Source organism: Glutamicibacter sp. 2E12 (assembly GCF_050030965.1).
Taxonomy (GTDB): Bacteria; Actinomycetota; Actinomycetes; order Actinomycetales; family Micrococcaceae; genus Glutamicibacter.
In genome coordinates this window covers 3749247-3806917 of record NZ_CP188297.1, presented here as the reverse complement: position 1 = coordinate 3806917, position 57671 = coordinate 3749247, and the positions used below count along the sequence as shown (strand labels likewise).

Below are 57671 nucleotides of genomic sequence, written 5' to 3'. Positions count from 1 at the left end.
CCGATGGCAACTGGGGACGTCAACACCCCGGACTCCTGGTGGCTGCCGGGAATTGGCTTGATGAATCCACCAAAGAATATTTGAATAAGAACTGATTGAAGGTAGATCTAGGCAATGAGCCGAATAATCGCTGGAGCCGCTGGCGGGCGTCCACTGAAGTCCGTACCTGGTGATGCAACACGCCCTACAACGGACCGGGTCAAAGAGGCTCTTTTCTCCCGTTTGGAAAGCTGGGACATCCTCTCCGGTGCACGAGTACTGGATCTCTTTGCAGGATCAGGGTCGCTAGGAGTCGAGACAGCCAGTCGCGGTGCGCGGCAGGTTGTTCTTGTAGAAAAGGCGCCCAAAGCGGTCTCTGTTTGCCAGCAGAATGCGGCACTGGTGAATAAGGTATTGAAGACCGATACAGTGTCGGTTCAGCGCGGGAGCGTTGATAGCGTCCTTGATGGTTATTACAACGCGGTTTCTGGAGTGCCCAGCAAGACTTTTGACGTTGTCTTGCTGGATCCTCCTTACCCGCTGACTGAAGAAGAACTAGCTGTCACACTCGAGAAGATATCCCGAATCCTAGCTGAAGATGCCACCGTGATCGTCGAGCGTTCCGGTCGTTCACCAGAACCAACATGGCCTAGTGCCATGGAGAAGTTCGCCGACAAGAAATACGGCGAAACGCACCTATGGTTTGCAGAACCCATCTAGATCCATCGAATGGCGAACCTCTGAAGGATATGGTCCCGCTGCCTGGCATTGGAGTATTTGATCGTCCCGGACTCGTTGGCGGGACGCTGTCAGTATCAAGTTTCCGGGGAAGCGCTTGGTAAACATTTCCGGACTTGAACTCAGCATCACGAATTCAAAGCTGGAACCTGCTGCCTCAATTTGAGAACAGGTGAAATCCAAGGGAGGGTCATCGCCAATGTTCACGAACAGCAATCCGTCATTGGCCAACGAATTCTTGAGTTCTGCATAGTAGCCGTCGGTGGTGAGGTGTTCAGGTGCGTCCGGCCCAGAGAAGATATCCAGTACGATGACGTCAAACTTTTCACCGACCAGTTGTTCAGCAAGCACGCTCCTTGCATCGGCAACAATTGGAGACAGGTCGCAGCCTTGAGGCAAAGGCAGATGCGTGAGAACGAAATCAAGAAGTTCCCGCTCAATGTCTACAGCTACGTGAGTACTCGAGGGATAAACCACACTCGCCCAGCGAGCCAGGGTCAAGGCGCCTGCGCCGAGATGCAGCATCTTCATTGGACGCTCTTCTGGGTGCAGGACCTTCAGATGATTGGCAATGCGCGCGAGATATTCGTAGAAGACTTCTTCCGGATGCGAAAGATTGACATGCGACTGGGGTGCGTCGCCGATGGCGAGTATTTTTGACCCGGGGACCAAGTCATCGTCGTAAATCGTGGCGTGTTCCTGGACGAAACCAAGCCACCGTTTAGCCGGCTTTCGTGTCAATTGGAGAACACCTCTGGCAGGCGCTGCAATCGCTGAACCGCATCGGAAATCACGTCATGCTTTTTGCAGAAGGCGAAGCGCAGCAGACCCTGGTAATCATTTCGGTTTTCGGGATGGACAAAGGCCGACATCGGTATCGCTGCAACTCCGAGGCGCTCGGGCATCATTCGTGCTACTTCAGCAGCATCATTCAATTCAAAGCCACGTACATCAGCAACCAAGAAGTAGGTCCCCTTTGGGCGAATCACTGGGATGCCAGCTGTTTCCAGGCCTGATGCGAGAATTTCTCCCGACTGTCCGAGATCGGCAGCGAAGCGCTCGAAAAAGGCGTCTGGAAGTTGCAGGGCTTGCGCTACTGCCGGTTGGAAAGCTGGGCCCGAGGAGTAGGTCAGGAACTGTTTCACTGTTCGGACAGCAGTAATCAGCTGGCGAGGACCGGTTGCCCAGCCTACTTTCCAGCCGGTAAAGGAGAAAGACTTGCCCGCTGAAGAAATGGTGATGGTCCGTTCTGATCCACCGGGCAGGCTCGCGATAGGAACATGTCGCACACCGAAAGTCAGATGTTCATAGACTTCATCGGAGATGATGATGCAGTTGTGCTGATGTGCCAGGGCAATGATTTCTTGGAGCACCGATGCATCTAATACGGTGCCAGTAGGATTATGGGGATTGTTCACAAGGATTACCCGCGTCTGGTCAGTGACCGCACGTCGAAGGTCATCCAAATCTGGTTCGAAATTCGGAGCCTTGAGCTGAACGACCTTATGCACAGCGTTGGTCAACCCAATCATGGCTGCATAGGAATCGTAATAAGGCTCAAAGGTCACAACTTCATCGCCAGGTTCCAGGAAAGCCAGCAGGGAAGCAGCGATGGCTTCAGTTGCGCCAGTGGAAACGACGACCTCAGTCTGTGGGTCAAGCTTCAGCGAATAGAACCGCTCCTGATGCGCAGCGATAGCTTCGCGGAGGTTCAGCGTCCCTGAACCTGGTGCATATTGGTTAGCGCCATCTTGTATTGCGTCCATGGCAATTTGCTTGATTTCTGGTGGACCCTCGGAATCAGGGAACCCCTGGCCTAGATTGATGGCCTTGTGATGATTCGCTAATGCGGTGATTTCTTCAAAGACCGTCACTCCAGGCTGGCCTGTGGAATCTAGGAGGTTGGCACCATATGCGGTTCGCTGCCATGGAGTGAATTCAATGCTCATGAGTCCATTATCGTCCTGTACATAGGAACAAGGGCATTAAGTCATGGAATCTTTACGAGACATTCACATCAGATCGCTAATTTGACATGAGTTCTTGATAGATTCAGTTCATGCGAAGAGCGGTATGCCCGGGTTCTTTTGACCCAATTCATAATGGACACGTCGAAATCATTGCGCGCGCGGCGAGCCTTTTTGATGAGGTGATCGTGGCAGTGTCCACGAATTACTCCAAGAAGTATCGCTTCAGCGAAGACGAACGAGTCGCCATGGTAGAAGAAACTGTCGGTGGACTGCGTGGGGTTTCCGCTGTGCCGATGGGCCAGGGCCTGCTAGCTGATTTCTGCAAGGAGCAGGGAGCGGAAGCAATCGTCAAGGGATTGCGTAGCACTGTTGACTACGCCTATGAGATTCCCATGGCCACGATGAATCGGCATCTCACAGGTGTGGAAACGGTCTTCCTTCAGGCTGATACGCGATACACGCATCTTTCCTCATCTCTGCTCAAGGAAGTACAGGCTCTTGGAGGGGACGTAGATGAATACTTCCCGCGCGCTGTAATCAAGAGGCTTACTCATCCGTAGGTAGTTGCGCAATACTGTCGCCATTAACTAATCCGAAGATAGGGGATTCAACACTATGTCTGCACCTCGCGCCATTACTAAAGCGGTCATTCCGGCAGCCGGTTTAGGGACACGATTCCTTCCAGCAACAAAAGCAATGCCCAAGGAAATGCTCCCAGTTGTAGACAAGCCAGCGATTCAATATGTGGTCGCCGAAGCTGCTCGTGCTGGGCTTAATGATGTCCTGATGATTACCGGACGAAACAAGCGCGCTCTTGAAGACCATTTTGATCGTGTTCCGTCACTGGAAGCGTCTCTTGAAGCGAAGGGTGATACGAAGAAGCTCGCGCTGGTGCAAGATGCCACAGCGTTGGGGGATATCCATTACGTACGGCAACGCGATCCTCGCGGGCTGGGTCATGCAGTCCTATGTGCCAAGCAACATGTAGGCGATGAACCATTTGCGGTTCTTCTCGGTGATGACTTGATCCATGAAGATGATGACTTGCTTTCTTCCATGATTGACATTCAAAAGTCGACTGGCGGTTCAGTTATTGCTCTGATGGAAGTTGATCCAAAACAAATCAGTGCTTATGGATGTGCAGATGTATCCCGGGTAGCGGATGCCGACTACGTCAAAGTTAATGGACTAGTTGAGAAACCGAGCGTTGAAGAAGCACCGAGTAATCTAGCTGTCATTGGACGTTATCTACTGCATCCCCGTGTATTCGAGATTCTGAAGCACACGGCTCCCGGTCGGGGCAATGAAATTCAATTAACGGATGCTCTACAAGAGTTGGCGACTGCCGACGGCGAGGGAGCTGGTGTTCACGCTGTAGTTTTCCGAGGCCGGCGTTACGACACCGGCGACAAACTAAGTTATCTGCAAGCGAACATTACCCTTGCTGTAGAGAACGAAGAACTCGGGGCCAACTTGAAGACTTGGCTGAAAGATTTCGTCAGAACTCTAGAAGACTAGTTCTTGGCTTAGGCTACTCAGGATAATCACATTTATCTTGGGTAGTCTTTTTCATTGCGCGAAGTCACCCCGACTGCCGTTGACCTTGGGGGATCGTTGCCCGGTGGAGTAGGAATGAGAATAGTGCAAGACCAAGATTCAGTCTTTTTGTCGCGGAGCGCGCGGAATCGATCTGAACGTCGGAAAAAGAAGAGAACACAAGGCATCGTCGTGTCTGTAGTTGTAGTGCTCCTGGTGGCAGTGCTCAGTGCCGGCTATGTTCTATTCGATTTGCAGCGACAGTTCAACACGAAATCCAATACCGTGGCTTTAGGATTTTCAGACGCCGAGGAACAAGCTCGTCCCATCAAGGATCCTGAAGATAAGTCCATGAACGTCTTACTACTGGGCGTCGATCATGCAGATGAAGGTACCGCCGATGCTCAAGCTCTTGATGAGGCAGTATCGCAACGTAGCGATTCAATGATGCTTGTTCATATCCCGGAAGACCGCTCACAGGTCTACATTATGTCGATGGTTAGAGACATGTATGTGGAGATTCCGGGGCATGGAATGAACAAGCTCAACTCCGCGATATCGCTTGGCGGGGTTCCCCTGTTGATGCAAACGATTGAAGGACTCTTCAGCACCAAGCTTGATCATGTAGCCATGGTTGATTTCGAAGGGTTCCGTGAATTATCGACTGCTCTGGGAGGGGTGACTGTAAATAATGAGATCCCATTCACGGCAAACGACACGGACTACTTCTACCCAGCCGGCGACATCACGCTGGAAGGCGACCGCGCACTTCGGTTTGTGCGTGAGCGAAAGTCGTTTACCAATGGTGATTACCAACGTGTCGCGAATCAACGCAAGTTCATCGCTGCAGCAGCAAATCAGGTGCTCTCATCAGAAACATTAACTAACCCTGTCAAGCTGTACGACATCGTCGACAAGGTATCTCCTTATCTTACCTTTGACGACAACTTTGATGCCGCAACGTTGGTCGGACTGGGTTTGCAACTCAAAAACGTGGACACGGACAATATGGAGATGTTCACCATGCCAACCGCTGGAACATCGACTAGCGCAGATGGGCAATCGATAGAATTGGCAAGCGAACTCGCTATTGCTCAAATTAGTGAAGCTTTGAAAGGCGATGCAATGGCTGACTACCTTCGCGAGAACCCGCCTGAAACACCGTAAGCAGCAGATGTGGGATGTACTACACCAGACTGAAGAGCGAAAGCCAGAAGAACAGCTCCCCATCTACTAGACTTTGTACATCTATGCTTAGCCGATAATGCATCAAGAAGCATTCGAACAAGAGGACATAATTCGCATGACAGTTGCAGATGAGGCCGAAAAATACGGCTTGCACCGTGTTGGTGCAAGACCGACATTGGTCAGCTATCTGAAACAGACGTGGCAGCGACGTGAGTTCATCTATGAGCTTGCCAAGGCTCGTGTACAGTCACAAAACCAGCGCAATCGTCTCGGGATGTTGTGGATCGTCATTAAACCAACGTTCAACGCGCTTGTTTACGGATTCGTTTTCGGCATTCTGCAAGGCGGAAAACGTGGAGTGGACTATCCCGTGTACATTGTTATCGGTGTCTTTCTATTCGAATTCTTCTCGACGTCGATGAATGGAGGAGCGAAATCAATCACTGGCAATGCCTCATTGGTGCAGTCCTTGGCGTTTCCTCGGCTAGCACTACCAACTGCGCAAGTTCTCCAGAGTTTGCTTAGTCTCATGCCGATGCTAGCAGTCATGTTTATTTATGCACTGATTCTCGGAACAGAACCGAAATGGTCTTGGTTCGCCATTGTTCCAATTCTCATGTTGTTTACTGTTTTCAATCTTGGCGTCGCTTTGCTTTGTGCTCGAATTACCGTACACGTAAGAGATTTCTCAAATATTCTTCCCATGATCGGCCGAGTTCTTTTTTACACATCTGGAGTCCTTTTCAGTGCGGACCGTTTACTCAGCCACTGGCCTTGGCTAATCGCAGTATTTGATGTCCATCCCATTTATCAAACGCTACAGCTCGCCCGCGGATTCATCATGGACCATGCAGTATATGATCCGTGGGCCTGGTGGGTTGTTGCTGGATGGGCTTTTGTCATGTTGCTTGCTGGTCTCGTGTTCTTCTGGAAGGCAGAGGAAAGGTATGGACGTGCGAATTAGTTTTGATGACCTAATTAATCCAGAGTTGCATCCGGAATATGAACCTGCACCAATATTCACTGATGACACTTCATTTATCGATGTCGTTTCTCCGGATCAGAACAATGTTAGCCAAGTGCAGGTCGATCCAAGTCGTACCCCCGTCGTAATAGTTGATAATTTGCATGTAAAATATGAGGTTTTCGCTAGCGGAAAAGCAATCGGAAACGCGGGTGCTCGACGGTTACTACAACCGAAATTACGGGGTGTTCGTACAGTTCATGCTCTCAAAGGTATTAGTTTCGTCGCCTACGAGAACGAATCCATTGGAGTCATAGGATCTAACGGATCTGGTAAATCAACTCTTCTTAGAGCGATTACGGGGTTGACGCCTCCATCTGAAGGTGCTGTTTTTGCTCGCTCCCGACCAAGTCTATTGGGCGTTGGCGCGGCCCTAATTCCTGACCTTTCCGGAGATAAAAACATTACGTTGGGTGGTCTCGCACTTGGTTACAGTCGAGCCCAAGTTGAAGAAATGCGTGACGACATAACGAAGTTCGCGGAACTGGAAGAATTTATCGACCTTCCGATGCGAACCTACTCATCCGGTATGGGGGCACGATTGAAGTTTGCAATAGCTGCTTCGAAACGACATGACATCTTGATAGTTGACGAAGCATTGGCTGTTGGGGATGCGAAGTTCAAGAAGCGGAGTGAAGCGAAAATCCGTGAAATTCGTGACAGCGCGGGCACAATTTTCAATGTATCTCACTCTATGAACTCAATCAAAGAAACCTGCGATCGCGTTATATGGATCGAGAAGGGCGTTCAAATGATGGATGGCGACACCATTTCGGTAATTAAGGAATACCAGAAGCATTTGAAAGCGAGAAAGAAATAAGTGAACGTATGAGGAAAATTCCTGGCGTCTCTTATGTCATGCCTGTGCTCAATGAAGAAGAGTATCTGGAAGAGGCCGTAACTTCAATCTTGTCGCAGGATTATGCCGGTAAAAAAGAGTTGGTTCTGGCCCTAGGCCCAAGCACAGATACCACGAATGACGTCGCACAACTTCTGGCTAAGGAAGATCCCCGGATTATCCTCGTCGACAACCCGTTGGGCAGGACCCCGATCGCACTGAATCTGGCGGTACGCGCATCCACGATGCCAGTCGTTATTCGTGTCGATGCCCACAGCGAGATTCCAAAGAATTATACGCAACGTGGCATCGAGACCCTCTACCGTGTCAATGCATATGACGTGGGCGGGTTGATGGACGCCAAGGGGCGTACACCCGTCCAGCGCGGAATCGCAGCTGCGTACCATTCGAAATTCGGTTTTGGCGGACCTGCTTACCATTCGGGTGCACCAGAAGGTCCTTCTGAATCGGCCTATCTGGGAATCTTCCGACGCGAAGTATTCGACGAAGTCGGTTATTATAACGAAGAACTTTGGCGTGCCCAGGACTGGGAGCTATGCCTCCGCATACGCCAGGCGGGACATACGGTTTGGTTCGACCCAGAGCTAAAGGTTGGATACTACCCTCGCGAGAACTTCGGAGCGTTAATCAGCCAGTCCATGGCCTCTGGGACGTGGCGGGCTGAAATTGCGCGGCGCTTCCCCGAAGGTAAGTCGTTGCGCCATGATATTCCACCACTATTGCTCTTGGGGGTTGCAACGGGACTGGCTGCAACTGTAATTGAGCCACTAGTCCGCGAAGCAGCCCCAACTCGTGTGAGCGTAGTTTTGAACTTGGCCAAGGCCGTCCCTGCGGTCTATGCAGTGATCGCGTTGGCTGCGGGGCTGACTAGCAACGCGAAAGGATTGAAAGACAAGTTGCTGGCCGCATGTGCTTTCCCCGCAATCCATTTGCCTTGGGCTTTTGGATACATCAAGGGTCGTTTTTGCGGGGCAGCCGGCACTGTCGACAAAGGGCGCGTTAGGTAATCATGGTTGAACGTCCAAAGAACCCAACGCTTGAACAGCTGCGCGCGGTCTGCCAACCGCCGGAAGTCCGTGCGCGTAAGAATGCCGAGCACTGGACAGCTGAGCTGTACCTGCGCCATATCTCCATTTACCTCACCGCAATACTGGTGCGCACGCGTATCAGTGCGAACGGCGTTACCGGCTTGATGATTCTTGCGGGTTGGTGCATGTCTCTGGCGCTGTTGATCCCTGGCATCTGGGGACCGTTGCTGGCAGTGATCTTGTCGCAGCTCCAGCTGTATTTTGACTGTTCTGACGGAGAAGTCGCGCGTTGGAGGGGAACTCAATCTCCCCGCGGTATTTTCATTGACATGGTTGGGCACCACACAACAGAGGCGCTGATTCCAATTGTTTTGGGCTGCCGGGTGTTCAAAGAACTGTCTGCGGATAATTCCTCCGTTGAGCAGGCCTGGCCTACACTGTTCATGGCCGCTTGCCTCTCGGTTCTTCTGGTCTTGAATCGTTCGCAGTCACTCATGGTTCATGCAGCCAGAGGCATGGCAGGTCTCGGGAAATTGCCGGATACTGCCGCCGCCAGATCTGTTCCAACAACTTCACTCGTTGGAAAGCTGCGTTCCCTGGCTCGCTTCTTGCCATTCCATAAGCTGCTGCACGCAGTGGAACTATCGCTGATCATTCTTGGATGCTCAATTATCTCCGTAATCGTTGGTATTCCAGGAGTCGCTGAAAAGTGGATGATCTGGATCCTGTTGCCTGCATGCGTCCTGGTGAACTTTGGGCATTTCCTTTCTAATATGGCCTCGTCCCGGCTCAAAGCATAGTTTGACCTAATTCCGTATATCCCACCGCCTTAGAGGACAAATGCCTGCAGAGATCAAGCCGACCATCGGCGTAGTTGTGTTGACCATGGGTAACCGCCCGGTTGAGCTCCGACGCGCCCTGGAATCTTTGCTGGCCCAACGTTCAGTGCTGATTGACGCTGTAGTCGTAGGCAACGGATGGGATCCAACGGATATCCCTGAAGGGATCAAGACTCATTTTCTTCCAGAGAATTTGGGCATTCCGGCCGGCCGCAATGCTGGAGTGAACCAGATCAATGGCGAATACTTGTGCTTCCTCGATGACGATTCATGGTTCATCGATGATGACTTCTTGATTACGGCTGTCGAACGGTTCAAGCATTACCCTCGCATGGGGCTGTTGCAGCCGCGCATCACTGATCCTGAAAACGAAGAACAGAATCCACGACGTTGGATCCCGCGCTTGAAAAAACGAACGGCAGTGGAACCAAGCAAAGTTTTCCACGTGGGGGAAACTTGCCTAGTTACTACCCGTAGAATTTTTGATTCCACGGGTGGCTGGGCGGGGGGATTCTGGTACGCGCATGAAGGCATCGAACTTGCCTGGCGCGTATGGGACACAGGCACTTACGTCTGGTATGCCGGCGACATGCAGATTGGCCATCCGATCGTGGATCCACGACGCCACGACGAGTTCTATCGTTTGAATGCCCGAAACCGGGTGTGGCTGGCTCGCCGTAACTTGCCCGTGCCGCTGCGTTGGATCTATCCAACAACCTGGATGCTCATTGAGTGCTTGCGGCTGCGACACAACAAAAGCGCTGTGTCCCAGTACATAGCCGGATGGCGGGCAGGTTGGACCGGCAGCCCCTGGTACCGTGAACCACGGCCTAAACTTAGATGGAAAACAATAGTTCGCATGACCCTCGCGGGTCGTCTGCCTATTATCTAACGACGAACACAAGTGAGCGCCACTAGCTAAGCAAGCGAAGCTATTACCTTACTTCGAAAGGGACCCATGACTAAAACTGTTTTGACGTACGGAACTTTTGACCTGTTCCATATCGGCCACCTGAATATCCTGAAGCGTCTCAAGGAGAAGGGCGACCGCCTGGTTGTTGGCGTATCCACTGATGAGTTCAACGCCATCAAGGGCAAGAAGCCTGTAGTTCCTTTCGAACAGCGTCTTGAGATCGTCCAAGCCATCAAATACGTAGACCTCGCCATTCCCGAAGAGAACTGGGAACAGAAACGTACTGACATCAAGAAGTACGATGCAAAGGTCTTCGGCATCGGCGAAGACTGGAAGGGCAAGTTTGACGACCTCGGTGATGAAGTCGAAGTTGTCTACCTTCCACGTACCTCAGGTATCTCGACAACCGAAATGAAACGTGTCCTGAGCGAGTTCGATGAGCGACATGTCACGTCGTTAAAGAACACATTGGACACTTTGAGCCAGATCGTGAAGGAACTGAGCTAGTAAACTCGTTTAGTTGTAAGTTGTTGTTTTCGAGATTTGAAAGTACTCATGGCTAGCGAGCACATCACAGACTCCATCAAGTCCAGCGTAAAGGGCGCCCTGCAAAAAGTGGGGCGACGTCCGGAAGCAAAACGGATATCCCGTCTGATGGGGCTAACCGGTCGTCCGTCGGCCAATGTGAATGTTGGTGTATCCAATATTCCGGTACCAGGATCTGTAGCGGTTTACTTCGGAGATGGCGCTGACAAGATCTATCAGGTGACTCAGTGGCTTCCGGTGCTTGAAGAACTGCATGTGAAAGAAGAAGTACTGCTGGTCTTCCGTACTTTGAGTGCTTTCAAAGCGGCGGAGAAATTTACAGACCTGCCAAGGATCTATGTACGCCGATTGACTGATCTCATGGATCTGTATGATGACAATGACCTGAAGCTGGTCATATACACCAACAATTCGCGCACGAATTTCCAGTCCCTGGATCACCCAAGGCTTGTTCACGTGCATGTAAACCATGGTGAGAGCGACAAACTCTCGATGGTTTCGAATAAGGCCAAGGCCTACGACAAGGTTTTTGTCGCAGGCCCTGCAGCCATCAAGCGCCACGAGGCAATGTTGATTGACTTCGAGTTCAACAAATTGGAAGTCACCGGTCGTCCGCAGCTGGATATCAACTTCGAACTCGAATTGGAACCAAGCGAGAAGTTCGATGTCATGTATGCGCCGACGTGGGAAGGGGAAAACGAAGACAACAACTACACCTCGTTGGACAAGTATGGTGTTGCCATTGTCGAGTCATTGTTGGAGAACCCTTCTTGGCGCGTCGTCTATAAGCCGCACCCACGAATTCAGGAAAGCAATACTCCTGGCGTTGCTCAGGCACACGCACGCATTCTGGAAATGATCGAAGCTGCCAATGAAGCCGGCGCAGAGCACGTGATATCCGAACAGGGCAATATCTTGGCCATGTTCGAGTCGACCGATGCGCTGATTACCGATGTTTCCAGCGTAGGCCTGGACTACCTGTACCTCCACCCGGGCAATCCGTTAGTCATTTCCGACCGACGTACCAACCGCGAAATTCTTCACCGCGATGCACCAGTTGCGCAGGCCTGCCACGTAGTAGACCAAGATAGCGTGAAGAACGTAGGAGACCTGCTCGCCGATGCACTGACTCGTGACGGACACAAGGATCAGCGCATTGAAATGCGCCAGTTCTACTTTGGCGACCTGAACCGAGGGGATTCAACTAAGCGATTCCAGGACGTCATTCAGAAGCTGATTGTTGAACGTCAAGGAAAGCTGGAGAACTTCCGGGGTTGGCACAGCTAGAGGTCCGCTGACTCCTTGGTCCCAATTCGTACCATACGAATTGGGACCAATTGCTTTAAGCGCCAGATAATGACAACGCTCCAGTCGAAGCAGACTCTATGGCCATTTGCAGGTGTCCGTGGCGGTTTCAAACTGATTTGATCGCCCATGGGCGGTAATCTTAGACTGTGGATCACATGAAATGACGGCCACTGCCGTGTGGTGCTAGCGGCCTATTCATGTTGTACACGCGCGATTTCCAGGCTGTTCCGCTGAACGACTTAAGCGGGGGATAGCAGCTAAAACATTGAAGGACACTATTCGTGGCAGTTGAAATTCGAGCTATGCAAGACTTGGCGCAGTCAGCGATGCAGACTTTGCGTACCCAGCGGTTAAAGCGCAAAAAGTATCGCTACTACAGCGGCTACCAAGAGCTGAACCTTGCAATTCGTGATGAAGTTCTGCATCTGGACGCTAGCGTTGCCCATCCCGTGCAATCCGTTTCGGTATTACACGGTAGCCACATCGTTCTTTCTGTTGCGCCACTTACGTCTGATCTAGTCAAAATCGGTCACGATGAATCCCATCGAATCTATGCTGAGATCTCTCTGGATCCCCTTCTTGATCGGTGGCAAGACTATCGCGAACTCGCTTCCAGCAACGAAGAGCCGGAATCCAGCGTTCCTGATTCGGATGACGCAGATGACAACCAAGTGACTCTGGAAAATGACCTGTACGCCGGTACGGTTCGTCTTGCACTGACCTTCAGCTCCGAATTCGATCAATTGCCTCCGGGAATCGCATGGTTGCAGCTAACTGAAGACGGTGAACTGCTCAGGCGCAAAGAGGTCCGGGAACGGATCGACGCCGGGGAACTAATCCTCAACGGCCCTGTTATCGCCCACCGTATTCTCGGGCGGTTCTCGTCGACTACTTTTAGCCATGACACGGTCTATAATTCAGGCGAACGCAGCGTAGGACTTTATATCAATAAGAAGGCCGAAGTGGCTTTGGCCCTGAACCGTCCTCTACGCTTCAAATATCGAATTCGTACTGACATCACCCGGATCCACGACGGCATGCTGTCGTTGGGCGGAGTTCTGGAAACGCAGAGCGACCGGTTGTCCTCAGTCACTTTGCAACTGGTTGGACGTAAATCGGAATTTGCAGTTGAAGTTCCAGCGGATCTGGTTTTCGACGAAAAGCATGCAGCAAAGCGCTTTGGACGTGCTATCTACAGCTGGTCAGCAACCCTGGATTTCAAATCTGCTGACTGGGAGGCGATCGATCGTGGCGATAACTACGATCTCTATCTGCTGGCGACTTCGAATTCCAGCGGTGAGCTTGCACGCATTCGAGTGACTCGTACCCCGTTTGCCGTGCGCAGCACGACGCGTGCAGATGCGGTGACAATCGGTGAAAAGACTCTAGCGATTTCTCCGTATTTCACCTTCAAAGCAAAATCAACATCGGTGATTCTGGAAGTGTTCGACAAAGAAGCCTTTGCCGTACTTGCTAACGCTAAACAGCGCAGTTTCCCAATCAGCCAGCCATCGGATTCGAAGCCGATTTGGATCGTCGGCGAACTATCCTACAAGGCTCAGGACAACGGGCTGCATCTGTTCAAATACCTGCGCAAAGAACGCCCAGATATTGATGCATACTATGTCATCGATGAGAAAGCTCCCGATTTGCGGAATTTCGATTCCATGGATCACGTCGTTTTCCATGGCAGCAAAGAACATTTTGAATTGGCTATTCGTGCGCAACGAGTCATCGGCACGCACCATGCCGATTACTTGTACCCAACAAGGCACCATAGCTTCTCCTCGCGTTGCCGCGCTACTCGGGTGTTCTTGCAGCATGGCGTAATGGGAACCAAATGGATGGTTCCCAACTACGGCAAGAATTCACCTGGCTTTGCGACGGACCTTTTCATGGTTTCCTCTGAGCGCGAGAAGCAGTACATCGTTAAGGACTTCCTCTACTCGCCTGGCGAAGTCAAGGTCACCGGGCTATCGCGGTTCGATTCCTTGCTGGCGACGGATTTGAGTGTTAACGAGAACATGCTCCTGATCATCCCAACGTGGCGTGATTGGTTGCAGAATGAGGAAGTTTTCCTAGAATCGGACTACCTCGAGCAATGGAAAAACCTGCTTAATTCGGCGGAACTTGCAGAATTAGTCCAGAGGTATGGCCTGGAAGTTGTTTTCTGCCTCCATCCCAACATGATGCAATTCAGGGATCATTTTGCTGGCGCGCCCGCTCGACTAATTGTCCAAGGTGAAATTGACGTCCAGGAACTAATCAAGACCGCGGCAATCATGGTCACGGATTACTCTTCAGTGAACTTTGACTTCAGCTTCCTGCACAAGCCTGTTCACTACTACCAGTTCGATCGCTCTCGCTTCTTGGGACCGAGCGGATCGCATTTGAACTTGGACGACGAATTGCCAGGCCGCATTGCCTTTGACGCAGAAACATTGCTGGATGATCTTTCACGTACCCTGCAACGAGGGAAAGCCATGGAAGACAAGTACCGCCAACGTGCTGACGTGTTCATGACCCATCGGGACCAAAACAATTCGCAACGCATAACGGAAGAAATCGAGCGAGCCGAGCTGCGCGGCAGACCCAACGTTGGCTGGCGTGCCGAATTGCCGGTTAAGTTGAAGAACAAGTTCCGTAGGAACAAGCGGTACTTTGACGTCATGCGCAAGCTATACAAGTTGTACAAGCTTGCTCCCATGGAAGAAGACCTCATCGTCTTCGAATCAGGTCTCGGGAATCAGTACGGCGACTCTCCTCGGTATATTTACGAGGAATTGCTGCGACAAGGTGACACACGTCGCAAGGTATGGGTTTACTCGGGAAAGCACCGCTTCTCCGATCCTTTGACGACTACCGTTAAGCGATTGTCACCGGAATATTTCTGGCACCTCGCACGGGCAAAATACTGGGTGAATAACCAGAGCTTCCCGCACTATGTGAAGCGTCGCGCGAAGGGAGTGTTCCTGCAGACCTGGCACGGAACACCACTCAAGCAGATGGCACTCGATGTTCGCGAAGTTCAAGGCCGCGATGAGGGGTATCTTGAGCGTGTTACACGAGCAACGCGCCAATGGACGCACCTCATTTCGCCTTCTCGCTACACGAGCGAGATCATGCGATCCGCCTATGCATTCTCAGGCGAAGCCGTGGAGCTTGGCTATCCCCGAAACGACATCTTGACCGGTACCGACGTTGCTGAGCAAGAAAAGCGTGTTCGTGATGAGCTTGCAATACCCCCAGGAATCAAGACCGTACTTTACGCGCCGACATTCCGTGACGATGCGGCTTCAAGCCGCGGTAAATTCAGATTCGACCTGCCAATGGATCTGGAGGAGTTCGACCGTCGTTTTGGCGAAGATACCATCTTGATGTTGCGCATGCATGTGCTGGTATCAAATGCCGTGTCGATTCCGGAGAGCCTGCGGCACCGCATTATCGATGTCTCGAGTCATCCAGATATTCAGGAACTGTACCTTGCTTCTGATGTATTGATTACTGATTATTCGTCGGTGTTCTTCGACTACTCGCTGTTGCGACGACCAATTATCTTCTATGCATACGATCTGGAGAACTACCGGGACAATCTGCGTGGTTTCTATTTGGACTACGAGAGTGCGTTGCCTGGCCCAATTGTTGAAGAAGAGAGCGACCTTTGGGATGCACTATCGTCAGCCTTGGCGGGGGCTGATCTGCCAGGGGTGAATCGAGACGAATTCATTGAAAAGTTTGCCCCAAACGATGACGGACATGCTGCGCGACGCGTTGTTGAGCGCTTCTTCAAATAAGGAAGACTCCGCAGCTTATTGAAATTGTGTTGCCGGGCCTCTTGCAGGCCCGGCACCACTATGCTGCTGAAGCTGGCTAGTGATCAGTGACGCTGTCTTCTTGCACTAGCGCCAGCGTTTCTGCAATGAAACGTTGCATGCTGGCACCGGGGGAAACGTCGCCAAAGTAGTAATTGACCAGTCCTCGTAGCTGCGGGTTGCTGCCGGCCAAGGCCTCTCGCGCCAGCCGGCTGATTTCCGTTGCCGACGCAGCTGTAAGGGCAGGCACCTGTTGCAGCGCTGGAGTTTCATCAACGGTAGCCTCGGTGGACACTGGTTGCGTCACGAACATTGGTTTCCCTGTCGCCAAAAAGTCATAAGCAACTGCGGAAATGTCAGTCACGCAAAGGTCGGCAGCTGACCACTGCCAGCCCCAGTGGGCCGAGTCATCGAAAATGAATTGGGCTTTTGAAGTTTCGCTGTGCGCCCTCAGCTGTTTTCGGATTCTTTCTACGCCTTGCCCATAGGGTTTCGCACCCATTCCAGAACGTGGATGGGGACGAAAAATAACGTTGAATCCGCCGTCCTTGATCAGGGCGTCAATTAATTGTTCACCATGGGATAGTACTGAGCCATAATTCATGGAAGGCCGGTCGCCTTCCCACGTTGGGGCATAGAGAAGTGTTGGTAGTTCCTTATTCAGGTTCACCGGCGACGCATAATCCACATCTATTTGCGGACGCCCAATTAACCGGCATCGCAACGAAGCGTCGAAATTGCGCAAGTGATTTACCAGGCGATCTTTAGCTGCTTCACCGGCTGAAAATACATAATCGTAGGCCTTGAGCTGGTTGGACCACATGTAGGCTTTTTCGCTTTCGCCATGGCAGATGAAGACATGATTAGGCGCATTGAACCGCATGATTTGAAAGTTCCGGATATTTTGATTCACGTAGAACACCACACGTAGATCCTGGGATTGCATGAATCGCTCAACATCTACAACGGCGGGGGCGAAGTGAATCGGTAGCGGGCATTCCTTGCGCAGCGACAGTGCAGTATCAGGACTTCGTACGATGATTACCACCGGCACGAATTCTGCCAAGGCTAAAAGCGGTTCGTACCATTGCCTGATCTGGTAGGCGTTGGCCATCTCATCGGGAAAGTGCAGCGCTACCTTGTACCGGTCAGCGTCCACGGGCAGGTGACGTAGTTCTGTGGCGTGGTTCTGAATGAACTTCAGGTGTCGCCGTGTCTCAAAGCGCGATTGCACTTTCTTGACGACGCTATTGACGGTTCGTAACACTTTCACAGAGAATCCCTCACCACTTAATTCGAAGCATGACCAAGCATAATTCGCTGGGCAGGCTTTCTTCGGGACGTTTGCTATAAGCCGTTTTGCGTCGCGCTCGCCCGTGGCGTTATTCCGATTCTTCTTCGAAGTCCGCGGCCCGGATTGCAAGGTCGGGAATGTTGGATTAGCAACGCGTGCAAGTAGGGATTGGCAGGTCGTCTACGATATGCTGTGGTGAGTGCAACACCGGCATCGAGCTCTGAAAACTGGTTTCAGTTTGGGAACTTGGCCTACGGCAAGCTAAGATGAAATGTCGGACTATGTTTCTATAGGAGTCATCATTAGCGAAAAGCGTTCTGATCGATCGTCACACGGCGAACTCGATCGCAACTCGCCTCTGGTTTTTTCAACCAGGGAGCTCGGCCGTTCGCCTGGCTCAATGAAAACTCTCAATGAGCAGGTTTCGGCACCCGCAGATGTGGGAAATGCACTCATCGGTATTCGTGGAGGATCTGAGCTTGACTTAGATCTTCGCTTTGAAGCCGTGCATGAAGGAATTCTGGTATCGGGTACCGCTACAGCGCAAATCGCTGGGGAATGTGGACGATGCTTGGAGCCCATCGAGTACGACTTCGAGGCTGATATTCAAGAGCTCTTCTATTATGAAGAGAGCGAAGAATTCGAAGACGATGATGATGTGGATCAGTATTGGGTGGTCGGTGACTTGATTGACATCGATCCGGTAGTACGGAGCGCAGTGGTTACCGCCCTGCCGTTCCAGCCGGTTTGCCGGGAAGATTGCTTGGGGCTCTGCAGTGAATGCGGAATCAGTCTCAACGATGACCCTCAGCATGATCATGAGATTCTGGATCCACGTTGGGCAGCGCTAGCGCAGCTGTCCGACATTGTCGCAGAGGATGCGACAAATGATAAAACGTCAGACAAGAGAGAAGAGAAGTAGTCGTGGCTGTTCCAAAGCGGAAGATGTCCCGTGCGAATACTCGTGCCCGCCGTTCTCAGTGGAAGGCTACCGCACCGAACCTGGTGAAGACCGTTGAAAACGGTCGCGTAACCTACAGCCTGCCTCACCAGGCTAAGGTTGTCACCGACTCGGCTGGTACCGAATTGTTCCTTGAGTACAAGGGTCGCAAGGTCGCAGACGTCTAAGACATGTCTTCAAAAGAAGAACTTATGAAGCGTCTCGGAATCAATATTGATTCCGAGACGTTTCGTCTTGCATTTACCCACCGCTCATATTCCTATGAGAACGGTGGCATTCCAACGAATGAACGCCTTGAATTCTTAGGCGATTCGATTCTTGGCTTCTGCGTTGCAGAATACCTATACGCAACTTTCCCGAATCTGCCAGAAGGCGATCTCGCGAAGCGGCGAGCGGCTATCGTCAGTACCCGCGCATTGGCGATCATTGCCCGTGATCTGGAAGTGGGGGAGCACCTGCTCCTAGGACGTGGGGAAGCCCAGTCCAACGGAGCCAATAAATCCTCCATTCTGGCAGACACCATGGAAGCAATTCTTGGGGCCACCTATTTGGTTCAAGGCATGGAAGCTGCGCGCTCGTTTGTGCTTCGTTTCGTCACTCCACTGCTGGAAGATCATCGGCTGCTGGGCGCGACGACTGACTGGAAAACTGTAATCCAGGAAGAAGTAGCTTCCCAAAAGCTAGGCGAGATGCACTACCAGGTCACTGGTTCCGGTCCCGACCACGCACGCACCTACCTTGCCGAACTCCGCATCGGAAACAAGGGATACGGCCAGGGACATGGGCCATCCAAGAAGGAAGCTGAGCAGGAAGCGGCGCACAAGACTTGGCTGTTGCTGCATCCAGGTGAGCAGCTACCTAAGGGATAGCGTTTAGTTCATGCCAGAACTGCCAGAAGTTGAAGTAGTCCGAGAAGGACTGGATAAGTGGGTTCGCACTCGAACGGTACTAACCGCTCAAGTGCTGGACCCGCGTTCCGTCCGCCGTCATACCGACGGTGTTGAAGATTTTGAACAGACATTGAGTGGTTGCTCTATCGCTTCTGTGGTTCGCCGCGGCAAGTTCCTCTGGATGGACCTCGAAGGCCTTTCAACTCCTGCAGCATTGGTTGCCCACCTCGGCATGAGCGGTCAACTTCTTGTAGAAGAACCTGATGCTCCCGATGAGAAACATTTAAAAGTCAGGCTCTCACTCAGCGAAAAATCCGATTTCCCCAACGAACTGCGTTTTATAGACCAGCGAATCTTTGGGGGAATGTTCCTCTCCCCACTGGTTGCAACATCTGATGGTTTGCCTGCCGGAGCCGGGTCGCTAAAAGCATCGATCCCACAGGCGGCTGCTCACATTGCCAGAGACGTGATGGATCCTCACCGCAAGCCCGATGACCTGTACGTCGCGCTTCGCAAAAGGACGACAGAACTCAAGAGAGCGATTCTGGACCAGGGGATCATTTCCGGAGTCGGCAACATCTATGCGGATGAAGCACTCTGGCAAGCAGGCCTTTCAGGTTTGCGCAATACTGGCACTATCAGGCGTCCAGAAGTGCAACGCCTCAACGATGCTTTGGTTGATGTGATGACACGCGCCCTCGCCGCTGGTGGTACGAGCTTCGATTCTCTGTACGTGAATGTTAACGGCGCTAGCGGTTATTTCGCCAGGTCCTTGAACGCCTACGGGCGCGAAGGCAAAGCCTGTTTGCGTTGTAGAGAAAACGGCCGTGAATCTCTGATTCGTCGTGATCCCTTTATGGGCCGTTCTTCCTACAGCTGCCCAGTGTGCCAGCCGCGACCACGCCGTGCACCGAGATAAGCTACTTTTCTGAAATTTGGTCGAAGACCTGCACAAGGATTTCCTGATAGTACTCCGGCTGATAATGATACGGTGAACTACCCCATTTATGATTTTCATCGGATAGGCTGATATCCAGAGACGGTTTTATTGATCTAAAACCCAATTCTCGAAGGTACGAAAAATATGGTTCGTATAACTTATTCGCGTAATGAGCGGACCAGTTTCTGAATTTAGGAACGTTACTGCCTTGACAAGAATGATCAGTCCAAATGGTCTCAATGTATATGCTATTGCTGAATAGACCACATTCTACGAGAATATCTTTGAGGGTAAGTACTCCTTGTTTCCAAAGCTCAAAGTGTTGGCTGGTGCCAAAATGAATCTTAGCCTTGGCGTACGGAAAATCATCTAAAAGACTTGATTTGGATAGTTCCGCGGAGTTCGTGATGTATCGTCCGCCCTGGAGTCGATAAACTCCTAGTCGTTCACTTAAGATGTCAAATAGGAATACTTCGACTTCATTCGATTTTTCACGCAAAGTAGAGAAGAGCGAGGACTTAATGTCTCCGACTACCATCCGGGAATTAAAGTTTGTCGATGAATTTGCTGTGTTAATTCGTGTCTCGGGTAGCGAGTTGGCGCTAATAAGCGACTGGCGAGCGATGTAACCCGTTAAATAATGTTCATCCTTGACCAGTTCATAGGCATCCCTAGAAACGCAGCCACCGTATATGAAGAAATTTACCATTGTTCCTGCGAAATAAATATTAGTAGTTATGAGAGAAAAGATTATCGGATACTGAAGATCTTAACCTAGTAAGAATATTCTTAATTACCCGAAACTGAGCCAAGACATGATCCCACCCAAACTGTAAAGATCACGAAGTTGTTTCTTGTTTAGTGAACTTGCAGTTGATAATTTACGAATGTATTCGATATCGACAGTTCCCTGTAAATCAGTACCATTCGTTTGTTCGAGAGCGCTAGATAACAGTTCTTGTCCAGTCTCCTTGTAAACTACCTGCCAAAAATTAACTCCCAATCCGTTGGCTTCCTCCACCTTAGCTTTGCGTTGCGCGGCAGTAAGTTTGGGTTCGGTGGCATTTAGGCGTCGAAGAACGGATAGGAATGTGCTATCAGCTTCACATTCAGGTGTGAGCCCTTTTACGAAATTAATTTTCTCGTTATTCCTTGGCCATGAACGTAATTCTCGTCGATTTCTTAGTTGTAATAGATCTTGGCTGAACCTGTCGTAATCGAAGGGCCATGATAATAGATCAGGTTTCAGCGAGTCTAGTAAATCATGGCCAATGAGATTTGCCGATCTGACATGTTGCGTAGATCTTCTGGCTAATTCGAAACCAGCAACAGAATACAACGGGTCAAACCTAGAGCCAACACGACTCCATAATAAAGACGTCTGACCGATATGGTAGCGATTCCGATTATGCGTATAAAACGCATCTCCTATGAAACTGGCATCCTGATAAAGATGGGACAAGTGATCGAATTTTTTTGTTAGTAATGATGAAACGTTCGCGATTGCTTCTGGCGAAAAATAGGCGCTCTTGGTGTTTGCTGTGGGCAGATAGCTTGATATAAGGAGGCTGCTATCAAGTCGACCAAGTGAGTCGGTAATTTTTCTGTTTCCAAAGAATGTTCGAAGCACTTCTCCGTAGCCGCCGCCCATTGCGCTAACTGGTACAGAGATTTCTCGACCGAACGGGCCCGTATTAGTTATTCCACCACTCGCAAAGAGTGCGCCCATTAGTCGTTCTGACATGTTCGTCGTTGGTGCAGTCGTGAGCCCTGCCCCGTCTACTCGTTGTAGGCCGTATTGTCTCGTCAGGCCATCGGCGATTATTCGATCGGTGGAACCTTCAGGGCCGGAACAGAATATATTGACTCGATCTCGCAGTTCTAGGTTCAATACTGCGGAGAGAACTAGGCGTGAGTCAAAACCGCCTGTCAAGTGTGCAGTGATTTGCTGAGAATTCGTCTCTGCTATTGCTTGGACAGCGCCTTGGACGTCAGATCGAAGAATTGTAAACAAATCGTAGAGCGATGCAGAGTCAAGGCTCTCGCGAACCTTGTAATTCTTTGTAAAGATTTGATTTCCGTACAATACGAAATACTGAAAAGGCTCAAGTGAATGCACACCCTTGTAACTTGCAGGTGTGAGCCCTCCGTTGCCAAGCATGAGACGCTCTATCTGAAACAATGGATCCTTTTCCAAGATGATTCCATGTGTCTCGGCTGCATGTACAAGTTCTACGATGCTGGTAGAAACGAATGCTTTGCCCTGCTTATTGAGAGAGAACGCAAGTGCACCGCCCAGTGGGTCAGGCAGACAAGCGCTCCATGAATCTACTGAATCTTCAATGAATAGTGCACCAGGGTTTCGTGCACCTTTCGACCACCAATCAGCAAGTTCTTCAATACTCCACCGTTCCGCTGCTTGTGGTAGTGACGAATCGAGATCCGCAGTTCGCTTAATGCATGTTCCGTTTAGAATTACGCTTCCATCGAGCCAGAATCGTCGTGAACCACGAATAACGGGATCTTCATTCCGTTTCACAACTGTGTTTATTGGCGCCGAACTGATTGAGGTATGCGGTAACCCCGTAATCACCGGAGCATAAGTCTTAGTAGAAGCCATACGTCTAACCTTACTATGTGATGTTTATTCAAGTCTCGGTGGGCTGTCCCCGTGACTCCGAGCAACCTGAACCCAAGATGATATTCACGAATGAACGGTGACTAGAACTGGAAGTATGGGTGCCTCAACTGGCAAAATTTGATAGCCCTGCGTTCCAATTCGGAGCATGGTTAACGAGTGACTTAAGAGGTTCCATGTATTCGTTCGCAGGAGGGACTATGTGCCCCTTTCCCCAATTCTGGATCTTAAAATGAATATTTGATTGCCCACGCGTAGCAGCCTCAAAGCACGAGAAATGATTCTCGTAATACAGTCTGTCACCAGTATTTTGTATGTATGCCACGGTATTTTCTCTTCCTTTGGCGTACCACTTTGACATGCTTGTTGGAATTTTTGCGGCAATCATTTGTGGGTTCCATCCCGGATACGCTTTTCGGGAGTAGTCGTCAAAGCGATCAGGTTTTCCAAGAAGTTCAATGCGAGGATTCATCACTAATGCAACTGACTTTGGAAAGTAGGTACTGTAATGAAGAGCCGCATATCCGCCAGCGGAGGAACCAAAAAAAATAAGATGTTTTTCTTGCCCGGGACGCTGTGTCAGGGCGATGATTGACGGGATGAACTTACCAGACGGAACTCGTTTGGTGCTTTGGTGCCAAAAAGTGAGTAGTTTTTCTGCTCCGCCACAAGCGGAGTCGGCGAAGGCGAGTAAGTTGACACCGAGCTTCTCAGCGAAACGCGATCCAGTAAAAATAGGATACTCAACGGTTTTGGGTCCAGTTGCCGCATGGAATGTGACCAGGGTCACCGGAGAATTTCGGTCTTCGAAGTAGAAATCGAAATATCGTCCGTTGGATTTGATAATGGTAAGCCCTTCAGGAAGACCTGCACGAAGTGCGCTATCAAAGTCGTCAAATATGCGTCTACCGCGGGAAGAGTGCTTCTTAATGTTCCTGGTACGATTCAGCATATCTAGGACCTTATCTGGGGCTGGATAGTTATTTTGACGGTCGATGGCTTCGTGTTATCACAACGAAATCTCATTTGACCCATTGCGGGTAAACGAGGAGCGCGCATTTTGTTTCGTGACTCCGGCTTTAGGGTAGGAGTGTCCTGCTCTTCTTCATATCGAAAACATGGGCAATTTTCGAGGGATGAACCTAGGTCGGACAGTGCGAGCTGCTTAGCGGGAAGCATTGTCAGTCTCACTGGCTTCCATTTTTTTGATGAAGTCAATTTGAGTTTGCTTCTTAGAATTTTAAATCTTTGGCATTCATCGAGAGGTCCATTAATTGTTCCAAGAGGCTACCGATTAGGGTGGACGGTGGTGGTGCGTGCCCTTCGGCGAATTCCCTGACGAAGACGATGTGATTATCGTCCAGCGAATTGACCCCTTCTTGTAGTTCTTTTTGCGTCGCCATTGACCAGAGGGGCTTGAGGTGTTTGCTCCGGTGCCAATCAGCACTGTTCTGAAGGTAAATAACACGTCGGGGCGCGGTAAGAGTCTGGCTTCGCAAAACGTGGGTGTGTACTTTGGAATCGGTTCTGCTCTTACAAAATTGTTTCCAATCGGGTGAGCCTAAAGTCGCAAAGGCGAAATTAAACCGACTTCTCAAGTATGCTTTTACGAAGCGTTCTGCGTATTCATATATATCCGTTTGTGGATTCCAAACCAGCGCGGTCGAGTCTCCTTTGAACCTTGAAGCGATATTTAGCGCAGCAAATCCACCTCCTGATCCACCTATGAAAATCAACTCGCGTTTAAGGCTCTCCTGAAGGACAGTTAAAGTCGCGAGTAGATTAGCTGTGAAGTTGTCGGTTGGACCACCTGTGTACCAGGCTAGGCTCAAGGAAGCGTCATCATCAAGGCTTGGGTCCGCGACGGCGATTAGTGGAAGTTTTTTATTGTTCGTCAGTCCCAGTCCGGAAAAGAATGGCCCTTTCTTATCTCCTCGAGAAGAGATGGCACCTGTGAAGAACACTGGTTGTGCTTTAAAATCTGACGCATTAATATATTCATTTACATAAATGTCAATTGGGGATTCATCTTTACCAAATTGAATGGTGTGGATCCCCGGTAGCATAATCCAGCGATTTTTAAAATCTGACAAGTTGTCCCATACGTAGTGCAGAACTTGCCACTGCCTGTAGTTTTTATCAGTCATTGAAATCCTCGTTAGTTCTGGATGATAGGTGTTGAAAGGATTGAGCTGTAATGGTGATTATGCTTAGAATAGCTGTGATTCACACTGTTTCTATATCTGTTGATCAGTCTAGCTGTTTTGATCGAAGATCAAACTAAAGAATCGTAGGCAGACTGACTCGGAATAACTAGTTATTCCGAGTAATTTTCGTGGCGACTAGAACTTGGTCATTGAACGGGGCCCAAGCGTCAACAGCCCACTGGCCAAAGCTTTTATCGGTGAGCGTCACACAGGCCAGACGATGTTTAGGGTCCACCCAGAGGAACGTACCAGACTGCCCAAAGTGTCCATAGGTGGACGCGGGATGGTTTGCACCTGTCCAGTGCGGCGCTTTGGACGATCGGATCTCAAACCCGAGTCCCCAGTCATTCGGGTTCTGCCGGCCATAGCCGGGCAGAATTCCAGCGAGGTTCTCGAAATGCACACGCGTTGCCTCGCTCAATGTTTCTTGCGCCACGATAGTTGGGTTCAAAAGTTCGGCAGCGAATTTTGCCAGGTCGGCAGCGGTGGATCGGCCATCCTTTGCGCAGCTGCCGGCAATTTCTGTATCAGCCATCCCCAGGGGAGCGAAGACCGCTTCCTGGGCATACTGGGCCATGCTGATTCCGGTCTGTTGTTCCAGATGCTCTGCGAGCTTTTCAAAGCCGTAATTCGAGTATCCGCGTTTAGTCCCTACGGCAAAGCGGATGGTTCCGGAATCGAAGTCATACCCGGCTGTGTGCGCCAATAGGTGGTGCACGGTTGAACCCTCTGGCCCAGCAGGGTCTTCGAGGGTGATGGCTTCTTCTTCCAGAGCAACCAAGAACGTGTAGGCACTAAGCAACTTGGTCACCGAAGCCAAGGGGTAAACACGGGCAGTATCACCGTGCTGGTCAACGATTGCACCATTGCCGTTCACCACCACGGATACCGCGTTGTCACTTGGCCACTGGTCAATCTGCGTCAGAATGCTCATAGAATGATCTATCCCTCGATTTTCTTCCTCGGATTTTGCGAGCACAACCAGATAATCCCCAGTGCGCTTCGCTAGAATTGCGACAAGGGTTGGGTTTGATTGCCCAACCCAACTTTAGCGATTTGGCCCAAACATAGGAACTTCACGCCGTGCATCTCAAGACTCTCACCGTTCGCGGATTCAAGTCTTTCGCATCGGCGACCACTTTTGAGTTTGAACCGGGTGTCACGGCTGTTGTAGGACCTAACGGTTCCGGCAAGTCCAATGTGGTTGACGCGCTGTCCTGGGTCATGGGTGAACAGGGTGCCAAGACGCTTCGCGGCGGCAAGATGGAAGACGTGATCTTTGCTGGCACTTCTGGCCGCCCACCACTGGGACGTGCCCATGTGTCCCTGACAATCGATAACTCTGATGGCCAGCTGCCTATCGACTATGCAGAAGTCACTATCTCCCGCACGCTGTTCCGTACGGGTGGATCCGAATACGCCATTAATGGAAGTTCGTGCCGTCTTCTGGACATTCAAGAGCTGCTTTCGGACTCCGGTCTGGGTCGAGAAATGCATGTGATTGTCGGACAGGGGCAGCTGGACCGCATCCTGCACGCTACCGCTGAAGATCGGCGTGGCTTCATCGAGGAAGCGGCCGGCGTGCTCAAGCACCGCCGGCGCAAGGAGAAAACACTGCGCAAGCTGCAAGCGATGCAGGGAAATCTGGATCGTCTTGAAGATTTGAGCGCCGAGGTTCGCCGCCAATTGGCCCCACTGGGCCGGCAAGCGAAAATCGCTCGCCGTGCGCAGACGGTGCAGCTTGATGTCAGGGATGCAAAGTCCCGTCTTCTGGCAGATGATTTGGTCACACTGAACAACAAGCTTGCCCAGGATATTGATGACGAATCCAAGATCCAAGCTCAGCAAGAAGACGCTGCGGCACGTCTGGAACGCATCAAGAAGCACATCGCTGAACTGACTGCCCAGATGGAAACCATTACCCCGCGCCTGTTTCAAATCCAGGAAACGTGGGTTTCGTTGAGCACGCAGGCAGAGCGTTACCGATCGCTTGCCGCGTTGGCTCGTGAACGCGGGAAATTGCTGGAAAGCAATGAAACCCATTTCGATTCCAGCCGTGATCCTGAGCGTTTGGAAGCTCAAGCTGAGCGAATGAGCGAAGAACTTGAGGAACTTGAAGAAGCTCTTGAAGACCGCCACGAGATTCTTGCTGAAGCTGTAGAGGGTAAAGAGCAGGCCGAGGAAGCATCACGCGCCGAACAGCAGCGGATGGCTGCCATGCTCCGTGCCGCGGCGGACCGTCGAGAAGGCATGTCACGGCTCGCCTCGCAGGTGGCTTCCGCACGCAGCCGTGTCGACGTGACCCGGGCCGAAATATCCCGACTCCAGGAAAGCGTCCAGTCCTTCGACTCGGACCTTGAACTGGATTTGCGCTCTCACGCAGAAGTTGCCAGTGATCTTGAAAAACAATTGGCTGGCGAAGCCCAACTGAATATCGATTTTGAGAGTTCAGATCGGGAACACGCAGCATTGTCAGAAGAACACAATGCCGATAGCCAGTGTGAACGCGAGCTATCTGTGCGTGTTTCCGGATTGCGTGCTCGCCTTGAAGCCCTGAAGTTGAACTCCAAACCAGATGATCAGTCGTCACAGCTTCTTGGATCAACATCCGGACTGCTCCTCGGTCGTTTGGGGGAGCTGATTACGGTTAATCCGGGATATGAACAGGCCATCGCCGCGATTTTGCGTGACAGTGCAGAAGCTTTGGTAGCTAAGAACCTCGGTGATGCGTTGGATCTCATCGAAGACCTCCAACAGCAGCAGGCCAGCCAAGTATTCCTGCACGCCGAAGTTCTTCCAAGTGGTGCAAAGGCTCCTGCGATGCCTAATGCCGTCAGCGCTCGTGAAGTTGTAGCTGCCGATGGCCCGCTGAACAGTTTGCTTGATCAGCTTCTTGTTGGCCATTACATCATTGAGGAAATGAGCCAAGCTCCTGCGGCTTTGGTGCAGAACCCATCTGCGCTGCTCACCACCTTGGATGGCATCACTGTTTCGGCAGTTCGCAGTTCCGTGGGGGACTCAGCAGGCGCTTCCCTGATCGCGCAGCAGGCCTTAGTGGAGCAGACGGAAACTGAACTTTCCCAGTGCCAGGAAGAACTTTCCACAGTCGAGCACAGATTGGCTCAGCGGGGACCGGAGCTTTCCATCGCTCAGCAACAGCGAGATGAAGCCCTGTCGGCGCTGGCTGAATCTGATGCCGCCATTGATGAATTATCCACGTATCTGGCACGTCTCGGACAGAAACTTCGCAGCGCGCGATCGGACAAAACCAAGCTGGAAGAAAAGCTCGAAGCAACGCTGGAGAAGCTGGAAATCGAGCAGGAATCTCTTGAAGAGATTACCGAGCGCATGGAGCTAGCTTCAACGGATCAAGATGAAGAAACCGTTGATGACGCGGCACGAGCAGCTCTTGCAGATGCTGCAGCCGCGGCACGACAGCAGGAGCTAGAAGCCCGGCTTGCCTTGCGCAGTAGTGAAGAGCGCGTTTCTGCGTTGCGTTCACGCGTTGAGGGACTGCGCCGCACTGCGGCAGCTGAGCGCAATCACCGTGAAGTTGCAGCTCGTCGCGCTGAGCAGCGCAAGGCGCAAGCGGCCAATGCGATCCGTATTGAGCAAGCTGCTGAGCGCGTCCTGCGTTTCATTGAAGTATCCGTATCGATGGCTGGCCAAGAACGCGAAGAGCTGGCCGGAAAGAAATCCGAACTGGAATCCATGCTTGTCAGCCAACGCAAGGAAGCGGAGCAGCTCTCCGCCGAGCTGGCCCGTCTTGCTGATGCTGTGCATCGTGACGAGATGGCCCGTGCGGAACTGCGGATGCGCATTGAAAATCTTGAGACCAAGGCCCTGGAAGAACTGGGATACACCCCTGATCACCTCATCGCCAATTACGGTCCAGACCAGCTGATTCCGGAGGCCCTCGACGAAGATGACAAGTGGGGCGCGCTGCGGCAAAACGTTGATGAAGAAGGCAATCCTGTCGGCACCCGGGCATATGATCGCGTCGAGCAGGAAAAGCGGCTGAAGAAGGCAGAACGCGACCTGGCGGCCTTGGGCAAGGTCAATCCGTTGGCACTTGAAGAGTTCGCTGCCTTGGAGGAACGCCATAAGTTCCTTTCCGGCCAGCTCGAGGATTTGAAGAAGTCCCGAGGGGATTTGCAGCAGATCATTGCCGACGTTGATTCCCACGTCGAGCGGGTGTTCACCGAGGCCTACAACGACACCGCCGTGCAGTTCAGGCGGATCTTCGATCGCCTCTTCCCAGGCGGCGAGGGCCAGCTGGTGCTCACCGATCCCGAGAATATGCTCACCACAGGCATCGAGGTGGAAGCGCGTCCGGCCGGCAAGAAGATCAAGCGGCTCTCGCTGCTCTCCGGTGGCGAGCGTTCGCTGACTGCTGTCGCGTTGCTGGTCGCCATTTTCAAGGCTCGCCCATCGCCGTTCTACGTGATGGACGAGGTGGAGGCGGCCTTGGACGATATGAATTTGGGGCGCCTGATCACGATCTTCGAAGAGTTGCGCGAGTCCTCGCAGCTGATTGTGATTACCCACCAGAAGAAGACCATGGAAGTAGCTGATGCCCTGTACGGCGTCACTATGCGCGGCGACGGGGTTTCTACGGTGATTAGCCAGAAAATGGAACGAGCTGTGACGACGTAGCTATTGCGGTAAAGTAGGGAATTGCAGGAGCGAGCTTGCTTGCTCTGTAATTCACTGTCTCTACTGAGGATGACATGGCATTTTTCCGTAAACGTATCAATGATAACCCTGCTGTTACGAAGAGTCCTGTGCATCGGGAATCAAGGCAGGAGGATGTCCTCCCGAGCGGGTCGGTGCTCCAGGGACCTTCTCCATGGGTGAGTGTGGTTATTCCCGTTTACAACGCCATGCCATTCCTTACGGAACTGCTTAATTCTCTGGAAGCCCAGGACCTGAAGCCAGAAGAATTCGAAGTCATTGCCGTGGATGATGGCTCGACGGATTTTGGCGGAGAGATTTTGGATGTCTATGCGAAGCGAAATTCGAACTTCATCGCCCTGCATCAAGAGAACAGTGGTTGGCCGGGCAAGCCGCGCAATGTAGGCATTGAGAATGCGCGTGGAGAATATGTTTTCTTCATCGACAGTGATGACCGGCTCGGGCCTCAAGCGCTAAGGCGCATGACTTCATTTGCGCTGGAGCACGACGTGGATGTCCTCGTGCCGAAAATGGTCGGTTTGGACGGCCGGAGAGTTCAAGCGAAGCTGTTTGAAAAAACAATTCTCGATGTCGACTACGACTTTATTCTGCGGACCCTTTCGCCGCAAAAGATGATCAGGCGACGGCTTCTCAATTCGCATGGCATCCGCTTTGTCGAAGAAAAAGTCAGGCTTGAAGATGGCATCGCCATGGTCGAAGCATATTCCGCTGCTCAGCGGATAAGCATCCTGGGCGACTACAACTACTACGAGATCCGGCTAAGGTCGGACGGCCAGAATATTAGTACGCAGCAAATCGATCCTGCCGGTTATGTAGGTTCCTTGACCAAGATCGCGCAGACTATCGCGACGTACACGGGGCCGGATCTGGAAGTGGCAAGGAAGCGCATTGCCGGATTGTTCGTTCGCAAGGGTTTGCGTTTCTATGACGGACAACGTTTCCTGCGTTATACCGCAGAACAGCGCGCAGCATGGGTGTCGAGCCACAAGAGTTTCTTGGAAACCTTCCAACTGGATAATTCTGCAGCGCTCTTCAAGCCGCAAGAGGCAAAGCTGGTCGATGCCATCCTCGCCGGCGACTTGGAATACCTGGAGCAGCTTGCCCAGAATAAAATGGATTCCGAGAAAGCGCCTGCAGTTGTTTCGGTCGAGAATACTGCTGAACGCATTTCTTTGGTTGTCGATTTTCCAGCCTCGGGACCGTCGCCAATCGGCATTCATATAAGGGATCGGGACACCGAAACCGTGGCAAGGGGAGAGCTTGCAGTTGACGAAAGCGGATCGCGGCTCACTGCATCTTTCCCGCGTGCCACCGTGCTTGAATCGATTTCTCGCTTGGGCAACATCTTCATCGAGTATCAGGGCGTTCCTGCAAAGCGGATCAAGATGGGGAAAAGCGCTGCGAGCCAGGAATTCTCGGGCTTGCTGGTCTACGCAACGGCCAATGGATATATGAGCATAGATGCTCGCCAAGCTAAGTAGCACGGAGCTATAGGGAGCCGGGCTGTCCGCCTTCCCCGGGACAGGCACCCTCCTGCAGAACACAGAGAGGCTCGTAGTTGCCCCAAACAGCAACTACGAGCCTCTGTGCAGCTAGGCGAACCCTAACTCGCAACGCCTACGAACACGTATTGAGGGTTCCGTCATTTCGGTAGGCAACAGTCTCGTCGAGAACCAGCGGACCGCCAATCAGCACATTAGTCCAACCTTCCATGCCGGTCAGCGCTGAGCCTATGGACTTAGGCAGGCAGGACTTTTTAGCCAGCAGCATTGGCGCGCCGTTGTAGCCTGCAGCAACGGCACCGCTCAGTCCGTCGGGGAAGCTCTTGCCGTTGGCAATGAACTGGCGCTGCGCACCATTTGGCCAGAAGGCCTTGGCGATGACAGCACTGGTGTCATAACGCGTTTCTCCGCCGTAGCGAGCGATCCTGGCATTCGGAAGCGCTTTGCGGATCTCGTTTTCCGCATTTCTGGAAATTGCCAGTGGCCCGCCAGCCAAGTACACGGTGGAGGGATTCAGGCGCTTGAGCTGCTTCAAGATGGTGCTTGGCACGTACTTCTTGCTGCTCAGCAGCAATGGAGCCTTGCGGTCTGCCGCGACAGCTGCCATGGACAGGGCATCAGGGAACGAGCGTCCAGATGCCACAAACACGTTCTTTGCAGAAGACCAATTCGTAGCAATCTCTGCGCTGGTTCCATAGCGCGTGTTTCCTGCTTCTCGGGATACCGGTGCATACTTCTTCAGCTGCGTGAACGTCTTGCTGCTGACTGCGGTTGGGCCACCTGCAATGATGATGCGGGACGGATTGAGCCGCTTGATTTCCGCAGCCACTGCGCTCGGCAGATAGGCCTGCTTGGTCAGCAACAGCGGTGCATTGTGGCGGTTGGCCAGCGAGGTAACTGATAGTGCGTCAGCGAAGTGCTCACCGGAAGCCACGACAACAGTTTTGGCCCCGTAGGGGAAGGTGCGCTTGGAGATCGCAACAGGCGTTCCATAGCGGTTGGCGCCAGACATGCGTGATGGGCCCAAGCGGGTCGGCCAGACATCCATATTGCCAAAGTAGCTGGTAGTCAGCTTGTACTGCGTGCTGCGGCGGTTCTTCGCAAAGTCGCGCAGCGACGTCAGATCGCCGTTCCACACGTTGGCATCCACATTCTTCGTTGACCCCAACAAATTGGAGTTGGAAGAATACTGCCAGACATTGAACGTGGTCCAGCCTTCAGGAAGTTCGCGGGGATTCTTCGCAACGTCAGCGGTGGGGAAGATCGAGACGTGCAGTGGCCAGGACTTGAACGCTACAGAATCGCCCGTGCACTCATCCCACCACGACTGGGCCGTGTAGATCATCGGCAGGCGACCGGTCTTGGCCTTGACAGTATTGCCGAAGTCCTTGATCCAGGTAACCAATTGGGAGGGCGTCATGCCGTAGCACATATCGCCCTTGCCCTGCGGATAAGCGGTCTTGTTGTACGGGTTCCACTCGATATCCAGCAGTGGGGGCATGGTGTACCCGTCATTGGTCCAACCACCACCGTTGGCCATGAATTCCCTGGCCTGAACAGCACCGGAAGAATGGGCAGGCATGGCGAAATGGTACGCACCGCGAATCAGGCCGGCATTGCGCGACTTGGTGTAGTTCTGGCTGAACTTAGGGTCCTTGTACAAGGAAGAAGGCCACGACTGGGTGGCCTTGATGTAGGCGAAACGTGCCCCGTTTGCCTTGGCAGTGGACCAGTTCACGTCGCCTTGATGGCGGGAAACATCGATCCCAAGGGTGCCCGGTGGACGCCAGGTCCGCAACTCATCAAGGGAAGCCGGCGCACCCACCTGGAACGGAACTGAAGTCGCAGAATCATTTGAAGACAGCTTCGCGAGATCCGCTAGCTCATCCATGGTAGGGATCGTCGCGTCACCGGTTTCGGCAATTCGCTTGGCACCCTGGCCCAGCTGGGCATCGAGGTGCTCGAGCTCCATTTCGGCCAGCGCCTTGTCGGCTAGCTGTACGCGTTCTTTCTTGGAAAGATCATCGTCTTTGGACAGTGCCTTGGAAATTTCTTCAGCTGCTGGAGTGGCAATAGCAGCCGGCGCACTTGGTGCTGGCGCCTCGGACTCAACTTCGCTGGTGCTGGTCCCGGTGGCCTCGGCCTCGGGAGACGGCGTAGACGATGGTTCCGGCGCATCAGCCACGGTAGCAGTGGGCGAGGGAGACTGAACAGTTTGAGCGGAGGGCTCTTCTGTTGGCGAGGCGAACCCCGGACCAGCAGAAAGCGGGATGGAAAGTGCGGCTATAACCGCAATTGATAGAGCTTTGGATCGTCGCGTCCGGATAGCCGGCATGGATTCCCCTGAATAATCGAGTGCAAGTGAAATGGCGAAAGCCATTGCTAGTATATCTACCCGATGTTTCCCGGCAAGATTCCGGGAATTAATATCGGCGCGAAAGCCAGGGGAAATCTAAAACTGCGGAATTGCTTAATCGGCCAATTCCACGGGTTTTATGGTCTTTGGAACCAACAGCCAGGCAATCACTCCGACCAGGCCCACGACAGCCGAAATGTTGAAGGCCAATTGGAAGCTGATCATGTCGGCCATGGCCCCGGCCAGCAGCGGGCCGATGATGGAGCCTAGATCGGTGCACATCTGGAATCCGGCCAGTGCCTTGCCGCCGTTGCGGCCGGAACCAATCACGTCAGCCACGGACGCTTGCTGTGCTGGGCCCAGCAGCCCGCCGCCAATGCCGGCCAGGACCGAGAAGACGATGAAGCCAACCAGGGACGTCGAGTACCCCATCGCGCCAATGGACACGAGCAGGACACTCATGCCAAGGACCACGGGGATCTTGCGTCCAATGCTGTCTGTCAGGCGACCGGAGAACACCAGCGCGCAACCATTGCCGATGGCAAACACCGTCATGGAGATTCCGGCGGCCGTGGCACCCATGGTTTGGCCGAACACGGCCAAGGCGAAAAGCGGGATCATGCTATTGCGCACGCCGAACGCCAGCCAGCCGTAGCTGAACCCGGAGAACAATGCCGCCCGGTAGGCGGGGGAGACCAGCGCCTCGCGGGTGGTCACCACTTCAATATCGGAATGCCTTGATCGCGGGTTTGCCGCATCTGCATCCAGATCGCGGCGACGGCCCAAGGCCATGTAGACCACGCCTGCGGCAATCACCAGGGCGGTGCCGTAAATCAAGAACGGAATACGCATGCCCAGCGGGGCAAGCAAGGTTCCAAGAACCGGGCCGAAGACGTTGCCCAAGAGGAACGAGCCGGCATACAAGCCCGAGATGCGTCCACGGGATTTCTCCGGAGCCAGGCGCGCAATTAATGCCATGGCTGAAATGGTGAACATGGTCGACCCGAACCCGCCCAGTCCACGAGCAATCAATAGCTGCGTATAGTCCTGGACCACAGCGCAAAGCAAAGTCGATACCGCAACTAGCAGAACGCCGGTGACGTAGATCTTGGGCTCGCCGAGCTTGCCTACCAGGACGCCTGCTACCGGTGCGAAAATCAATCGGGTAAAGGCGAAAATGCTGACGATAATAGTGGCGGCCGCATTGCCGACATCAAAGCTCACTGCATACTGGGGCAAGATGGGGGCGATGAGCCCGAAACCCAATGCGATGATGAATGCCGCTACCAGCAATACGCTGATCTCTTGGGGGATGGGCGCCTTGGCAGCACGGGTGGTTTTCAATGCCATATCAATTGAACAGATGGTTCTGCCGCTCAGCGAGCAGTAACCCTCAGCCTTTCTGGAACGACGAACGGGGCTAAGCAACCCACCTGCCAGTCTAGCCTTGAATGCAAAATGTGCTGATGCTGGTGCTGCCTGCCATATGATCCCTAAATCGTTGGAGATATGAGACGATTTAGAGCGTGTCTGATTCGCTTATATTAACCATCATCATTGTCGCGGTTGTTGCCGTGGTGGCCATTGGCGTCATTGCCTTCGTCACCAAGGGCCGCAAGCCCAAGACTCCGTATACGTCAGAGCGCGATGCAGACGACTTGCCAGCTGGCCAGAGTGCTGAGGGCGATACTGATGCCGCAGCGGACACTGCCGGTGCAAGCGATGCGCCTGTCGCGGTCCAAGAGCCTGCCGCACCTGCTGCGCCACAGCTCGATGTTCCAGAACCAGTGCAGGGCCGTCTGGCCCGGCTGCGTGCGCGACTGACCAAATCCAACAGCATGTTCTCCAAGGGCCTGTTGGCCCTGCTCAGCCAAGACTCGATTGACGAGGATGTCTGGGAAGAGATTGAAGAAAATCTGCTGATGGCAGACCTGGGTACCGAGCCTGCGCTTGAGCTCGTTGACGCACTGCGTGAACGAGTGAAGATTGAAGGCAGCAAGGACCCGGCTCGCGTCAAGGCAATGCTCCGCGAGGAACTGCTCAAGCTGGTGGATCCGAGCCTGGACCGCAGCTACCTGCCTGAACCGCATCCGGACCGCCCAAGCATCATCATGGTGGTCGGGGTCAACGGTGTTGGCAAGACCACCACCATCGGCAAGCTGGCGCGAGTTCTCGTTGCTGAAGACAAGGACGTCCTGCTGGGCGCCGCCGATACCTTCCGTGCCGCCGCCGCCGAGCAGCTGGCTACCTGGGGCGACCGCGTGGGCGTGCCTACCGTTCGTTCCGAGATCGACGGCGCCGACCCGGCATCCGTTGCCTTTGAAGCCGTTTCCGCGGGCATCGAGCAGGAAGTCGACATTGTCATGATCGACACCGCCGGCCGCCTGCAGAACAAGGTCGGCCTGATGGACGAGCTGGGCAAGATCAAGCGAGTGGTCGAGAAGAAGGCCACCATTGACGAAGTCCTGCTGGTCCTCGATGCGACCACCGGGCAGAACGGCCTGCAGCAGGCCAAGGTCTTCTCCGAGGTTGTCAACGTTTCGGGGATCGTACTGACCAAGCTCGACGGCACTGCCAAGGGCGGTATCGTCGTGGCTATCCAGCGTCAGCTCGGTGTTCCGGTGAAGCTGGTTGGATTGGGCGAAGGTCCGGATGATCTCGCGCCATTCAACCCGGAAGACTTCGTGGACGCACTGCTCGAAGGCTAATCGATAATTCCATATTTTCTTGATCTCCCCGTCGTTTCCTGCGGCGGGGAGATCTTGTTTAAGCGGGCGCTGCGCATCTGTAATTCCTGCACAGAGCGGTTTTGTTCCTGTTGGGCCAGGGGGCGCACACAGGAGTTGGAATCAAGGAAATTTTGCAGTGAGGTCAGTCACGCCACTCGATCCTGGGTCCGAAACTTTCCTTGGGGCCTCCACGGAAAAGATCTAGTCAGTGAGTGAATGGAACTTTTCCGGCGCCTTCTGGCCGCAGGTCACCCAAGGAAGCAGTGACCAGCGCTACAGAAAACGTCCAGACTACTTGGGTAAAGATGTTTTCTGGGGAAGTGTGTCCCTTCAATCTGTACGCACTGCATGAGGGATGCTCCGGTTGATTCTGGGTGCCCCCGTGCGGCCAGACCAGCCGGTAAAGGATCCATCCAGAAGTGTCGTCGAACCAAGACCTGCCCATACCAGTCAAGCAGGACCCTAAGCCCAGGGCTTTCCGCATGGACATCCAGGGCCTGCGCGCCATCGCCGTAGGTGTTGTTGTGCTGTACCACTTCTGGGGGCACTATCTGCCCGGCGGCTTCGTCGGAGTCGACGTGTTCTTCGTGATCTCGGGATTCCTGATCACTTCGCATCTGCTCGCCAAGCCGCCGAAGAACATTGGCGATGTCGTCAATTTCTGGATGAGGCGAGTCAAGCGGCTGATCCCTGCCTCCTTCTTGGTGATCCTGGCCAGCGTCTTGGGCATCTGGTTCTTCGCACCGTCCACGGTGTGGCAGGACTGGGGACTGCAAGCGATGGCCGCGACGTTCTACTTCCAGAACTGGTACCTGGCACTGACCAAGGTCGATTACCTTGCCGAAGGCGAAGCTCCAAGCCCCTTCCAGCATTTCTGGTCCCTGTCTGCAGAAGAGCAGTTCTATTTCGTATGGCCAATTCTGATCGGCCTGCTGATCTTTGCCGCCATCAAGTCCGGAATCAAGCCGGCAACCGCCGCGTTGGCCGGGATCAGCGCCGTCTTCTTGATTTCCTTCGGATACTCGCTATACGCAACCACGACTGAACCGGGCAGCGCATACTTCTCGACCTTTACCCGAGTCTGGGAATTCTCGGCAGGCGCCCTGGTGGCGGCCTTGGGAACGCGTGCGCATGCGGCCAAGAAGGATGCGATGAGCTTGATCGGGTCGTGGGGCGGAGTCCTTGCCATCGCATTCAGCGCGGTGGCCTTTACCGGGCAGATGCCATTCCCCGGATACATTGCAGCGATTCCAGTATTCGGCACCGCACTGATCCTGCTCTGCCATTCCACGCACAAGTACTCGCCCAACATGTTCTTGAGCAGCAAGCCGTTCCAGTTCTTCGGTGACAACTCCTATGCCATCTACCTCTGGCATTGGCCGCTATTGATCCTGATGCCGTTCATGGTGGAAGACTTCAAATGGCCCCAGAAGATCATTGCCCTGGCCTTGACGCTGGTCTTGGCTGTTTTGACGCAGAAGCTTGTCGAGGTTCGATTCCGTAAGTTCATTGACGCCTCGGTACTGCTCACGGCGCCACGCTTCCTTGCCACGGGCAGCCTCGTCTTGGCTTTGGTTGCCGGAGCTTTCTACCTCAACACCGAACGCATCATCAATGATGCCCAAGACGTCGACAAGGCCTTGGCCCAGGTCGAAAAGGAGCTGGGCGAAGACTGCTTCGGTGCCGCGTCGCTCAGTGAATCATGCGGCGAAGCAGTGAATATCGAGACGGCCTACCAGCCGGTGGCTCCCGCCCCGGTAGTCGCGAAGACCGACAAGCCGGTCGTCTACAAGGATGATTGCTTCGCCAGCCAGGACGCCGACTACAAGGACCGCCCGGTATGCAACTACGGTGATGGCAAGATCAAGGTAGCACTGGTTGGAAACTCTCATGCAGGCCAGTGGATTCCTGCTTTGGAACCGATGGCGAAGAAGAATGGCTGGAGTATTGATACCTATCTGGCCAGCCGTTGCGCCGTCATGGGCGAACCCCAGGTCTTTGACTCCGAGGCACGGGAAAAGGGCTGCGCTGATTATGGCAGCTGGGTGACCAAGCAGATCGAAAAGGAAGACTATGACCTGGTGATCAGCTCCAACCGCCAGTCCCTTCCGGTTTCCGGATACGAAATGGAAAACACCGCTGAACCTGCCCAGAAAGCCTACGAGAAGATTCTCCAGGACTGGGCCGGCACCGGCGCCGCTGTAGCGGTCATTCGAGATACGTCCTTCCCGGGGGAGACCGTGGAGAATGTGCCTGACTGCGTGGCCTCCAGCGATGGCGAATTCAGCGAATGCAGTGGCGAGGCGAAGCAATGGATTCCGATGGATCCGCAGGTCGACGCCGTGAAGGCCCTGGATAAGCCGAATATTATTGATGTCGACATGAATGACCAGCTGTGCGAGGACGGACGCTGCTTTGCAGTAGTCGGTGGCATCGTGGCCTATTGGGACCACTCGCACCTGACCGAAACCTTTGCCGAATCCTTGTCCCAGACCTTGGAATCCCGGCTGAAGAAGGAACTGGATTCCAAGGAACTGTTCCCGGCAGCATAGGGCTTTGCGGCACCTTGCTCGATAGGCTCTGGCTTCAACGCATTAATGGCGTTGAAGCCAGAGCCTATTTTCGTTTCCTGATGCCAGTGACTGCCCCAGGAGCATCGCGGCCCGGGCGAAAAGCGGAAACGCTTGGCTCATCGGGCAGCCAGAATCGCCAGGGGAACTGCGGACCGCCGGCTATTCCCGCGACGCCAACGCGGGGTCCAGTGCGCAAAGTCTCCGGGAGACCAGGGGCAGCATGGAGGGTAAATGGGGCAGCGAACAGATCCAGCCCGTCATGTTCCAATCTCGTGAGTCCCAATGCTGTGGCCAAGTTCCCCGGTCCACGGGCCAGCTGGATCTCCGGGATGGGATTGCGGGCGTAGCGGATGGGCCGCTTCTCCAGTCTTCGCGCGTGGGCCAGATCGGTGCCGGAAATAATTTCACCAGAACGTATCAGCACCCCGGAAGCAGCTCCTGGCGGTGAGCAAACGAAATTCAGGGCGTAGTGCATTCCGTAGGTGAAGTACACGTACGCGTGCCCGGGTTCCAGGAACATGGACGCGTTGCGTTCGGTTTTCCTGTCCTTCGAGTGGCTGCCCGGGTCATAGGGCCCTGCGGTTCCCAGGCCCATGTACGCTTCGGTTTCGGTGATGCGCACACTGACCGGTCCGTCAATGGAATCCACGGTGAGCACTGCCCCGAGCAACCGGGGCGCAACGTCCAAGGCATCGGGCAAGAAGAAAGATCGGTCCATGCTTCCAGTGTGCCTGCTCCAGCTAAATTGTCCCCGGCCCCTGTAAGGATCATGGGTACTTGAAACTTGGGGGTTCAAGCAGCTCGCACTCGTGAACTGGGGAATGAGCATGAAAAGTTTCTTAGTAACTGCAACCGCAATGGCAGGAATTCTATCGCTGGCTGCCTGCGGGGTATCGGCAGAAGAGTTCGAGGCTGCGCAAGCCTCGAGCGCAGCCATAGCTGCTGAAAAGGAAGCACTGCAAGCCCAGCTGGCAGAAACCGAAACGCAATTGGCCCTGGCCGAGGAAGAAGCAGCAGAGCTTCGCGCAGCCGAGGAAGTACGCGCAGCAGCCGCAGAAGCCCAGAAGGCACGCAAGGCGAAGGAAAAGGAAGACAGGGAAGCTGCGGCCGCGGCGGAAAAAGCCAAGGCCAACAAGGCCAAGAAGGTCACTAAGCGGGCTCTGGCGCAAATCGTGAAGCAACCGGACTCGCACATCGATGAGAATGTGACTCTCTACGGCCTGGTCACCCAGTTCGACTCCGCGACCGGTCCCTGCACCTTCCGTGCCGAGCTGAGCCACCCGCAGGTGGGCAAATACGACTACGAGCACAATTCGATGTTCACTGCCGGTGATGGCTTGGCGGACTGTGATGCGCTGGATGACATCGTGGCCGAGGACATCGTTCAAATCACCGCCACGGTGACCGGATCCCTGAGCTATGACACGACCATCGGCGGATCCACTACGGTGCCGAAGTTCCAGGTCGTGAAGATCAAGCGGCTGTAGCCGCTGCCGGCGTCCACCTTGCCAGCCCGGCATCAGCAGAAAGCACTTTCTGCTGATGCCGGGCTGTTCTTTTGACCGTCGGCCAGCAGCACCGTGAACTGTTCGAAACGGACGCGAAACATTGCCGAGAAGCAAACGTTACCCCCGGCAGGAACTTGATACACAGCGGAAACGAAGCAGCGAGTGTTCGGAAACATCGGGCGCGTTAGATAGTCATAACACCACCGATACACCGAATACCTTGAGGGGAAGTGATCCAGATGGAGTTGGATGTAGCCAGCTTATGGATCCTGATAGCTGCCGCACTCGTATTGCTGATGACACCGGCACTGGGACTTTTCTACGGCGGCATGACTCGCGCCACCGGCGTGGTGAACATGATGCTGATGAGTTTCTCCGCCGCGGCGATCACCGCCGTTGTCTGGGTGCTCTGGGGCTACTCGTTCTCCGCCGGGGAACCAGCCATCGCCGGAATCGTCGGCAATCCAATCAGCGACTTTGCCATGCACAATACCGAGCAGTCCGAGCTGCTCGCCGCCGGATTCGCCGGTACCTTCGCCATGATCTCGGTAGCCATCATCTCCGGAGCCATCGCCGACCGCGCCCGCTTTGCGCCATGGCTGTTCTTCGTCCCGCTATGGGTCACCCTGGTGTACGCACCGGTGGCCTTCTGGGTCTGGGGTGGAGGCTTGCTCTCCGCTGACGGATTCCTGGGCAGCATCTTCGGCGAAGCCATTGACTTCGCCGGTGGCGCAGTGGTTCACACCAACGCAGGTATCGCAGCCCTGGTCCTGGCCCTGAAGCTGGGCCAGCGCCACAACTTCCACGACCGTCCGCAGCCGCACAACACCCCGCTGGTCATGCTCGGTGCCGGCCTGCTGTGGTTCGGCTGGTTCGGTTTCAACGCCGGTGCGGCAACCACCGTCGAGCAGGCTGGACTCATCTGGGTCAATACCCTGGCAGCTCCGGGTGCGGCCGTCCTTGGCTGGATCCTGGTTGAGAAGCTTCGCGGTTCCCGCCCCAGCTCGCTGGGTGTCGCCTCGGGCCTGGTGGCCGGCCTGGTCGCCATCACCCCTTCCTGCGCAGATGTGGCCCCCTGGGCCGCGATGCTGCTGGGCATCCTGGCTGGCGCCGGTGCAGCCTGGGCAGTGAACCTGAAATGGAAGCTGGGCTACGACGACTCGCTGGATGTTGTCGGCGTGCACCTGGTCGCCGGCTTGATCGGAACCCTGTTCCTGGGCTTCTTCGCCCTGCCAACCGAGGAGAGCGCTGGCGGACTGTTCTACGGCGGAGGCGTCGCCCAGCTGATCGCCCAGGCAGCCACCCTGATTGTGGTCATGGTCTTCTCCGCGGTGATGACCTGGGTCATCGCCACGGTCATTGGAAAGTTCAGCCCATGGCGTGTCGCGGCAGATATCGAAATTGCCGGGATCGACGAGGCGGAGCACAACGAAAATGGATACCAGCTGGTTTCCAAGTAAGGAGCGGAATCTGGAAAATAACGCAACACAAGCACGAGGGGCAGGGCGTTTCTGAAACGTCCTACCAGGACCGCCGGTGGGCCATGCAGCCACCGGCGGTCCTGGCGTGTTCACGCCCGGTGGCGGGCACATGTGTAAATCATGGGAATCGCCTAGTGCGCTGGCATCAGCCGTGCACCGGCCCCTAGCGTGGCATTCACCAGCCGATTATTCCCAAGCAGCTAGGAGAGTGCCATGGCCAGCGAACCACAACAGCAAGCAAGCCCGGGAGGGGAACCGGTGTTGTCCGGCCCCGGCCAGGACAGCGAATTCCTGACCACCAACCAGGGAGCTCCCGTCAGCGATACCGACCACTCGCTGAAAGCCGGAGAGCGCGGGCCCACCTTGCTGCAGGATCACCACCTGCGCGAGAAGATCATGCATTTCGACCACGAGCGGATTCCGGAGCGCGTGGTCCACGCCCGCGGGGCTGGCGCCCACGGCTCCTTCATCAGCTACGGCAACGCCTCCGAACTGTGCCGGGCCGATTTCCTCAAGCCGGGCAAGCAGACCCGGGTCTTCGTGCGGTTTTCCACCGTGGTCGGTTCCCGCGGCTCGATGGACACGGCCCGCGATACCCGCGGCTTTGCCACGAAGTTCTATACCGAAGAGGGCATTTTCGACCTGGTGGGCAACAATATCCCGGTGTTCTTCATCCAGGATGGCATCAAGTTCCCGGATCTCGTCCATGCCGCGAAGCCGCACCCGGATACCGAGATCCCGCAGGCGCAATCGGCCCACGATACCTTCTGGGATTTCGTCTCCCTGCATACCCCTGCCCAAGCCCACGTGATGTGGCAGATGAGCGACCGCGCGATACCCCGCTCGCTGCGCATGATGGAAGGCTTCGGCGTGCACACCTTCCGCATGGTCAATGAGGCGGGCAGAGCGTCCCTGGTGAAGTTCCATTGGAAGCCCAAGCTCGGCGTGCACTCGCTGGCCTGGGAAGAGTCCCAGCTGGCAGCCGGCGCGGATCCGGACTTCCACCGCCGCGATCTGGCCGAAGCCATTGATGCCGGAGCCTACCCCGAATGGGAACTGGGCGTGCAGATTTTCCCCGACGACGGTTCGGGGGTCTTCGAGGGCATCGACCTGCTGGATCCGACGAAATTCGTCCCAGAAGAACTGGCTCCGGTCCAGCCGCTGGGCAAGATGGTGCTGGACCGCAACCCGGAAAACTACTTCGCGCAGACCGAGCAGGTCGCCTTCCACCCCGGGCATCTGGTGCCGGGCATCGATATCAGCGACGACCCGCTGCTGCAGGCGCGGCTCTTCTCCTACCTGGACACCCAGCTGACCCGCTTGGGTGGACCGAACTTCGCGCAGATCCCGATCAACTCGCCGGACTCTCCGGTCAACGACATGTTCCGCGACGGCTTCCACCAGCACCGGGTGCCCAAGGGCATCGCGCCGTACAAGCCGAACTCGCTGGATGGCGGCTGCCCGTACATGTCGCAGGTTCTCTCTGGCCAGCAGCCTCCGCTGGACTTCCCGCAGCCTGTGGCCTCCGGGAAGAAGGTGCGTTCCGAGCCGGCCAGCTTCTCGGACCACTACAGCCAGGCCCGCTTGTTCTACATCAGCCTCTCGGCCGTGGAGCGCGCCCATGTGCAGCAGGCCTACTCCTTTGAGCTGGGCAAGTGCACCGATACCGCGATCCGCCAGCGGCAGGTGGAATGCCTGGCGAAGATCGACACGCAGCTGGCCGCCGGGGTCGCCCAGGCACTGGGCCTGCCGGCGCCGGCCGCAGTGCAGCTGGATGACCCGGTGGCCAGCCCCGCGCTGTCGCAGATCGGAAAAGCCTGGCCGGTGGACGGGCGCAAGGTCGGGGTGGTGTTCAACAGCGGCAACCACCAGCACGTGCCGGCAATAGCCCAGGCGCTGGCCGAACGGGGCATGTCCCCGCTGCTCGTTTCGGCCTCCGGCGGCGAGGTGGCCCCGGACCTGCCCATTGACCGCACCTACCTGACGGCGCGCTCCATTGAATTCGATGCGCTGGTGCTCATCGGCCCGCTGCCGCCGGCCCCGGACGCCGCGGTTGCGTTGGACGCCAAGGCCGGCGCCCTGGGGGCAGGCGGGGTTCCCATCGACCCGCGCGTGGCATTGCTGGTCGCGGAGGCCTACCGGCACAACAAGGCCATCATCACCCTGGACGGGCTCTCCGATGGCCTGCTGCAAGCGGTGGGCCTGGAAGATGACGCGCCGGGCATCGCACTGGTCGAGCTTTCGGCGGTGGCCGAAAGCGCCGAACAGCTGCTGTCCACCCACCGCGCGTGGGAGCGTTTCCCGGTCGCCGAGTAGCAGCGCGGCCCAGCTGGCCTAGCGGGCGGCGCGGCAGGTGCATGATTCGGTTTGCCTGCCGCGCCGGCCTGGCCCAGCAGCAGGGCCGGCGGCCATCAACTGGCACAGATAGCTGATGAAAAGAGGTGCAAGATGCCTTCAGGAACCGATAGCCATGCCGGGAACGGGAACGCGGCCGAAACCGCTGCCAAGGCCCGGCACGCTCCTGGACCCGATGCCGAATCCAAACCCGATTCCCCGCCGGATTTGCACTCCAGGTCATGGAAATACGCGGCCAAGCGCTCCATCAGGGAATTCTCCCGGAAGAAATGCACGGACATGGCGGCCTCGCTGACCTATTTCGCGATGCTCTCCATCTTCCCGGCCCTGCTGGCGGTAGTCTCCCTGCTCGGAGTTGCCGGCCAGGCGGAGAACATGACCCGCAACATCCTCTCGCTGGTCCAGGAACTAGCCAGCAAGGAAGTGGTGGAAACCCTGCGCCAGCCCATCGAGCAGCTGGCCTCGGCCCCGTCGGCAGGCCTGGCGCTGATTGCCGGTCTGCTCGGTGCGCTATGGAGCGCCTCGGGGTATGTCGGGGCGTTCGGACGGGCAATGAACCAGATCTACGAGGTGGCCGAAGGCCGGCCGTTCTACAAGCTGCGCCCGCTGATGCTGCTGCTGACACTGGTGCTTCTTGTGGCCGTGTCCGTGCTGGGGATGCTGCTGATCGTCTCCGGTCCGCTGGCCCAGGCGCTGGGCAACGCCATGGGGCTGGGCGAGGGCGCGGTGGCGATATGGAATATCGCCAAATGGCCGGTGATCGTGCTGTGCGCGATTGTGCTGGTGGCCGTGCTCTACTACGGGGCTCCCAATGTGAAGCAACCGAAGTTCCGCTGGATCAGCCTCGGCTCGGCCATCGCGCTGCTCGTGCTGGCGGTGGCGACCGTGGGCTTCTTCTTCTACGTTTCGAACTTCGGCAACTACAACAAGACCTACGGCGCCATCGGCGGGGTCATCGTGCTGCTGCTGTGGCTGTGGATCGCCAACCTGGCGCTGCTGTTCGGCGCGGTCTTCGACGCGGAAGCCGAGCGCGGGCGCCAGCTGCAGGCGGGGATTGCCGCCGAGCGCTCGGTCCAGCTTCCGCCGCGGGATACCAAGGCCAGCATGAAGCAGGAGGAAAAAGAAGAGCAGGACATCAGCGACGGGCGGCAGCTGCGTTTCGCCAGCGAGCTGGACGCCGAAGAGCAAGCGGATCCGGAATCCAGGCGGAACCCGGAACGCTGAGCAGGAGCCGAAGCTGGCAATCGCCTGGGCGCCCCTTGGCGCGGGCCAGCACCTCGGTAGCGTGTGAAACGACCAGATCATTCCAAGACAAAGGAGCTCATCATGGCCAACGACGAGGCAAGCAAAGTCATCAGCATCATCCAGGACCTGCGGATCGCCATGGTCACAACCCACAGCGCTGGACGGCTGGCCAGCCGGCCCCTGACGCTGATCGAAGCCACCGACGAAGGAGAGCTCTGGTTCTTCTCTACCGCCGACGCCGGGATTGTCCAGGAAATCCGGGCCCAGGGGCTGGTCAATGCCGCGTTCAGCGGATCCAAGGCGTGGGTGTCGGTCAGCGGCCACGCCGAGGTGGTGCTCGATGTCGCCAAGAAGAAGGAACTGTGGAACGCCGCAGTGGAAACCTTCGCCAGCGAAGGCCCGGAATCTGCGCAGACCGTGCTGCTGCGCATCGATGCCGACTCCGCTGAATACTGGGAGAACCCCGGCGGGGCGGCGAGCCTGGTGGCCGGCTGGGTGAAGCAGAAGCTCACCGGAAAACCCGCCGAGCCCGGGGACTCGAATAGCGTCGAACTCTAGGGCGCCGAAAACCGGCAACGGCCGCTGCTCCGAATTCCCGGAGCAGCGGCCGTATTGCTGTGCCCGTGTCCTGGCACAGAGCTATGCCCCATGGATTCGTATCCATGGGGCATAGCTGGTGGTGCGGTTTAGGACAGGTCGTCCTTGACATCCTTGGCGGCGTCCTTGACGTGTTCTCCTGCTTGCTTTGCCTTGGCGGCGGCCTGGTCCTTCACGCCTTCGGCTTGCAGGCGCTCATTATCAGTGGCATCGCCGTAGGCCTCCTTGGCCTTGCCAGATGCTTCCTGGGCCTTGTTCTGGATCTTGTCTCCAATTCCCATGATTCTTACCTCCTGTGTGGATCTGGTTACTGACAATTTGAACTATAGGGCAGATTGCAAATCGGGGTCCCGAAGCTGAAAGTTTGCTTGCGGCCAACTTTGCAGATCATCACAGTGCCGCCGTCGCGGCGGCCAATCCCATAAGCTGCCTCGCTGCGTTGCGTGGTCCTTTGCGGTTATCAGGAGTCATTCAGCTGGGCCGGGCACGAATGGGCCGTGACCTAGACTGGCCAAAAGTTCCGCGCAGAGAAGGAGAGTCGATGGACCAGCGGCCGGTGTCGTTTAGTGCAGCCGAACCAGGATCCCGCCCCCGCAACAGCGAGTTATGGTGGGGCGCCGAAGTCGCGGTGCGTGCGGCCGCCGTACGCTGCGAGGGCAACCCGGAAGCGATGCTGCGTACGCTGGAAAGTTCGGGGGAGGAACCTCCGGTGCCAGCGGCCGGACAGACCCAGCGCCTGTGGGAGCTGCTGGCTTCCGTGGCCGCCACCGACCTGGTCGCAGCCAGGACGCTGGAACCGCATTTGGATGCCGCGGGAATCCTGAGCCAGGCGGGTATGTCCTGGCCGGCCGGCACTGCATGGGGCGTTTTCGCCGCGCAGCCGCCCAACGCCACCCTGGAAGCGGTTCGCCAGTCCGGCGGGGGATGGGAGCTGAATGGCACCAAGCCCTGGTGCTCGTTGGCCGCGCAGCTGACCCATGCACTGGTCACCGCCCCTACGCCCGATGGTGGCCGGCTGTTCATGGTTTCCTTGCGGCATCCGGGCGTTGAACCGGTACCGGATGCCTGGGTCAGCCGCGGCATGGCGCAGCTGCCCAGCGGCAGCGTGAACTTCACCAGCGTGCCGGCCCAACCGGTGCAGGACGCCGGCTGGTACCTGTCCCGTCCCGGGTTCGCTGTCGGAGGCGTCGGCGTGGCCGCCTGCTGGTTCGGGGCAGCGGTGGGAATCTACCGCCATCTGCTGCGCAGCGCCCAAGCGCGCACCCCGGATCAGCTGGCCCTGGCCTGGCTCGGCGAAGCAGACCGCTTGCTGGCCGGCTGCGCCGCACTGCTGGAACAGGCCGCTGGGCTGGCCGATGCCGGAACGCTGGATGCCATTTCGGCCCATCGGATCCGCGGCCAGGTGGCCGGGGCCTGCGAGCGGGTGTTGCAGCTCAGCGGCCAGTCCACCGGCCCGGGCCCGCTGACCGCCGATGAGGAGCATGCGCGGCGCGCAGCAGATCTGGGCATCTATCTGCGCCAGCACCACGCGGCCCGCGACGACGCGGCGCTGGGCCAGTTGATCGTGGACCGCGCCGGAACGGAAAGTGGCAGCGCATGGTGAACTTCACGCATCAGGACCAGGGAACATCTGCAAGCTGCTGGCAGCAGGCTGGGCTTGAGCGGATCGCCGCACTGGATCCGGAGAAGCTCTTCCACGCAATCGCATCGGTGGTTGTCCTGGCCGCCCACCCGGATGACGAGACGCTGGGAGCCGGAGGGCTGATCCGCATGGCCCTTGGCCGGGGGATCGATGTCCACGTGATCGTCTGCAGCTTCGGGGAAGCCTCGCATCCGGATTCCACCACACACTCCCCAGCCCAGTTGGCCGCGCTGCGCCAGGCCGAGCTGGCCGAGGCCATGGACACGCTGCGCGCACAAGGACCGCGCAGCGGAACGCTGCATCTGCACTGCTTGGGCCTGGGCGACGGGAAACTCGAAGCGCAGCAGGAGCCGATCCGCGCAGCCCTTGAGCAGCACGCCGGCGAGCGCTGCCTGATCGCCAGCACCTACCGCGGCGACGGGCACCCGGACCACGAAATCCTGGGCCTGCTCGCCGCGGACTGGGCCCTGGCGCACAATGCCTGCCATCTGGAATTCCCCATCTGGTTCTGGCACTGGGCGCAACCGGACCGGCAGCCCAGCTTCAGGCATTGGCGCCGGCTGGCCCTGGATGCATCCAGCGCGGATGCCAAGGCCCGCGCCCTGGAGGCCCACCGTTCCCAAACCCGGCCGCTGTCCGCCCTGCCAGGAGACGAGGTCCTCCTTAGCGAAGGCTTCCTTCAGCATTTTTCCCGCGGCGCCGAGATCTTCCGCGCCACCTGGCCTGGCCACAAGGACGCCGCGTCGGCTCCGGTGGTGTTCGAGGAGCTCTACGGGCAGCGCGAAGATCCGTGGGAGTACCGCAGCAGCCGCTATGAGCAGCGCAAGCAGCAGATCCTGCTCGCCTCCCTGCCCCGGGAGCAGTATGCGGCGGTTCTGGAGCTGGGATGCTCCATCGGGGTGCAGAGCGCCGAACTGGCCCGCCGCAGCACCAGCCTGCTGGCGGTGGATGCCAGCGCTACCGCGTTAGCCCAGGCCCGGCGTGCCGTGGCCGGAATGGAGCATGTCAGCTTGCTGCAGGCCACCGTGCCCCGGCAATTTCCGCAGTTGGAGCCGGGAAGCGTGCAGCTGGTAGTGCTCAGCGAGATCGGCTACTTCCTGGCCGCTGACGAACTGGAGCAGGTGCTCGCCGCCAGTGCCGCCGCACTGGAAGCCGGCGGAGAGCTGGTGCTCTGCCATTGGCTGCATCCCATTGAAGGCTGGCCGCTGGACGGGGAGGATGTGCACCGGATGGCGGGAGACCTGGGGTGGGAGCGCATCGTGGAGCATCGCGAGGCCGATTTCCTGCTTGAAATACTGCGCAAGCCCGCTGGTGCCCATGAGTAGGCAGCTGGCGGCCATGGCGGTCATCATCCCGGCCCATGACGAGGAAGAACGCCTGGGCCGTTGCCTGGATTCGGCGCGTGCGGCCATGGACCGGTTGGCGTGTGCCCGCCCGCAGCTGCAGGTCCGGGCCATCGTGGTTGCCGACAGCTGCACCGACCGCACGGTACAGGTTGCCCAGCGGCAGATCGGCGCAGATCAGCGGATCAGCTTGCTGCAGGCCAGCTTCGGCAATGTCGGAGCCAGCCGGGCTGCTGGGGCGCGCCACGCCCTGGCCAGCCTCGACGCGTACGCGGACCCGAGCGCCATCTGGCTGGCCAGCACCGACGCGGATACCTGCGTCGCCGAGCATTGGCTGGAGGGCTTTGCCTGCCTGCACGACGGCGGGGCCGATGCGGTGGCCGGAACCGTGGAACCGGACCGCGGCGAACTCGATGAGCACATCTTCGCCTTATGGGAGCAGGCCTACCAGCCGATCGAGGGGCATGGCCATATCCACGGCGCGAACTTCGGGGTGTGCGCTGCTGCCTATCTGGATGTTGGAGGATTCGAGCCCTTGGCGGCCCGAGAGGATGTGGCCTTGGTCGAAGCGCTGCGCCGCGCCGGCTACCGGGTCCAGGCCACGGCCCGGCTGCAGGCGATCACCTCGGGGCGCTTGCGCGGGCGGTTGTGCGAGGGCTTCGCAGACTATCTTGCCGCGCTGGATCACCAGATGCTCCACGCCCGGTAGCGCCCAAGTAAGCGGTCCCGGTCCCTGGCATAGGAACAGCCCCCGGGGAATCTGCGCGGATGCGCGGTTTCCCCGGGGGCTGTGCCCGTTGCGGCGGTGCTTGCTGCTACACGCTGCTGCCGGACTCCTGCGTGGCGTACCTGTGTCCCAGCATGCTGGCGTCGAAAGGTGGAACCGCGTGGGCGATCGCAGTGTATTGCCAGTACTTCACACGGAATGCAGCCATTCCGCTGTGCTCGGCCTGGCCGAACAGATCCTTGATCTTGCTGCGCGGCGCGCTGGCCTGAACCACTTCCAAGACTGGAGACGGCTCGGAAATGTGCAAGAACTTCAGTTCCTCGGTCTGCGGTTCAACCATCGCGACCAGCACCGGCCGCTTGTGCACCGAGACCAGGCCCATCACATCATCGAGCGCTTCCAAAGGCTGTGTCATGACCACTGGCATTCCTTGGGTCCAGCCATAGCTGCTCAGATGCCTTCTTCCCTCGCGTGATCCCAGCAGCTCTGCTATGCGCAACGCGGTCTGGGACCGGACTAGCCTTCCTGGCATGTGAACTACCCTCCACTTCTAGACGATACTTCTCACTTCAACAATGCAGTTATCCGTCCCTCCGGACTGGGCAGCGTGGCCCTTGAAATACGCTGTGGACCCTGCGGCCAGCGGTGGGGGACCCGATAAGAAATTATCATTGGCCCACCAAGTTGTTGCGAAGAGGCCGTGATTCTGAGGAAATTCCCAGACTTTATTCTCTACTAGTCAGTATCCCTATTCAGCTACCGTAATTGCGCGGCTCAGTCCCGCCCAAGATCACGCAGCGCCCGGTGCGCCGCATGCCAGCCGGCCATGCCATGCACCCCGCCGCCCGGAGGGGTGGAGGAGGAACACAGGTACAGTCCCGGCACGCCCAGCGAATAGGGATTCAGCGAGGGCGCGGGGCGGAAGAACTGCTGGGTGCCGGCCAGTGATCCGCCGCCGATATCCCCGCCGACCAGATTCGGATTCCAGGCCTGCAGCTGCGCCGGGCCGGTGACCACCCGCTGCACGATCCGGTCCTTGAAGTCCGGCGCGAACCGCTGGATCTGCGCATCGATGAGCGCCCCGGCATCCCCGCTGTAGCCTTGGGGCACGTGGGCGTAGGACCAGATGACCTGGCGGCCGGCCGGTGCGCGCGAGGCATCGGCGCTCGAAGGCTGGACCACCATCACGAACGGGCGTTCGGGCATTGACCCGGCGGCGACCTGGCGCTCGGCCCGGGCCAGCTCGGCGGCATCGCCGATGACATGCACGGTGCCGGCCTGCGCGGTGCGCGCATCCTTCCAGGGAATCGGCCCATCGAGCAGGTAATCCACCTTGTAGGCCGCGGTGCCATAGCGCCAGCGCTCGAACCGCCGGCGCAGTCTTGCCGGGAGCTGATCACCGGCGAGCTGCACTGCCTGGCGGGGCGTGGCATCCAGGAAGGTGAGGTCCGCATCGGGAAGCTGCGCGAGGCTGGTGATCTGGTGCCCGGTATGGATCTGCACCCCCAGCCCGTCGAGCACCCGCAGCAGCGCGTCGATGATGCTGCCGGTGCCGCCGTGCGCCACCGGCCAGCCCCAGGACTGGCCCAAAGCCCCGAAGAGCGCGCCGAATCCCGAGGTGAACGGGTGGGAGAGCGGCAGCATGGAATGCGCGCTGGATCCGGCAAAGAGCGCCGCGGCCTGCCGGGTCCGGAACGCGGCGGAAGCCAGCAGTTTCGCTGGCGGCAGCGCGCGCAACCCGAAGCGTGCCATGAGCACCGGATGCGGCGGGATGCCCAGCAGCGGGCTAGTGGCATTGTCCAGGATCTCCTGCGGATGGCGCACCAGCGGCCCATGCAGCAGCTCCCAGATCTTCCGGTCGGCGGGGAACTGCGCCATGGTGGCTTCCAGGTCCTGGTGCAGGAAGACCGACTCGGCGTCGTCCAGCGGGTGGGCCAGCGGATAGCCGTGGAAATCCCACTGCAGCCCATGGCCGGGCAGATCGAAATGCGCGAAGGCGCGGCTGCCATAGGCGAAGGGGTGGGCGGCAGCTCCCAGGTCCACGATGGTGCCTTCGCCCAGCGTGCTGCCGGAGGCCGCGGCACCGCCGGGACGGGCATTGCGCTCGAAGACCTGGACATCGAATCCCTGCTCGGCCAAAACCGCCGCGGCGACCAGCCCATTGGGGCCGGCACCGACAATATTCGCTGTACTTGGGGTCATGGGCGGTGTTCCCCCTGCTCATCGTCCACTGGCGGGGCGAAGCGCTCGGGCCAGGTCTCGTCGCTGAGCGCTTTGAGCTGGCTGATCTGCGACTCTGCGCGGTGCGACAGGTCCTGCAGCAGCGCCTGGTCCAGGCGCGGATCATGGGGCAGCATCAGCAGCAGCGTCTGCCACATGCGCAGCTTGGCATTGAGCAGCCCGGTGAGCACATCGAGCTGCACCTGCGCGGCGGCCAGCTTGCGCATGCGCAGCGGATTGAACGGGTTGACGTGCCCGGCCAGCTTGGCCGCCGGAGCGAGCAGGCGGGCCATCGGCCGCTTGGTGCAGCCCAGCCGGTCCATGATCCGTTTCAGGTCATCCTGATCCGCTTGGACCTGCTGGTGCAGCGATTCGAAGCGCTGGGCATAGGCGGTGTCCGCCCAGGTGCCGTGGGCGGCCTTGAAGTGGTTCAGTCCCGATTCGGAACCCAGCAGGTGTTCGCTCAGGTACCGGTGCAAGGTCGTCTGGTCGATGGTGTTGTGCGGCATGGGCCCGTCCTTAGTTCTCGCCTGGGGTCGCAGTCTTCTGCTGGCTGAAACGCTAGGGCACAGGCCGCCGCTGGCCAATGGCCGGGCACTGATCCGCAGGCTGCACCCAGCATCCGGCGGCTATCGGGCGGGGAAAGGCCGGGCATCGAGCAGCCGCGCCAGATGCGCCGCGTTGCGCGTGGCGATCTGCGTGGCGTTCGCCGTGACCTGCGGGGTCTGGTCCAGATCCTGGTAGTCGGTGGTGTGCATGGCCTGCCCCACCCAATAGGTGGAGCCCTGGGCCGGCAGGGTGAACCCGACATCGGCCAGGCCCTGGCCCAGATCCGCAATCACGTGGTGCGCGCCGTCCTCATTGCCCACCACGGCCACCACGCCCACCTTGCCGAAGAGGATCGGGCGGCCCTGCTCGTCGGTCTGGGACAACTCGGCATCCAGCCGCTCCAGCACTCGCTGGGCCAGACTCGAGGGGTGGCCCAGCCAGATCGGGGGTGGCCAGCACCAGGATGTCCGCGGCCAGCAGCTTCTGCCGGATCCCCGGCCACTGGTCGCCGCCTCCCATGTCCTTGAGCACTCCGGGCTTTACGTCGAAATCGGCAATGCGCAGGATCTCGGAGTGGACCTGGTGCTCCTCGAATTCCGCCGCCACCTGCCGGGCCAGCAGATCGCTGCTGGAGGCTTTGGGCGAAGGGGAAAGGGTGCAGACCAGGATCAGTGCATTGATCGGTGTCTGAGCCATGGCTATCATTCCTTGTCGTCGAGGGTGCTCCCGGGCAGCAGGATCAGCGCTTGATGCGTGCATCAACGCGTGCGGCCAGCTGCGTGGCGGTCTGCATCGCCCGCTCCAGCGATGCTGCGGTATCCCATAATCCGGAGTGCTGCGCGTGCGCCGGGCCGAAGGGCAGCTGGGACAGGTCGTAGCGCAGGTTGCTGCTGGCGGCCTGCAGCACTGCGCGGACCATGCCCAGCGCTGCGGCGACATCGGCCACCAATTGCGGTTTCGCATGCTGGTCAAGCCAGCGCAGGTCATTCACGGCGGTCATGGCCAGCGCGCCGAGTGCGGCCGAGGATTTCGCGGCCTGCAAGCAGGCCGCGGCGAGCTGGCGGTCGCGCTGCTCCGAGGGCGGTTGCGCGGAGGCTTCCCCGAAATCCGCGGAGGCCTTGGCATCCCGGTCGGCCATGCCCAGCGCGTCGATCCGCAGCTGCTTGGCCCGGGCCTGCAGGCCGGCGAGCTCTGCGTGGGCGGGTCCGGAGGCCGAGACGTAGCCGGCGGACATGGACATCAGCGCGGCGGCAGCACCGAGCATCAGTGCCGCCGCGGCTCCGCCGCCCGGGTTCCCGTCCGATTCGGCCAGCTCTTCAAGCCAGGGTCCTATGCGCGCCTCGCTGATCGGACGCTGCGGGCCGCTATTCGCCATGCCCCTGGTCTTGGCTCATCGAGCCTTCACCGGGCGGGGTTTCGCCCGGCGGCACCGAACCGCCCGGCTCCAGTCCGGTAATCAGTTGCTGCTCCGGGTCGGGGTTGGATGTGGCTGCGGCTTCGCGATTGGCGTCTTGGGCTTCATCCAACTGTGCGTCGGGCTGCGACGCGGAGGATTCCTGCGGGTCCATCGGCTGCTCCTGTCTGCATCTGGGCTGCGGGCTGGGGATCCAGCCCTTGTCCGCTCACGCTAGGCCAGGGCCCCGGCGGGCTCAACAGCACCGGGCGATTCACACGGAACGCACGGATTGCGGTGCGCTGCCTGCCGGAATTCAGCTGGCCGGCGGCAGTCCAGGCGCCAAGTGCTTGAGCACTGCGGCGTGCAGGCGCGCATCGCCCAGCAAGCGGAAATGCCCCAGTGTAGGCAGCTTGATGTTGGTGGCTCCGGCCAGGTCGCAGCCGCCGGGGATGTGCGGGTCGAAGCTGCTGTAGATGGAGATGATCCGGGAATTCACGCTCAGGTTGGCCGAGAGCTTGAGCAGGCCCTGGTCGTTGGGCGACAGGGAACGCAGGGAGCGGACCGGCGCATAGCGTGCATAGCGCGAACCGGAGAAGGGGGTGCCAATGGCGATCATCCGATTGATCCGGTAGCCCTGCGGCGAGGCGGACATCAGGTACTTGCCGATCAGACCGCCCTTGCTGTGCGCCACCAGCACCGCATCGTCGAGCTGCGCCCGGTCCAGGTAGCTGGAGACCACCTGGGACATCTCCGGCACCGTGCCGCGGTTGAAGCCGAGCTGCGGGATCACGTGCACCGGGTGACCGGCCTGGTGCAGCGCGTCGGCCAGCGGGAGCAGGAATTTCCAGGATTCCCAGATACCCGGAATCAGCACCACCGGTTCGGCTGCCGGATGGCTGCCGGAGCGCAGCCGGCCGGCCTCCGTACCTGGCAGCAGCGAACGCAGCTGCCAGGCACCGGCATAGAGATAATCCTGCCGCCAAGCGCGGGACAATACCGCCCACCGCGATAGCCTGCTGGACAGGGTGCTGGTCTCCACCGGTGCTCCTTTGCTGCGTGTTGCGCTGTGGGACCGGTTGCGCCGCGGCGCGGTCCCAAGAGCATTATCACCACATGAGTAGGGCTGAGTCCGGCAGCGACATCGCCCGGCCTGGGAAATTCCGGGACTCGGGCCGCCCGCCAGACCGCTGCCGCGGCGAGCTGAAGCCCTCTTCACGGCCCATGCCAGCCCACATGCCATGTGGGGGCTTGAAATGCTTCAGCCCGAATCCGGTCCCTAACAGGTGCTGGCTGGGATGGCGAGGCATGGTGCTTTGGCGGATTCCAGGGTGCGTCGGGCCTCGCCCAGGTCCCGAAACCGCATCGAACCGGTGCTGGATTTCCACGCGCGTGGCGTGGCCGCGATGGCGCAGGGGGAAAGCGGTGGTGCATGGAATCCTCACGCTGCTGAAGAAGGCTTCAACTAGCCATGGATTAATCATCGTGCCGGGGCTATTCTGAGGTTCTGTTGAGTAGTTGCAGTTTTTGGGGGACTGGCAAGTTATGAAACGACAACATCATGGTTTAAGCAGCTCTGTGCCGCGCGGCGTTTTGGGGAATGGCCGGCGGCTTCCGTATGGGGCGCTGGCCATTGCAGCGGCCTTCGCTTTAAGCAGTGCATTGGCTTGGCCCGGGGCGGCCGGTGCAGTGCCAGCCAGAGCCCAATCAAGCACACTGGCCTTTCCCGCCGCGCCAGCGCCGGCGCTCGGGAGCGAGGCTGTCACCGCACCGGATCTGGGCGGAACATCCGCTATCCAAGTCCTCGGACTGAGTTCACTTGGCGGCAGGACCGGAGGGTCCGCGCCCGACCCGCTGGCACACGTGGCCGCCAATCGGGCGGCGATGACAGCAAAGACAAGCCCTGGAGCGCTGGCACAGCCCGCGCCGCTAGCTGCCAACCAGGGCATTCGTCCGGCAATGCTGAGCCCTGGTCTGCTCTTGGAGCATCCAGTGGCCACCCGCCGGATTTCCAGTCCGTACGGTTGGAGGTTCAACCCGACCGGGTTCGGCCGCCAAATCCATATCGGCCAGGACTATCCAATTTCCTGCGGTTCGCCCGTGCGCGCCAGCGAGTCGGGCCGGGTGGTCGTCGCGGGCTGGGCCGGGCATTCGGGCCAGCGGGTCACCATTGACCACGGGCATGAGGTGCAGACCGGGTACAGCCACAACTCGCTCTTGCTCGTCAGAGTGGGCGAGCTTGTTCTCCAAGGCCAGATCATCGCCCTGGCCGGGACCACCGGCAATTCCACGGGGTGCCATGTGCACTTCGAGGTCATCGTCAATGGCCAGTGGCATAATCCGCGCAACTACCTTCCTTCAGGCGGCGGGCAGCGCCAGGCATTGTTCGCTTCGACGCAATTTGCAGTCGATGCCGGCAGCGCAATCCGCCATCAACCGGCAACAGGAAGAAGCGGGCAGTACGCCGGGGCGGCCAGGCATTACGGATCGACCCGAACGGAGCATCCAGCGCCGCCGAAGACCACGAGGCACTCCCACGCGGATCCGCTCCAGCCGCCAGCGGCGAGCAAGAAGAAAACAGCCGCGCCAGCCAAGCCGAAGGCCCAACCGAAAAAGGAAGCCGGCAAACTCCGCCCGACCCCGCGTCCCGCGCAACCGGCACCAGAGCCGAGCAAGACGCACAAGCCGAGCGAGACGCCCGAGCCGCCGCAAAAGTTGAATACCGGAAGCCCGAAGGCCACGCCATCTGCATCAGCGTCACCAGCACCCGTTTCGGCCAAGCCGAGCGCGCCGAGCGCAGCGCCGACGCCCAGCACTGCACCAGTTGCTGAGCCGAGCCCGTCGACGGCGCCGACCGCCTCGCCAAGTCCTTCGGCACTACCTTCCAGCGTGTCGCCATCAGCTCCGGATAGCGTTCCGGAGGCAACGGAATCGACCAACTCCACGCCAACCTCTGAACCAACCCAAGTGCCTGGACCCAGCGAGGAAACTGGCGTCGAGCCCCGGGAGGACCAGGGCCCAGGCGGTAAGGATGCTCCAGCCAGCGAGGAACCCACCGACCCTGCAGCTCGTGTCGAGCGCCAAATAGGTGCAGCCCAACCCAAAACCGTGGACTTGCAAGCACAAGAGCCGGAGAAGAAACCGCCAGTGGCCAAGGCCCTGCCACCGGCCAAGTCCACAACTGCGAAAAAGCCGGCCGCGAAGGAAGTACCGGCTGAAAAGTCCAAGCCCGAGGTTGCAGTGCCGGCTGCCAAAAAGCAGGCCAAGCCGCCAGTGAAGCCCAAGGCCCCGGCCCCGGCCCCGGCCAAGCCTAAAGTTGCAGCGCCCGTGAAGCAGGTCGCCAAGGCGCCGGTTGCAACCCTGCCCAAGCCGAAGCCCACGCCTGCCATTGCAGCGCCGGCTGTGCAGAAAGTTGCCCCGGCGCCGGCCAAGCCGAAGCCTCAGGCGACAGCTGCGGTGAAGCCCCAAGCGGGCGCCCCGGCCAAGCTCCCGCAGGCGCCGGCTGCAGCCGCACCACCTGCCAGCGAGGCCAAGCCGTAGTCCGTTGCTGCCCGGTCCCTTGATGCTGCTCCCGTCCTTTTGGGCGGGAGCAGCGTGGTGCTGGGGAGGAGACAACTGGTGAAACGCTGCACAGCTGGTTAGTCCAGCGCCCGATTATTGATATTCTTGGGAGTTGAGTCCTGTGCGATTTTCCAATGCGCACCACAAGACCTATCGAAAGAAGTGCCCGGCACGTGTTTAATTCACTTTCCGATCGCCTGACAGCAACCTTCAAGAACCTGCGCGGCAAGGGCCGCCTGACTGAAGCGGATATCGACGGTACCGCACGCGAGATCCGCCGCGCCCTGCTTGACGCCGACGTTGCCGTACCGGTGGTCCGCGGCTTCGTGGCCCAGGTGAAGGAACGCGCTCTGGGTGCCGAGGTCTCCGAGTCGCTGAACCCGGGCCAGCAGGTCGTCAAGATCGTCAACGAGGAACTCGTTGGCATCCTGGGCGGGGAAACCCGCCGCCTGAACCTGGCCAAGAACCCGCCGACGGTGATCATGCTCGCCGGCCTGCAGGGTGCCGGCAAGACCACCCTGGCCG

The 57671-nt window shown here is 57.1% G+C and carries 49 protein-coding genes and 1 pseudogene (2 of these 50 cut by a window edge); 31 read left to right on the top strand and 19 right to left on the bottom strand.

The genetic code is table 11. The features are described 5' to 3' along the window. Together ACP3TE_RS18055 and rsmD are read left to right on the top strand one after the other, a co-directional pair. A protein-coding gene (locus tag ACP3TE_RS18055; protein ID WP_426734635.1) for an ATP-dependent DNA helicase RecG crosses the window boundary here: on the top strand, positions 1-95 show its 3' portion. The gene continues 2092 nt to the left of window position 1, outside the view; the window shows 95 of its 2187 coding nt (coding positions 2093-2187); the start codon falls outside the window, past its left edge; it ends in the stop codon at positions 93-95. 19 nt (positions 96-114) lie between these two features. Continuing rightward, positions 115-699: a 16S rRNA (guanine(966)-N(2))-methyltransferase RsmD gene (gene rsmD, locus ACP3TE_RS18050; protein ID WP_426734633.1), complete on the top strand. Its 585-nt coding sequence runs from the start codon at positions 115-117 to the stop codon at positions 697-699. On the opposite strand, the gene ACP3TE_RS18045 is transcribed toward rsmD, so the two are convergent. Both ACP3TE_RS18045 and ACP3TE_RS18040 read right to left on the bottom strand, forming a co-directional pair. Continuing rightward, the gene (locus ACP3TE_RS18045; RefSeq protein WP_426734631.1) at positions 676-1458 is read right to left on the bottom strand and encodes a spermidine synthase; all 783 of its coding nucleotides are present in this window, start codon (positions 1456-1458) and stop codon (positions 676-678) included. The two genes, rsmD and ACP3TE_RS18045, sit on opposite strands and share 24 nt — an antisense overlap. Further along, complete coding sequence (locus tag ACP3TE_RS18040) at positions 1455-2666, bottom strand: aminotransferase class I/II-fold pyridoxal phosphate-dependent enzyme (protein WP_426734629.1); 1212 nt, start codon at positions 2664-2666, stop codon at positions 1455-1457. Before ACP3TE_RS18040 ends, ACP3TE_RS18045 begins: the two co-directional genes overlap by 4 nt. A 110-nt stretch (positions 2667-2776) precedes the next feature. Here ACP3TE_RS18040 and coaD point away from each other — a divergent pair, with 110 nt between their 5' ends. From coaD to ACP3TE_RS17985, 11 genes are all read left to right on the top strand, one after another. Further along, the gene (coaD, locus tag ACP3TE_RS18035; protein WP_105661166.1) at positions 2777-3247 is read left to right on the top strand and encodes a pantetheine-phosphate adenylyltransferase; all 471 of its coding nucleotides are present in this window, start codon (positions 2777-2779) and stop codon (positions 3245-3247) included. Between the two features lie 55 nt (positions 3248-3302). Further along, entirely contained in the window at positions 3303-4205 is a 903-nt protein-coding gene (gene galU, locus ACP3TE_RS18030) for a UTP--glucose-1-phosphate uridylyltransferase GalU (protein WP_134780348.1), read from the top strand. 210 nt (positions 4206-4415) lie between these two features. Continuing rightward, complete coding sequence (locus ACP3TE_RS18025) at positions 4416-5390, top strand: LCP family protein (protein WP_426734627.1); 975 nt, start codon at positions 4416-4418, stop codon at positions 5388-5390. Positions 5391-5526: 136 nt separating this feature from the next. Next, the gene (locus ACP3TE_RS18020; protein WP_426734625.1) at positions 5527-6375 is read left to right on the top strand and encodes an ABC transporter permease; all 849 of its coding nucleotides are present in this window, start codon (positions 5527-5529) and stop codon (positions 6373-6375) included. Then, a complete protein-coding gene (locus ACP3TE_RS18015; protein WP_426734623.1) occupies positions 6359-7255 on the top strand; it encodes an ABC transporter ATP-binding protein in 897 nt (298 codons plus the stop codon). Before ACP3TE_RS18020 ends, ACP3TE_RS18015 begins: the two co-directional genes overlap by 17 nt. Before the next feature lie 8 nt (positions 7256-7263). Beyond that, complete coding sequence (locus ACP3TE_RS18010; protein ID WP_426734621.1) at positions 7264-8301, top strand: glycosyltransferase family 2 protein; 1038 nt, start codon at positions 7264-7266, stop codon at positions 8299-8301. A 2-nt stretch (positions 8302-8303) separates the two neighbouring features. Further along, positions 8304-9122: a CDP-alcohol phosphatidyltransferase family protein gene (locus ACP3TE_RS18005; RefSeq protein WP_426734620.1), complete on the top strand. Its 819-nt coding sequence runs from the start codon at positions 8304-8306 to the stop codon at positions 9120-9122. 40 nt (positions 9123-9162) lie between these two features. Beyond that, positions 9163-10053 (top strand): glycosyltransferase family 2 protein, encoded by an 891-nt coding sequence (locus ACP3TE_RS18000; RefSeq protein ID WP_134780345.1) that lies wholly within the window; start codon positions 9163-9165, stop codon positions 10051-10053. Positions 10054-10119: 66 nt separating this feature from the next. After that, on the top strand, positions 10120-10581 hold the full coding sequence (locus tag ACP3TE_RS17995) for an adenylyltransferase/cytidyltransferase family protein (protein WP_105659212.1): 462 nt from the start codon (positions 10120-10122) through the stop codon (positions 10579-10581). A gap of 48 nt (positions 10582-10629) precedes the next feature. After that, positions 10630-11907 (top strand): CDP-glycerol glycerophosphotransferase family protein, encoded by a 1278-nt coding sequence (locus ACP3TE_RS17990; RefSeq protein ID WP_426734618.1) that lies wholly within the window; start codon positions 10630-10632, stop codon positions 11905-11907. Positions 11908-12209: 302 nt separating this feature from the next. Continuing rightward, positions 12210-15722 carry a CDP-glycerol glycerophosphotransferase family protein gene (locus tag ACP3TE_RS17985; RefSeq protein WP_426734616.1) on the top strand — a complete coding sequence of 1171 codons (3513 nt, stop codon included), beginning with the start codon at positions 12210-12212 and terminating at the stop codon, positions 15720-15722. 76 nt (positions 15723-15798) lie between these two features. On the opposite strand, the gene ACP3TE_RS17980 is transcribed toward ACP3TE_RS17985, so the two are convergent. Next, positions 15799-17007, bottom strand: a complete 1209-nt coding sequence (locus ACP3TE_RS17980) for a CDP-glycerol glycerophosphotransferase family protein (protein WP_402741353.1) — start codon at positions 17005-17007, stop codon at positions 15799-15801. Positions 17008-17434: 427 nt separating this feature from the next. Here ACP3TE_RS17980 and ACP3TE_RS17975 point away from each other — a divergent pair, with 427 nt between their 5' ends. From ACP3TE_RS17975 to mutM, 4 genes are read left to right on the top strand one after another with little or no spacing between them, the layout of a single operon-like run. Beyond that, positions 17435-17956: a YceD family protein gene (locus ACP3TE_RS17975; RefSeq protein ID WP_181148963.1), complete on the top strand. Its 522-nt coding sequence runs from the start codon at positions 17435-17437 to the stop codon at positions 17954-17956. 2 nt (positions 17957-17958) lie between these two features. Then, on the top strand, positions 17959-18162 hold the full coding sequence (gene rpmF / locus ACP3TE_RS17970) for a 50S ribosomal protein L32 (RefSeq protein WP_013348816.1): 204 nt from the start codon (positions 17959-17961) through the stop codon (positions 18160-18162). A 3-nt stretch (positions 18163-18165) separates the two neighbouring features. Then, a complete protein-coding gene (gene rnc / locus ACP3TE_RS17965; protein ID WP_426734612.1) occupies positions 18166-18864 on the top strand; it encodes a ribonuclease III in 699 nt (232 codons plus the stop codon). A 10-nt stretch (positions 18865-18874) separates the two neighbouring features. Then, positions 18875-19804, top strand: coding sequence for a bifunctional DNA-formamidopyrimidine glycosylase/DNA-(apurinic or apyrimidinic site) lyase (mutM, locus tag ACP3TE_RS17960; RefSeq protein ID WP_426734610.1), 930 nt, complete (start codon positions 18875-18877; stop codon positions 19802-19804). Between the two features lies 1 nt (position 19805). Here mutM and ACP3TE_RS17955 read toward each other — a convergent pair whose 3' ends face one another. The 5 genes from ACP3TE_RS17955 to ACP3TE_RS17935 all read right to left on the bottom strand — a co-directional run bounded on the left by ACP3TE_RS17955 (position 19806) and on the right by ACP3TE_RS17935 (position 25649). Further along, positions 19806-20534 (bottom strand): DUF6270 domain-containing protein, encoded by a 729-nt coding sequence (locus ACP3TE_RS17955; RefSeq protein WP_133833480.1) that lies wholly within the window; start codon positions 20532-20534, stop codon positions 19806-19808. An 84-nt stretch (positions 20535-20618) separates the two neighbouring features. Beyond that, positions 20619-22445, bottom strand: a complete 1827-nt coding sequence (locus ACP3TE_RS17950; protein WP_426734608.1) for a hypothetical protein — start codon at positions 22443-22445, stop codon at positions 20619-20621. Positions 22446-22569: 124 nt separating this feature from the next. Then, entirely contained in the window at positions 22570-23415 is an 846-nt protein-coding gene (locus ACP3TE_RS17945) for a hypothetical protein (protein ID WP_426734606.1), read from the bottom strand. A gap of 280 nt (positions 23416-23695) precedes the next feature. Beyond that, positions 23696-24610: a hypothetical protein gene (locus ACP3TE_RS17940; RefSeq protein ID WP_426734604.1), complete on the bottom strand. Its 915-nt coding sequence runs from the start codon at positions 24608-24610 to the stop codon at positions 23696-23698. A 166-nt stretch (positions 24611-24776) separates the two neighbouring features. Further along, on the bottom strand, positions 24777-25649 hold the full coding sequence (locus tag ACP3TE_RS17935; protein WP_400288837.1) for a serine hydrolase domain-containing protein: 873 nt from the start codon (positions 25647-25649) through the stop codon (positions 24777-24779). A gap of 104 nt (positions 25650-25753) precedes the next feature. Here ACP3TE_RS17935 and smc point away from each other — a divergent pair, with 104 nt between their 5' ends. Both smc and ACP3TE_RS17925 read left to right on the top strand, forming a co-directional pair. Continuing rightward, the gene (gene smc, locus ACP3TE_RS17930; RefSeq protein ID WP_426734602.1) at positions 25754-29326 is read left to right on the top strand and encodes a chromosome segregation protein SMC; all 3573 of its coding nucleotides are present in this window, start codon (positions 25754-25756) and stop codon (positions 29324-29326) included. Positions 29327-29400: 74 nt separating this feature from the next. Further along, positions 29401-30846, top strand: a complete 1446-nt coding sequence (locus tag ACP3TE_RS17925) for a glycosyltransferase family 2 protein (protein ID WP_426734600.1) — start codon at positions 29401-29403, stop codon at positions 30844-30846. Positions 30847-30982: 136 nt separating this feature from the next. Here ACP3TE_RS17925 and ACP3TE_RS17920 read toward each other — a convergent pair whose 3' ends face one another. Together ACP3TE_RS17920 and ACP3TE_RS17915 are read right to left on the bottom strand one after the other, a co-directional pair. After that, the gene (locus ACP3TE_RS17920; RefSeq protein ID WP_426734598.1) at positions 30983-33052 is read right to left on the bottom strand and encodes a cell wall-binding repeat-containing protein; all 2070 of its coding nucleotides are present in this window, start codon (positions 33050-33052) and stop codon (positions 30983-30985) included. 285 nt (positions 33053-33337) lie between these two features. Then, positions 33338-34573, bottom strand: a complete 1236-nt coding sequence (locus ACP3TE_RS17915; RefSeq protein ID WP_426734597.1) for an MFS transporter — start codon at positions 34571-34573, stop codon at positions 33338-33340. Between the two features lie 176 nt (positions 34574-34749). On the opposite strand from ACP3TE_RS17915, the gene ftsY reads away from it, so the two are divergent. Together ftsY and ACP3TE_RS17905 are read left to right on the top strand one after the other, a co-directional pair. After that, positions 34750-35931, top strand: a complete 1182-nt coding sequence (gene ftsY, locus ACP3TE_RS17910; protein ID WP_105657694.1) for a signal recognition particle-docking protein FtsY — start codon at positions 34750-34752, stop codon at positions 35929-35931. 440 nt (positions 35932-36371) lie between these two features. Next, positions 36372-38504, top strand: a complete 2133-nt coding sequence (locus tag ACP3TE_RS17905) for an acyltransferase family protein (protein WP_426734595.1) — start codon at positions 36372-36374, stop codon at positions 38502-38504. Positions 38505-38568: 64 nt separating this feature from the next. Here the strand turns inward: ACP3TE_RS17905 and ACP3TE_RS17900 are convergent, their stop codons facing one another. Next, positions 38569-39243 (bottom strand): DNA-3-methyladenine glycosylase, encoded by a 675-nt coding sequence (locus ACP3TE_RS17900; protein ID WP_426734593.1) that lies wholly within the window; start codon positions 39241-39243, stop codon positions 38569-38571. A 139-nt stretch (positions 39244-39382) separates the two neighbouring features. Between ACP3TE_RS17900 and ACP3TE_RS17895 the strand changes: the two genes are divergently transcribed. The 5 genes from ACP3TE_RS17895 to ACP3TE_RS17875 all read left to right on the top strand — a co-directional run bounded on the left by ACP3TE_RS17895 (position 39383) and on the right by ACP3TE_RS17875 (position 45672). Beyond that, the gene (locus ACP3TE_RS17895; RefSeq protein WP_426734592.1) at positions 39383-40012 is read left to right on the top strand and encodes a hypothetical protein; all 630 of its coding nucleotides are present in this window, start codon (positions 39383-39385) and stop codon (positions 40010-40012) included. A 260-nt stretch (positions 40013-40272) separates the two neighbouring features. Continuing rightward, entirely contained in the window at positions 40273-41493 is a 1221-nt protein-coding gene (locus ACP3TE_RS17890) for an ammonium transporter (protein ID WP_400342474.1), read from the top strand. Between the two features lie 234 nt (positions 41494-41727). After that, complete coding sequence (locus tag ACP3TE_RS17885; protein WP_426734589.1) at positions 41728-43830, top strand: catalase; 2103 nt, start codon at positions 41728-41730, stop codon at positions 43828-43830. A 132-nt stretch (positions 43831-43962) separates the two neighbouring features. Continuing rightward, positions 43963-45093, top strand: coding sequence for a YihY/virulence factor BrkB family protein (locus tag ACP3TE_RS17880; protein ID WP_426734587.1), 1131 nt, complete (start codon positions 43963-43965; stop codon positions 45091-45093). 102 nt (positions 45094-45195) lie between these two features. Next, positions 45196-45672 carry a pyridoxamine 5'-phosphate oxidase family protein gene (locus tag ACP3TE_RS17875; RefSeq protein WP_332498903.1) on the top strand — a complete coding sequence of 159 codons (477 nt, stop codon included), beginning with the start codon at positions 45196-45198 and terminating at the stop codon, positions 45670-45672. 128 nt (positions 45673-45800) lie between these two features. On the opposite strand, the gene ACP3TE_RS17870 is transcribed toward ACP3TE_RS17875, so the two are convergent. Next, positions 45801-45992: a CsbD family protein gene (locus ACP3TE_RS17870; RefSeq protein ID WP_105657701.1), complete on the bottom strand. Its 192-nt coding sequence runs from the start codon at positions 45990-45992 to the stop codon at positions 45801-45803. Positions 45993-46252: 260 nt separating this feature from the next. Between ACP3TE_RS17870 and ACP3TE_RS17865 the strand changes: the two genes are divergently transcribed. From ACP3TE_RS17865 to ACP3TE_RS17855, 3 genes are read left to right on the top strand one after another with little or no spacing between them, the layout of a single operon-like run. After that, positions 46253-47314, top strand: coding sequence for an acyl-CoA dehydrogenase family protein (locus tag ACP3TE_RS17865; RefSeq protein WP_426734585.1), 1062 nt, complete (start codon positions 46253-46255; stop codon positions 47312-47314). Beyond that, positions 47308-48678, top strand: a complete 1371-nt coding sequence (locus tag ACP3TE_RS17860) for a PIG-L family deacetylase (RefSeq protein WP_426734583.1) — start codon at positions 47308-47310, stop codon at positions 48676-48678. The genes ACP3TE_RS17865 and ACP3TE_RS17860 overlap by 7 nt, the downstream gene beginning before the upstream one ends. Continuing rightward, a complete protein-coding gene (locus ACP3TE_RS17855; RefSeq protein ID WP_426734581.1) occupies positions 48671-49405 on the top strand; it encodes a glycosyltransferase in 735 nt (244 codons plus the stop codon). Before ACP3TE_RS17860 ends, ACP3TE_RS17855 begins: the two co-directional genes overlap by 8 nt. Before the next feature lie 106 nt (positions 49406-49511). Here ACP3TE_RS17855 and ACP3TE_RS17850 read toward each other — a convergent pair whose 3' ends face one another. The 7 genes and pseudogenes from ACP3TE_RS17850 to ACP3TE_RS17820 all read right to left on the bottom strand — a co-directional run bounded on the left by ACP3TE_RS17850 (position 49512) and on the right by ACP3TE_RS17820 (position 54627). After that, positions 49512-49838: a hypothetical protein gene (locus ACP3TE_RS17850; RefSeq protein ID WP_332488967.1), complete on the bottom strand. Its 327-nt coding sequence runs from the start codon at positions 49836-49838 to the stop codon at positions 49512-49514. Positions 49839-50197: 359 nt separating this feature from the next. Continuing rightward, complete coding sequence (locus ACP3TE_RS17845) at positions 50198-51625, bottom strand: phytoene desaturase family protein (RefSeq protein ID WP_426734578.1); 1428 nt, start codon at positions 51623-51625, stop codon at positions 50198-50200. Beyond that, entirely contained in the window at positions 51622-52152 is a 531-nt protein-coding gene (locus ACP3TE_RS17840; protein ID WP_426734577.1) for a hypothetical protein, read from the bottom strand. The genes ACP3TE_RS17845 and ACP3TE_RS17840 overlap by 4 nt, the downstream gene beginning before the upstream one ends. Positions 52153-52272: 120 nt before the next feature. Continuing rightward, a pseudogene (locus ACP3TE_RS17835) lies at positions 52273-52888 on the bottom strand (flavodoxin family protein). 43 nt (positions 52889-52931) lie between these two features. After that, positions 52932-53567 carry a cyclodeaminase/cyclohydrolase family protein gene (locus ACP3TE_RS17830; RefSeq protein WP_426734575.1) on the bottom strand — a complete coding sequence of 212 codons (636 nt, stop codon included), beginning with the start codon at positions 53565-53567 and terminating at the stop codon, positions 52932-52934. Continuing rightward, on the bottom strand, positions 53557-53760 hold the full coding sequence (locus ACP3TE_RS17825) for a DUF6480 family protein (protein WP_400342313.1): 204 nt from the start codon (positions 53758-53760) through the stop codon (positions 53557-53559). Before ACP3TE_RS17825 ends, ACP3TE_RS17830 begins: the two co-directional genes overlap by 11 nt. Before the next feature lie 141 nt (positions 53761-53901). Continuing rightward, positions 53902-54627: an alpha/beta hydrolase gene (locus ACP3TE_RS17820; RefSeq protein ID WP_426734574.1), complete on the bottom strand. Its 726-nt coding sequence runs from the start codon at positions 54625-54627 to the stop codon at positions 53902-53904. Positions 54628-55469: 842 nt separating this feature from the next. Between ACP3TE_RS17820 and ACP3TE_RS17815 the strand changes: the two genes are divergently transcribed. Both ACP3TE_RS17815 and ffh read left to right on the top strand, forming a co-directional pair. Beyond that, a complete protein-coding gene (locus ACP3TE_RS17815) occupies positions 55470-57125 on the top strand; it encodes a peptidoglycan DD-metalloendopeptidase family protein (RefSeq protein ID WP_426736251.1) in 1656 nt (551 codons plus the stop codon). A gap of 194 nt (positions 57126-57319) precedes the next feature. Then, on the top strand, positions 57320-57671 hold the 5' end (the start) of the coding sequence (gene ffh / locus ACP3TE_RS17810; RefSeq protein ID WP_105661194.1) for a signal recognition particle protein. The gene runs 1214 nt beyond the window's last position; 352 of the gene's 1566 nt are visible here — the first part of the coding sequence; the start codon lies at positions 57320-57322; its stop codon lies off the right edge, out of view.

Coding starts and splice junctions, on each gene's coding strand:
- rsmD (WP_426734633.1), top strand. CDS start 115: ATGAGCCGAATAATCGCTGGAGCCGCTGGCGGGCGTCCACTGAAGTCC.
- ACP3TE_RS18040 (WP_426734629.1), bottom strand. CDS start 2,666: ATGAGCATTGAATTCACTCCATGGCAGCGAACCGCATATGGTGCCAAC.
- coaD (WP_105661166.1), top strand. CDS start 2,777: ATGCGAAGAGCGGTATGCCCGGGTTCTTTTGACCCAATTCATAATGGA.
- galU (WP_134780348.1), top strand. CDS start 3,303: ATGTCTGCACCTCGCGCCATTACTAAAGCGGTCATTCCGGCAGCCGGT.
- ACP3TE_RS18020 (WP_426734625.1), top strand. CDS start 5,527: ATGACAGTTGCAGATGAGGCCGAAAAATACGGCTTGCACCGTGTTGGT.
- ACP3TE_RS18015 (WP_426734623.1), top strand. CDS start 6,359: ATGGACGTGCGAATTAGTTTTGATGACCTAATTAATCCAGAGTTGCAT.
- ACP3TE_RS18010 (WP_426734621.1), top strand. CDS start 7,264: ATGAGGAAAATTCCTGGCGTCTCTTATGTCATGCCTGTGCTCAATGAA.
- ACP3TE_RS18005 (WP_426734620.1), top strand. CDS start 8,304: ATGGTTGAACGTCCAAAGAACCCAACGCTTGAACAGCTGCGCGCGGTC.
- ACP3TE_RS18000 (WP_134780345.1), top strand. CDS start 9,163: ATGCCTGCAGAGATCAAGCCGACCATCGGCGTAGTTGTGTTGACCATG.
- ACP3TE_RS17995 (WP_105659212.1), top strand. CDS start 10,120: ATGACTAAAACTGTTTTGACGTACGGAACTTTTGACCTGTTCCATATC.
- ACP3TE_RS17990 (WP_426734618.1), top strand. CDS start 10,630: ATGGCTAGCGAGCACATCACAGACTCCATCAAGTCCAGCGTAAAGGGC.
- ACP3TE_RS17975 (WP_181148963.1), top strand. CDS start 17,435: ATGAAAACTCTCAATGAGCAGGTTTCGGCACCCGCAGATGTGGGAAAT.
- rnc (WP_426734612.1), top strand. CDS start 18,166: ATGTCTTCAAAAGAAGAACTTATGAAGCGTCTCGGAATCAATATTGAT.
- mutM (WP_426734610.1), top strand. CDS start 18,875: ATGCCAGAACTGCCAGAAGTTGAAGTAGTCCGAGAAGGACTGGATAAG.
- ACP3TE_RS17955 (WP_133833480.1), bottom strand. CDS start 20,534: ATGGTAAATTTCTTCATATACGGTGGCTGCGTTTCTAGGGATGCCTAT.
- ACP3TE_RS17950 (WP_426734608.1), bottom strand. CDS start 22,445: ATGGCTTCTACTAAGACTTATGCTCCGGTGATTACGGGGTTACCGCAT.
- ACP3TE_RS17945 (WP_426734606.1), bottom strand. CDS start 23,415: ATGCTGAATCGTACCAGGAACATTAAGAAGCACTCTTCCCGCGGTAGA.
- ACP3TE_RS17940 (WP_426734604.1), bottom strand. CDS start 24,610: ATGACTGATAAAAACTACAGGCAGTGGCAAGTTCTGCACTACGTATGG.
- ACP3TE_RS17925 (WP_426734600.1), top strand. CDS start 29,401: ATGGCATTTTTCCGTAAACGTATCAATGATAACCCTGCTGTTACGAAG.
- ACP3TE_RS17915 (WP_426734597.1), bottom strand. CDS start 34,573: ATGGCATTGAAAACCACCCGTGCTGCCAAGGCGCCCATCCCCCAAGAG.
- ACP3TE_RS17900 (WP_426734593.1), bottom strand. CDS start 39,243: ATGGACCGATCTTTCTTCTTGCCCGATGCCTTGGACGTTGCGCCCCGG.
- ACP3TE_RS17895 (WP_426734592.1), top strand. CDS start 39,383: ATGGCAGGAATTCTATCGCTGGCTGCCTGCGGGGTATCGGCAGAAGAG.
- ACP3TE_RS17890 (WP_400342474.1), top strand. CDS start 40,273: ATGGAGTTGGATGTAGCCAGCTTATGGATCCTGATAGCTGCCGCACTC.
- ACP3TE_RS17885 (WP_426734589.1), top strand. CDS start 41,728: ATGGCCAGCGAACCACAACAGCAAGCAAGCCCGGGAGGGGAACCGGTG.
- ACP3TE_RS17880 (WP_426734587.1), top strand. CDS start 43,963: ATGCCTTCAGGAACCGATAGCCATGCCGGGAACGGGAACGCGGCCGAA.
- ACP3TE_RS17875 (WP_332498903.1), top strand. CDS start 45,196: ATGGCCAACGACGAGGCAAGCAAAGTCATCAGCATCATCCAGGACCTG.
- ACP3TE_RS17870 (WP_105657701.1), bottom strand. CDS start 45,992: ATGGGAATTGGAGACAAGATCCAGAACAAGGCCCAGGAAGCATCTGGC.
- ACP3TE_RS17865 (WP_426734585.1), top strand. CDS start 46,253: ATGGACCAGCGGCCGGTGTCGTTTAGTGCAGCCGAACCAGGATCCCGC.
- ACP3TE_RS17860 (WP_426734583.1), top strand. CDS start 47,308: ATGGTGAACTTCACGCATCAGGACCAGGGAACATCTGCAAGCTGCTGG.
- ACP3TE_RS17855 (WP_426734581.1), top strand. CDS start 48,671: ATGAGTAGGCAGCTGGCGGCCATGGCGGTCATCATCCCGGCCCATGAC.
- ACP3TE_RS17850 (WP_332488967.1), bottom strand. CDS start 49,838: ATGACACAGCCTTTGGAAGCGCTCGATGATGTGATGGGCCTGGTCTCG.
- ACP3TE_RS17845 (WP_426734578.1), bottom strand. CDS start 51,625: ATGACCCCAAGTACAGCGAATATTGTCGGTGCCGGCCCCAATGGGCTG.
- ACP3TE_RS17840 (WP_426734577.1), bottom strand. CDS start 52,152: ATGCCGCACAACACCATCGACCAGACGACCTTGCACCGGTACCTGAGC.
- ACP3TE_RS17830 (WP_426734575.1), bottom strand. CDS start 53,567: ATGGCGAATAGCGGCCCGCAGCGTCCGATCAGCGAGGCGCGCATAGGA.
- ACP3TE_RS17825 (WP_400342313.1), bottom strand. CDS start 53,760: ATGGACCCGCAGGAATCCTCCGCGTCGCAGCCCGACGCACAGTTGGAT.
- ACP3TE_RS17815 (WP_426736251.1), top strand. CDS start 55,470: ATGACAGCAAAGACAAGCCCTGGAGCGCTGGCACAGCCCGCGCCGCTA.